This is a genomic window from Shewanella sp. MR-4 (genome assembly GCF_000014685.1).
GTDB lineage: Bacteria > Pseudomonadota > Gammaproteobacteria > Enterobacterales > Shewanellaceae > Shewanella.
In genome coordinates, this window is sequence record NC_008321.1 from 345,629 (window position 1) to 402,307 (window position 56,679).

Annotated in this window: 58 protein-coding genes (1 of these 58 running past the window's edge); 18 read left to right on the top strand and 40 right to left on the bottom strand. The window is 49.5% G+C overall.

All coding sequences use genetic code 11. The features are described from left to right. Nucleotides 1–7: 7 nt before the first annotated feature. From dtd to azoR, 3 genes are all read left to right on the top strand, one after another. Complete coding sequence (gene dtd / locus SHEWMR4_RS01700) at nt 8–445, top strand: D-aminoacyl-tRNA deacylase (protein WP_011621125.1); 438 nt, start codon at nt 8–10, stop codon at nt 443–445. 39 nt (nt 446–484) lie between these two features. Further along, nucleotides 485–922, top strand: coding sequence for a thioesterase domain-containing protein (locus SHEWMR4_RS01705; protein WP_011621126.1), 438 nt, complete (start codon nt 485–487; stop codon nt 920–922). Nucleotides 923–1,055: 133 nt separating this feature from the next. After that, nucleotides 1,056–1,652 (top strand): FMN-dependent NADH-azoreductase, encoded by a 597-nt coding sequence (azoR, locus tag SHEWMR4_RS01710; protein WP_011621127.1) that lies wholly within the window; start codon nt 1,056–1,058, stop codon nt 1,650–1,652. Nucleotides 1,653–1,712: 60 nt separating this feature from the next. On the opposite strand, the gene SHEWMR4_RS01715 is transcribed toward azoR, so the two are convergent. From SHEWMR4_RS01715 to SHEWMR4_RS01725, 3 genes are all read right to left on the bottom strand, one after another. Beyond that, entirely contained in the window at nt 1,713–1,877 is a 165-nt protein-coding gene (locus tag SHEWMR4_RS01715) for a hypothetical protein (protein ID WP_227499225.1), read from the bottom strand. A 37-nt stretch (nt 1,878–1,914) separates the two neighbouring features. Next, complete coding sequence (locus tag SHEWMR4_RS01720; RefSeq protein ID WP_011621129.1) at nt 1,915–2,238, bottom strand: rhodanese-like domain-containing protein; 324 nt, start codon at nt 2,236–2,238, stop codon at nt 1,915–1,917. Nucleotides 2,239–2,333: 95 nt separating this feature from the next. Further along, nucleotides 2,334–2,909 carry a helix-turn-helix domain-containing protein gene (locus SHEWMR4_RS01725; RefSeq protein ID WP_011621130.1) on the bottom strand — a complete coding sequence of 192 codons (576 nt, stop codon included), beginning with the start codon at nt 2,907–2,909 and terminating at the stop codon, nt 2,334–2,336. A 134-nt stretch (nt 2,910–3,043) separates the two neighbouring features. Here SHEWMR4_RS01725 and SHEWMR4_RS01730 point away from each other — a divergent pair, with 134 nt between their 5' ends. After that, a complete protein-coding gene (locus tag SHEWMR4_RS01730; protein WP_011621131.1) occupies nt 3,044–4,204 on the top strand; it encodes a benzoate/H(+) symporter BenE family transporter in 1,161 nt (386 codons plus the stop codon). A gap of 36 nt (nt 4,205–4,240) precedes the next feature. On the opposite strand, the gene SHEWMR4_RS01735 is transcribed toward SHEWMR4_RS01730, so the two are convergent. The 29 genes from SHEWMR4_RS01735 to recG form a co-directional block, all read right to left on the bottom strand. Beyond that, nucleotides 4,241–5,743: a methyl-accepting chemotaxis protein gene (locus tag SHEWMR4_RS01735; RefSeq protein WP_227499226.1), complete on the bottom strand. Its 1,503-nt coding sequence runs from the start codon at nt 5,741–5,743 to the stop codon at nt 4,241–4,243. A gap of 10 nt (nt 5,744–5,753) precedes the next feature. Then, nucleotides 5,754–6,350, bottom strand: coding sequence for an SCO family protein (locus SHEWMR4_RS01740; RefSeq protein WP_011621133.1), 597 nt, complete (start codon nt 6,348–6,350; stop codon nt 5,754–5,756). A 237-nt stretch (nt 6,351–6,587) separates the two neighbouring features. Next, the gene (locus tag SHEWMR4_RS01745; RefSeq protein ID WP_011621134.1) at nt 6,588–7,043 is read right to left on the bottom strand and encodes a GNAT family N-acetyltransferase; all 456 of its coding nucleotides are present in this window, start codon (nt 7,041–7,043) and stop codon (nt 6,588–6,590) included. A 285-nt stretch (nt 7,044–7,328) separates the two neighbouring features. Continuing rightward, nucleotides 7,329–7,760, bottom strand: coding sequence for a hypothetical protein (locus SHEWMR4_RS01750; RefSeq protein ID WP_011621135.1), 432 nt, complete (start codon nt 7,758–7,760; stop codon nt 7,329–7,331). A gap of 54 nt (nt 7,761–7,814) precedes the next feature. Then, nucleotides 7,815–8,285, bottom strand: coding sequence for a hypothetical protein (locus SHEWMR4_RS01755; protein ID WP_011621136.1), 471 nt, complete (start codon nt 8,283–8,285; stop codon nt 7,815–7,817). Nucleotides 8,286–8,359: 74 nt separating this feature from the next. Continuing rightward, a complete protein-coding gene (locus tag SHEWMR4_RS01760) occupies nt 8,360–9,238 on the bottom strand; it encodes a hypothetical protein (RefSeq protein WP_157037021.1) in 879 nt (292 codons plus the stop codon). Nucleotides 9,239–9,672: 434 nt separating this feature from the next. Further along, nucleotides 9,673–9,972: a type II toxin-antitoxin system RelE/ParE family toxin gene (locus tag SHEWMR4_RS01765; RefSeq protein ID WP_011621138.1), complete on the bottom strand. Its 300-nt coding sequence runs from the start codon at nt 9,970–9,972 to the stop codon at nt 9,673–9,675. 8 nt (nt 9,973–9,980) lie between these two features. Next, nucleotides 9,981–10,223, bottom strand: coding sequence for a type II toxin-antitoxin system Phd/YefM family antitoxin (locus SHEWMR4_RS01770; RefSeq protein WP_011621139.1), 243 nt, complete (start codon nt 10,221–10,223; stop codon nt 9,981–9,983). Between the two features lie 184 nt (nt 10,224–10,407). Next, nucleotides 10,408–11,151, bottom strand: a complete 744-nt coding sequence (locus SHEWMR4_RS01775; RefSeq protein WP_011621140.1) for a hypothetical protein — start codon at nt 11,149–11,151, stop codon at nt 10,408–10,410. Between the two features lie 10 nt (nt 11,152–11,161). Further along, nucleotides 11,162–12,415 carry a beta-ketoacyl-ACP synthase gene (locus tag SHEWMR4_RS01780; protein ID WP_011621141.1) on the bottom strand — a complete coding sequence of 418 codons (1,254 nt, stop codon included), beginning with the start codon at nt 12,413–12,415 and terminating at the stop codon, nt 11,162–11,164. Next, the gene (locus SHEWMR4_RS01785) at nt 12,416–13,141 is read right to left on the bottom strand and encodes a 3-ketoacyl-ACP reductase FabG2 (protein WP_011621142.1); all 726 of its coding nucleotides are present in this window, start codon (nt 13,139–13,141) and stop codon (nt 12,416–12,418) included. 125 nt (nt 13,142–13,266) lie between these two features. After that, nucleotides 13,267–13,806, bottom strand: coding sequence for a hotdog family protein (locus SHEWMR4_RS01790; RefSeq protein ID WP_011621143.1), 540 nt, complete (start codon nt 13,804–13,806; stop codon nt 13,267–13,269). A gap of 5 nt (nt 13,807–13,811) precedes the next feature. After that, nucleotides 13,812–15,035, bottom strand: coding sequence for a beta-ketoacyl-[acyl-carrier-protein] synthase family protein (locus tag SHEWMR4_RS01795; protein WP_011621144.1), 1,224 nt, complete (start codon nt 15,033–15,035; stop codon nt 13,812–13,814). 96 nt (nt 15,036–15,131) lie between these two features. Then, entirely contained in the window at nt 15,132–15,872 is a 741-nt protein-coding gene (locus SHEWMR4_RS01800) for a DUF3261 domain-containing protein (protein ID WP_011621145.1), read from the bottom strand. A gap of 4 nt (nt 15,873–15,876) precedes the next feature. After that, the gene (locus SHEWMR4_RS01805; RefSeq protein ID WP_011621146.1) at nt 15,877–17,184 is read right to left on the bottom strand and encodes an NAD(P)/FAD-dependent oxidoreductase; all 1,308 of its coding nucleotides are present in this window, start codon (nt 17,182–17,184) and stop codon (nt 15,877–15,879) included. Continuing rightward, nucleotides 17,185–19,704, bottom strand: a complete 2,520-nt coding sequence (locus SHEWMR4_RS01810) for an MMPL family transporter (RefSeq protein ID WP_011621147.1) — start codon at nt 19,702–19,704, stop codon at nt 17,185–17,187. Between the two features lie 9 nt (nt 19,705–19,713). Then, complete coding sequence (locus SHEWMR4_RS01815) at nt 19,714–20,532, bottom strand: outer membrane lipoprotein carrier protein LolA (RefSeq protein ID WP_011621148.1); 819 nt, start codon at nt 20,530–20,532, stop codon at nt 19,714–19,716. Continuing rightward, a complete protein-coding gene (locus SHEWMR4_RS01820) occupies nt 20,529–20,963 on the bottom strand; it encodes an acyl-CoA thioesterase (RefSeq protein WP_011621149.1) in 435 nt (144 codons plus the stop codon). The genes SHEWMR4_RS01815 and SHEWMR4_RS01820 overlap by 4 nt, the downstream gene beginning before the upstream one ends. Beyond that, nucleotides 20,960–22,525: an HAL/PAL/TAL family ammonia-lyase gene (locus SHEWMR4_RS01825; RefSeq protein WP_011621150.1), complete on the bottom strand. Its 1,566-nt coding sequence runs from the start codon at nt 22,523–22,525 to the stop codon at nt 20,960–20,962. Before SHEWMR4_RS01825 ends, SHEWMR4_RS01820 begins: the two co-directional genes overlap by 4 nt. After that, complete coding sequence (locus tag SHEWMR4_RS01830; protein ID WP_041408952.1) at nt 22,522–24,330, bottom strand: glycosyltransferase family 2 protein; 1,809 nt, start codon at nt 24,328–24,330, stop codon at nt 22,522–22,524. The genes SHEWMR4_RS01825 and SHEWMR4_RS01830 overlap by 4 nt, the downstream gene beginning before the upstream one ends. Before the next feature lie 20 nt (nt 24,331–24,350). Then, the gene (locus SHEWMR4_RS01835; RefSeq protein ID WP_011621152.1) at nt 24,351–24,725 is read right to left on the bottom strand and encodes a thioester dehydrase; all 375 of its coding nucleotides are present in this window, start codon (nt 24,723–24,725) and stop codon (nt 24,351–24,353) included. Further along, nucleotides 24,718–26,082, bottom strand: coding sequence for an AMP-binding protein (locus SHEWMR4_RS01840; RefSeq protein ID WP_011621153.1), 1,365 nt, complete (start codon nt 26,080–26,082; stop codon nt 24,718–24,720). The genes SHEWMR4_RS01835 and SHEWMR4_RS01840 overlap by 8 nt, the downstream gene beginning before the upstream one ends. Then, on the bottom strand, nt 26,079–26,627 hold the full coding sequence (locus SHEWMR4_RS01845) for a hypothetical protein (protein WP_011621154.1): 549 nt from the start codon (nt 26,625–26,627) through the stop codon (nt 26,079–26,081). Before SHEWMR4_RS01845 ends, SHEWMR4_RS01840 begins: the two co-directional genes overlap by 4 nt. After that, entirely contained in the window at nt 26,627–26,875 is a 249-nt protein-coding gene (locus SHEWMR4_RS01850; protein ID WP_011621155.1) for an acyl carrier protein, read from the bottom strand. The genes SHEWMR4_RS01845 and SHEWMR4_RS01850 overlap by 1 nt, the downstream gene beginning before the upstream one ends. A gap of 9 nt (nt 26,876–26,884) precedes the next feature. Further along, the gene (locus tag SHEWMR4_RS01855; RefSeq protein ID WP_011621156.1) at nt 26,885–27,139 is read right to left on the bottom strand and encodes a phosphopantetheine-binding protein; all 255 of its coding nucleotides are present in this window, start codon (nt 27,137–27,139) and stop codon (nt 26,885–26,887) included. Further along, a complete protein-coding gene (locus SHEWMR4_RS01860; RefSeq protein ID WP_011621157.1) occupies nt 27,126–27,974 on the bottom strand; it encodes a lysophospholipid acyltransferase family protein in 849 nt (282 codons plus the stop codon). The genes SHEWMR4_RS01855 and SHEWMR4_RS01860 overlap by 14 nt, the downstream gene beginning before the upstream one ends. Further along, nucleotides 27,967–28,704, bottom strand: coding sequence for a beta-ketoacyl synthase chain length factor (locus tag SHEWMR4_RS01865; RefSeq protein WP_011621158.1), 738 nt, complete (start codon nt 28,702–28,704; stop codon nt 27,967–27,969). Before SHEWMR4_RS01865 ends, SHEWMR4_RS01860 begins: the two co-directional genes overlap by 8 nt. Before the next feature lie 356 nt (nt 28,705–29,060). Further along, on the bottom strand, nt 29,061–29,957 hold the full coding sequence (locus tag SHEWMR4_RS01870; RefSeq protein ID WP_011621159.1) for a DUF3014 domain-containing protein: 897 nt from the start codon (nt 29,955–29,957) through the stop codon (nt 29,061–29,063). A 178-nt stretch (nt 29,958–30,135) separates the two neighbouring features. Next, entirely contained in the window at nt 30,136–32,211 is a 2,076-nt protein-coding gene (recG, locus tag SHEWMR4_RS01875; protein WP_041408672.1) for an ATP-dependent DNA helicase RecG, read from the bottom strand. A gap of 381 nt (nt 32,212–32,592) precedes the next feature. Between recG and SHEWMR4_RS01880 the strand changes: the two genes are divergently transcribed. The 3 genes from SHEWMR4_RS01880 to SHEWMR4_RS01890 all read left to right on the top strand — a co-directional run bounded on the left by SHEWMR4_RS01880 (nt 32,593) and on the right by SHEWMR4_RS01890 (nt 35,993). After that, on the top strand, nt 32,593–33,618 hold the full coding sequence (locus SHEWMR4_RS01880) for an ABC transporter substrate-binding protein (protein ID WP_011621161.1): 1,026 nt from the start codon (nt 32,593–32,595) through the stop codon (nt 33,616–33,618). A gap of 19 nt (nt 33,619–33,637) precedes the next feature. After that, a complete protein-coding gene (locus SHEWMR4_RS01885) occupies nt 33,638–35,464 on the top strand; it encodes a sensor domain-containing diguanylate cyclase (RefSeq protein ID WP_011621162.1) in 1,827 nt (608 codons plus the stop codon). Between the two features lie 115 nt (nt 35,465–35,579). Next, entirely contained in the window at nt 35,580–35,993 is a 414-nt protein-coding gene (locus tag SHEWMR4_RS01890; RefSeq protein WP_011621163.1) for a YkgJ family cysteine cluster protein, read from the top strand. On the opposite strand, the gene SHEWMR4_RS01895 is transcribed toward SHEWMR4_RS01890, so the two are convergent. Next, entirely contained in the window at nt 35,956–36,795 is an 840-nt protein-coding gene (locus tag SHEWMR4_RS01895; RefSeq protein WP_011621164.1) for a substrate-binding periplasmic protein, read from the bottom strand. The genes SHEWMR4_RS01890 and SHEWMR4_RS01895 overlap by 38 nt on opposite strands. Before the next feature lie 170 nt (nt 36,796–36,965). Here SHEWMR4_RS01895 and SHEWMR4_RS01900 point away from each other — a divergent pair, with 170 nt between their 5' ends. Beyond that, the gene (locus tag SHEWMR4_RS01900; RefSeq protein WP_011621165.1) at nt 36,966–38,282 is read left to right on the top strand and encodes a hemolysin family protein; all 1,317 of its coding nucleotides are present in this window, start codon (nt 36,966–36,968) and stop codon (nt 38,280–38,282) included. 58 nt (nt 38,283–38,340) lie between these two features. Here the strand turns inward: SHEWMR4_RS01900 and ilvY are convergent, their stop codons facing one another. Continuing rightward, on the bottom strand, nt 38,341–39,213 hold the full coding sequence (ilvY, locus tag SHEWMR4_RS01905) for an HTH-type transcriptional activator IlvY (RefSeq protein WP_011621166.1): 873 nt from the start codon (nt 39,211–39,213) through the stop codon (nt 38,341–38,343). A gap of 196 nt (nt 39,214–39,409) precedes the next feature. On the opposite strand from ilvY, the gene ilvC reads away from it, so the two are divergent. From ilvC to SHEWMR4_RS01950, 8 genes are all read left to right on the top strand, one after another. Next, nucleotides 39,410–40,888 (top strand): ketol-acid reductoisomerase, encoded by a 1,479-nt coding sequence (ilvC, locus tag SHEWMR4_RS01910; RefSeq protein WP_011621167.1) that lies wholly within the window; start codon nt 39,410–39,412, stop codon nt 40,886–40,888. A gap of 590 nt (nt 40,889–41,478) precedes the next feature. After that, nucleotides 41,479–43,152, top strand: coding sequence for an acetolactate synthase 2 catalytic subunit (gene ilvG, locus SHEWMR4_RS01920; RefSeq protein WP_011621168.1), 1,674 nt, complete (start codon nt 41,479–41,481; stop codon nt 43,150–43,152). Continuing rightward, entirely contained in the window at nt 43,149–43,409 is a 261-nt protein-coding gene (gene ilvM, locus SHEWMR4_RS01925) for an acetolactate synthase 2 small subunit (protein ID WP_011621169.1), read from the top strand. The genes ilvG and ilvM overlap by 4 nt, the downstream gene beginning before the upstream one ends. A gap of 79 nt (nt 43,410–43,488) precedes the next feature. After that, nucleotides 43,489–45,348 carry a dihydroxy-acid dehydratase gene (gene ilvD / locus SHEWMR4_RS01930; protein WP_011621170.1) on the top strand — a complete coding sequence of 620 codons (1,860 nt, stop codon included), beginning with the start codon at nt 43,489–43,491 and terminating at the stop codon, nt 45,346–45,348. A 1-nt stretch (nt 45,349) separates the two neighbouring features. Then, the gene (ilvA, locus tag SHEWMR4_RS01935) at nt 45,350–47,023 is read left to right on the top strand and encodes a threonine ammonia-lyase, biosynthetic (RefSeq protein ID WP_011621171.1); all 1,674 of its coding nucleotides are present in this window, start codon (nt 45,350–45,352) and stop codon (nt 47,021–47,023) included. A gap of 142 nt (nt 47,024–47,165) precedes the next feature. Continuing rightward, nucleotides 47,166–48,299 (top strand): pyridoxal-phosphate-dependent aminotransferase family protein, encoded by a 1,134-nt coding sequence (locus SHEWMR4_RS01940; RefSeq protein ID WP_011621172.1) that lies wholly within the window; start codon nt 47,166–47,168, stop codon nt 48,297–48,299. Between the two features lie 34 nt (nt 48,300–48,333). Next, nucleotides 48,334–48,594, top strand: coding sequence for a hypothetical protein (locus tag SHEWMR4_RS01945; RefSeq protein WP_083757872.1), 261 nt, complete (start codon nt 48,334–48,336; stop codon nt 48,592–48,594). A gap of 313 nt (nt 48,595–48,907) precedes the next feature. Then, the gene (locus SHEWMR4_RS01950; RefSeq protein ID WP_011621174.1) at nt 48,908–49,144 is read left to right on the top strand and encodes a hypothetical protein; all 237 of its coding nucleotides are present in this window, start codon (nt 48,908–48,910) and stop codon (nt 49,142–49,144) included. Nucleotides 49,145–49,593: 449 nt separating this feature from the next. On the opposite strand, the gene SHEWMR4_RS01955 is transcribed toward SHEWMR4_RS01950, so the two are convergent. From SHEWMR4_RS01955 to SHEWMR4_RS01965, 3 genes are all read right to left on the bottom strand, one after another. Continuing rightward, nucleotides 49,594–50,418 (bottom strand): phosphatase PAP2 family protein, encoded by an 825-nt coding sequence (locus SHEWMR4_RS01955; RefSeq protein WP_011621175.1) that lies wholly within the window; start codon nt 50,416–50,418, stop codon nt 49,594–49,596. A gap of 75 nt (nt 50,419–50,493) precedes the next feature. Next, on the bottom strand, nt 50,494–51,966 hold the full coding sequence (creD, locus tag SHEWMR4_RS01960) for a cell envelope integrity protein CreD (protein ID WP_011621176.1): 1,473 nt from the start codon (nt 51,964–51,966) through the stop codon (nt 50,494–50,496). Nucleotides 51,967–52,128: 162 nt separating this feature from the next. Then, nucleotides 52,129–52,656, bottom strand: a complete 528-nt coding sequence (locus tag SHEWMR4_RS01965; protein ID WP_011621177.1) for a hypothetical protein — start codon at nt 52,654–52,656, stop codon at nt 52,129–52,131. Nucleotides 52,657–52,890: 234 nt separating this feature from the next. Here SHEWMR4_RS01965 and SHEWMR4_RS01970 point away from each other — a divergent pair, with 234 nt between their 5' ends. Continuing rightward, on the top strand, nt 52,891–54,057 hold the full coding sequence (locus SHEWMR4_RS01970) for a winged helix-turn-helix domain-containing protein (protein WP_011621178.1): 1,167 nt from the start codon (nt 52,891–52,893) through the stop codon (nt 54,055–54,057). Here SHEWMR4_RS01970 and SHEWMR4_RS01975 read toward each other — a convergent pair. The 3 genes from SHEWMR4_RS01975 to ubiK form a co-directional block, all read right to left on the bottom strand. Beyond that, nucleotides 54,054–54,419, bottom strand: coding sequence for a hypothetical protein (locus SHEWMR4_RS01975; RefSeq protein ID WP_011621179.1), 366 nt, complete (start codon nt 54,417–54,419; stop codon nt 54,054–54,056). The two genes, SHEWMR4_RS01970 and SHEWMR4_RS01975, sit on opposite strands and share 4 nt — an antisense overlap. 59 nt (nt 54,420–54,478) lie before the next feature. Further along, nucleotides 54,479–54,811, bottom strand: coding sequence for a hypothetical protein (locus SHEWMR4_RS01980; protein ID WP_011621180.1), 333 nt, complete (start codon nt 54,809–54,811; stop codon nt 54,479–54,481). Nucleotides 54,812–54,905: 94 nt separating this feature from the next. After that, complete coding sequence (gene ubiK / locus SHEWMR4_RS01985; RefSeq protein WP_011621181.1) at nt 54,906–55,160, bottom strand: ubiquinone biosynthesis accessory factor UbiK; 255 nt, start codon at nt 55,158–55,160, stop codon at nt 54,906–54,908. A gap of 215 nt (nt 55,161–55,375) precedes the next feature. Between ubiK and rep the strand changes: the two genes are divergently transcribed. Beyond that, nucleotides 55,376–56,679 carry the 5' portion of a DNA helicase Rep gene (gene rep / locus SHEWMR4_RS01990; RefSeq protein ID WP_011621182.1) on the top strand. 712 nt of this gene lie beyond the right edge of the window, so 1,304 of the gene's 2,016 nt are visible here — the first part of the coding sequence; the start codon lies at nt 55,376–55,378; its stop codon lies beyond the right edge, outside the window.

A 56,679-nucleotide genomic window follows, 5' to 3' on the forward strand; every position in this document is an offset into this window, starting at 1 on the left:
AAAAGTTGTGATCGCTTTAATTCAAAGAGTGAGCCGCGCCAGCGTGGTGGTGGACAATCAAACCATAGGTGCAATCGATAAGGGCTTGTTAGTTTTACTTGGGGTTGAGCGGGAAGATAACCGCGAGAAGATGGAAAAATTAGCCACTAAGGTGATGAGTTATCGAGTGTTTTCCGATGAAAATGGCAAGATGAATCTCAACTTAACTCAGGCGGGTGGCTCACTTTTAGTAGTGTCGCAATTTACCTTGGCCGCCGACACTGGCCGTGGCCTGCGTCCGAGCTTTTCGGGGGCGGGTACACCTGAGCAAGCGCTTGGCCTGTATGAAGAATTTGTCGCCTTTTGCCGTGCACAGGGGGTAACGACTGAAACGGGACAATTTGGCGCCGACATGAAAGTCGAGCTGGTCAACGATGGTCCAGTGACCTTCAATTTGCAGGTGTAACCCACAGGAAAATGTGCCGACGGCTGTAAGGATATGCACATGGATGAATTATTAAACCAATTGCGCCAGACCTGGCATAGCACCATTCCCGTTAGTGAGTTTATGCAGATAGCGCCAGTTTCCTTCGCCGAAGGCGAGCTGTGCGTGAGTGCGCCACTGGCGCCGAATATCAACCTGCATAACACTATGTTTGCGGGCAGTATTTATACTCTTATGACGCTCACAGGTTGGGGCATGGTGTGGCTGCAACAGCAGCTTCAGCAGGTAGATGGCGACATAGTGTTAGCCGATGCCCATATCCGCTACATAGCGCCCGTGACCTGTGCGCCCGAGGTCAAGGTGCGTTGGCCTGAAACAGATTTAAGCCCGCTGCAACGGGGACGCAAAGCCAAAGTAAAACTGGAAGTACAACTCTTTTGTGACGAAAAACTCTGCGCTCAATTCGATGGCTTATATGTTAGTGTGCCTAAAATGTAAAACCTTTCTAAAAAATCGAAGCTAATCTCAAATTTTATCCGCTTTTTTTCTTTTTTATGGGCTAATAAACTAGCGTCATAGAGTCGAGAGCAAGCTTAAAGACTCTCCAGAATTTCAATTTTCGGAGCAGATTATGTCTAAAGTCCTAGTGTTAAAATCCAGTATTCTTGGCGGTTATTCACAATCTGCCTTGTTAGTTGACCACCTAATCGGTAAATGGGAAGACCAAGGTGCGACCATCACAGTTCGCGATTTAGCGGGTAAAGATGTGCTGCCAATGGTTGATGGTGAAATTGCTTCTGGCCTACGTGGCGGTGACGATTTAACTGCACGTCAGCAAGAGATGCTCGACCTGTCTAACGCCTTAGTTGAAGAGTTAAAAGCGAACGACACTATCGTGATCACCGCGCCTATGTACAACTTCAACATTCCAACCCAGCTGAAAAACTGGATTGATTTTGTGGCCCGTGCAGGTGTGACTTTCACTTATACCGAAAACGGTCCTAAAGGCTTAGTAGAAGGTAAACGCGCCGTATTGATCACCACCCGTGGTGGCGCCCATAAAGATGGCCCAACGGATCACATTGTACCTTTCTTAAAAACCTTCCTCGGCTTTATCGGTATCACCGACGTGGAAGTGGTTTATGGCGAAGCGCTGAACATGGGCCCAGAAGCCAACCAAAAAGGTATCAGCGAAGCGAAACAAAGCCTCGATGCGTTAACCGTTTAATCGTAAAGATAATAAAAAATGCCAGCGTAATGCTGGCATTTTTGTTTCTGCAGCAAGCGATTATTCGCACAGCTTGCAGCCAAGAGACATAGCGCTGGTTTCGATATAACGCACCTTAGTGCTGGCTTGGCCACGGTTGCGGCTCACGCTGTAGCGGGTTTCGCGAACCACTTTGGGCTGAGGCTGTTGTTCGCCGCTAGGTGGGCGTGGGCACTTTGTTATCATCTGCACCTCCTCACGCATAGTTTGCTTGGCTTAGGCCTTAGCTTGGCTGGCAGCACACTAAATCTTTTAGCGAGCCACCGTTGACCACACATTCAAAACCATTGGCCCTTAAAATATCGCAGCCCTTTTGGGCACGAATGCCTGCGCCGCAGTAAAGCACAAAGGGATGCTGTTTATTTTCGACCTGATGCAACCATTGGTCGAGCGTTGGTAGCGGTACGTTGATGGCCTGAGGCAAATGACCCGAGGCAAACTCCTCCGGTGAGCGCACATCGATAACGCGCGCACCTTGATCAATCAATTGCCAACATTTTTCACCGTTGCTGCTGCCAGATAATTTAGCCAGTAAAGATTGAAGCATAGCTTCGCCTCTATGATTAGAAAATTTTCAATAAGTTTATTCTAATGGATTGGCGGGCGCAAGCGGCAATCTGTTGGGCACTTGGCTTGTCGGCGTTACTCGGTGGCGGGTGCTTCCCTGTGGTAATGGATAAGATCATAAAACACCACGGGTTGATCGCTCAAGTTGCGGTAACCATGGGGTTTATCGGCTGCAAAGCGCACGGCCTCGCCCTGCTGTAATGGCTGCCACTGGCCATCGACTAACACTTCCATGGTGCCGCTCAGTACAATCACATGCTCGGTCACGCCCGCCTCATGGGGCTCGGAAAGGCGCTCATAGTGCGGCAATAGAGTGAGTTCAAACATCTCAAAACCAAAGCGTGGCTCAAAGGGAAATAGCGATGCCACTAACATGCCGTCGGTTGCAGGCTTTTGGCGTAATGCATCGGCGTTACGAAAGACCGCGCCTTGGCTCTCGGGTGTTGGCTCCAGAAAAGTTGAGAGTGAGGTATTAAAACCGCTGGCGATTTTCCACAGGGTGGCAATGGTGGGGCTAGATTCACCGCGCTCAATCTGGCCTATCATGGCCTTGCTTACGCCTGTCTCGAGTGCCGCTTTATCTAAACTCCAACCCTTTTGGCTGCGCAGTTGTTTTAGGGTCGCGGCAAGATAGCTGTTGATGGTCTGCATTAGGTTATGACGCTTAAAAAAATTATTTGTACGTTATAACGCACAGGTGCTATCTTGTCCATCTCGTACGTTATAGCGCACAAGTAATTAATGATGCGATGATCAAGGCGAAGGTAGAAATAGGAGTAGGGGTGATGTGGCGCGAGGCTTTGGGACTATCAAAAATATCGGCGGGCTTTATTGCTGTGCTGGTGGGCTACAGCAGTTCGGCGGTGATTATCCTGCAGGCGGCGGATGCCGTGGGCGCGACAGCGGCACAGATGAGTTCATGGCTGTGGGCCTTAGGTGTCGGCATGGGGATCACCAGTATTGGCCTGTCTCTCTACTATAAAAATCCGGTGCTTACGGCATGGTCTACCCCCGGGGCGGCGCTGATGGTCACCAGCCTTGCGGGATTAAGTATCAACGAAGCCGTTGGTGCCTTCCTGATTAGCTCATTGTTGATCACCCTCTGCGGCTTGGCGGGTTGGATGGATAAGCTTATTCGTATCATGCCGCAGTCAGTCGCTTCGGCCATGTTAGCGGGGATTTTACTGCAGTTTGGTTTAGGACTGTTTCAAGCCATGCAGACTCAACTGAGCTTAATCCTATTGATGTTATTGGTGTTTGTTGTGCTTAAGCCCTTTGTGCCGCGTTACATCATCTTGTTGACCTTGCTGGTAGGTATTGGCATGAGTTTTCAATTAGATTTGCTCAAGCTAGATGCCTTTCAGTTGCAACTGGCTATGCCAGTGTGGACCATGCCTGAGTTTTCGTTGGCGAGTGTGATTGGCGTGGCACTGCCCTTATTTGTGGTGACTATGGCCTCGCAAAATATGCCGGGCGTCGCCGCGCTGCACGGTAATGGCTACAGGCCGCCCATTTCGCCTTTGATCACAAGTACCGGATTAGTTGGGGTAATTCTGGCGCCATTTGGCGGTTTTGCTTTTAACTTATCCGCCATTACAGCGGCGATTTGTATGGGTAAAGAAGCTGACCCAAATCCTGCGACCCGTTACTGGGCGGCAGTGTGGGGCGGCGTGTTTTACTTTATCACTGGGTTACTCGGCGCTACTGTGGTTGGCCTGTTTTCCGCTTTCCCGAAGGAATTAGTTCTGGCCATCGCCGGATTAGCACTACTCGGTACTATCGCCAATAGCCTTACCGCTGCATTAGTTAAACCCGAAGATCGTGAAGTGGCGGTGATCACCTTCTTGATCACCGCATCAGGTTTTAGTGTGCTGGGCATCGGCAGTGCATTTTGGGGGCTGTTGGCTGGATTTATTATCCATGCTTGGCAAACCAAAACACGCTAGTGAGGGGGGGGCATTTAGCCTCAATAGACTGAAAGCTCAGATTTTGTAGGCTGCCGCCTTAGTTTGATAGGCGGTAGCGATTTGGCTTAATGTGAGCGTTCCCGATGAGAGTTCCTGAACCTTATTCGCCAATTCATTGATCGCATGGGCATTATTGATAATGTCTTCCCCAATGTGAGCCAACACTTGGCTTTGGGATTGAGTGGTGTGAGCCACGTTTTCACTCGATACGGCAACCTGAGAGATCTGTTCCGAGCGTTGGGCGAGACCGTTGGCGATTTCGCTGGTATGTTGCAGGTTTTCAACTGTGCTTTGTTTGCTTAAGTCCATCGATTCGACAGTCTTAATCATACTGGTATTGAGGTGAGTTAATACCGTGGCGATATCATCGGTTGAGCGCCCTGTACGTTGTGCTAAGGCTCTGACTTCATCGGCAACCACGGCAAAGCCACGGCCGCTTTCTCCTGCTCGAGCGGCTTCAATCGCCGCATTGAGAGCGAGCAGATTCGTTTGCTCCGAGATGCTCCGGATCGCTTCGAGCAATTTGGTGATAGCACTGACGTCTGAGGTCAATTCGGTTAAGAATCGGGTCACTTCTGTGGTGCTTTGTTCCAGTTTTTTCATATCTTCCATAATATTAAGCGCGCTCTTTCTGTCTTCATTACTGGAGTTGGCGGCTTGGCGTGCGCTTTGCGCCGAGTCGTGGCTATCGGCAGCGGCTTGGCTGATCTGCTGAATGACATTTTGAGCGGTATCGGAAATTTGTTGTGCCTGTCTATTTTGTGCATGCACAGTGTGTTGGGTCTCGTCACTCAGCTGTTTTAGGTGGCTAGTGGTTTTTGCCATATCGACGGCAATATCGCGATAGTCGGAGAACACTTGGGTGAGTTCTTCGAGCATAGTATTAAACGCCATTTCAGCATGATTTTTGGCTGGCACGAGCCGAATAGAAATATCTTTAAACTCAGAAATTTGTTCAATCGCATCCGCAATACGCTGATTTGCGGAGGATTCAATGCGAATCATCGAGGCGAGTAAGATCAGAATCCCCGCTTCGGCGGCAGCAAACACAGCATGCACAAAGGTAATGTCCCAAGAGCACTGACCCGCAAAAAGCATGATGGCAACCTGATTGATTTCTACACTCTGCATTTGCATATAAGTGAACAGTACATGGTGTACCGCAACGGTCAGTAGCGCCGCGACAATCGGCTCCCAACGTTGGTAAATCAGGAAGATCGCCATAGTGGCGAAGATATGAAAGTGCATTTCAATCATCCCCATTTGGGTCTGAATGAGCAGGGCGGAAACCGTCATCATGATCACGGCGGCCACGATGGCAAACATAGGTGTTGCCTTCAGCAGGCTGTAACTTATTTGGGTGATGAGCAACACCGCAATCGCGGCCAAAATAGCAAAGCTCATCATCTGGGCTCCAACAACCCCACTCACGAGGAGGATTGGCGCCTGAGCGAGAAGCAGACGATATAAGGTCTGATCGTTTTTAGCTGTGGTTGAGTTATTCGATAAGTGATTCATGTTGGTCTGCCTAATTTGAAGACATCATAGTAGTGAGATCGGCCCGTAGTCGTTCAGTAATAAGCTGCTGTTGAGTATAGGTTTGTTTAAGCTTCCCCGTGGGCGAAACTAAATAAAGATTGCCTGTGTGCAGATTAATATCGCTAGTTTGACTCGATATTTCAGCCAGTTGCCGCTGCAAGGTTTCGAGCTGCTCTGGGGCTAACTCGGCACTGTAAAACTGCGCCGATTGACTATCGATAAACTGTGCTCTGAGGGCTGGCAGGTCATTTTGAGGATCGATAGAGATAAACAGAAAACGAATATTGGTTCTTTCATTTTCAGTGAGTTGTGCCATTAGTGAGCGCACTTGATGTACGCGAATTGGACAAATTTGTGAGCAACTCAAAAAGCCAAGAAACAGATAGCTAGGCCCCTGAGTCCAGTCACTAAATTGGTGCGTTTTGCCGTGAATGTCCTGCCAAGTAAAATCAATTTCAGTCTCTTGGTGGGTGGCAATGCCATAGCTTCCCGATATTGCTTGGTTGAGATAAGCAATGGCAGGGAGGATTAATAGGGTCATGGCCACAATTAGCACTGCGCTAATAAAGCTGCTGGGCTTATTCATATACTTCTTATTTAATACTCTGAAATCTAAGTCATTGCGCCAATAAGCAATTCCATTGCATTAATTAGAACTATAGTCGTCTTCGGCTATCTTTCATTAAAAGTGTTAGCGATTTTTGTGGGGCGGAAAAGGTACGTTAAAGGGCTAAAGTGAGATCATTTTAAGTTAAGGTTACAGATGCAGAGATTGGCGCAGCGCATGGTAAACGGCTTTCGTACCGTTTACCACAGCTAAAGATTAGATTTTCTTCGTCATAAACACACTGTTGGGATCGAGTTGGTAGCCGTCGAAGGGGCCGCAGATTTCGAAACCAAACTTGCAGTAGAGTCGGCGAGCTGGCTGGAAAAAGGCCATTGAGCCAGTTTCTAAACTGAGGCGCTGCACACCTGCGGCTTTGGCATCATTGATCAAGTGCTGCAATACCTTAGAAGCGATCCCTTGTTGTTTGTAGGTGGCGGCGGTGCGCATTGATTTGATCTCCGCATGCTCGGCATCTAACCATTTTAGTGCACCGCAGCCTGCCAGATTGCGGCCATCCCACAGTGTCCAAAAGCGAATATTGGGTTGGCGCAGGCCATCAAGGTCTAATGCGTGCACACTTTCTGGTGGCGAGGTTGCTCGCATATCTTCAAGGTGCTCAGTTAAAAGTGCTGCAATTTCAGGCCCTTTTAGATCATCTAATATTATTTTCATTGTTGCTCTCAAGATTAAAATTCCCTGTGTTGTCGCTTATCCATCATAACGTTATCGCGTTTGGTTGTTTTTAGGGTTAAAACGCTGCGGTGACTAAGCAAAGGGTAGGCCAAGAGTTTTGCTTAAGGGATGATGTTTCATTCCTTGGATTTTATCGAGGGGCAAGCAAGGAAGCTACTTGGCTATAGAAAGGTTTTCGCACAGGTGTAACCTGCTTGATTTGGTGTAACCACTGATAGCCGAGTGGTATCTGTTCCAACTTTTATTTTACCGTCTTCACAGTTTCTACAGGATAACCAATTCCCCTGTTTGGGTTATGCCACACGGCCACACACCGTTTTTATATAACGCTAAGATGGTTAACCATTTTCCAGGCTGATTGGAAAGGACTTCTTTGGCTGCATGCTTACAAGCAAACAGCGCGCTACCTTTCATCGACTCAGTGTAGTTATATGGGCCATCAACGAGTTTTGGATGAGCCTTTCCAACGCTCCGTAACGATTTCAACGCGGCTTTATAAACCCTATTCTCAGCCTCTTTGTCGTAGCGTTGTTCGTCCGGTTTAGCTGTATATGTAGCTACGAAAGGATTGCTTTGATCTCTGCTGGTTGGCAGCCAATCCCATTCAATTTGTAATTGAGAAAGCGTTAAGATGTGCTCAGCTTGGCTCAACCAGTCGGTATTCTCTATTTGTGCAATCAGTGTTTCGATGTTCATTAGCTGTTAATACCCAAAGCGGTTCTGTGCTCTTATTACTATACTTTGTTAGCTCTATTTTGATTCACTAATCAATAGCTTGAGATTATCCCAAAAGGTCTTGGCAGTATCTAAATTCTTGTGGCCAACTTGGCTTAGTACGAGATCAGTAGACTGTCTTTCTATGCACACTAGCGCCCGTCCCTTGAGCTGCTTTCCCATTTTGTCGTCCACCAATAATGCTGAGAGGGCGATGCTAATAGTGGCCACATCATTAATCGACAATGTTGTGTAGCTATTGGTGATCATTTTCTTGAGGACTGTGGGTGGATACTCGGGGATCCATTGTTTTACTCCCCACATTTTTAATAACCGATCGAGAAAGCCCTTTGGATTTTTTGTTCTCTGTCTCCACTCGATATAAATTCCTAGCGCATCCATGAACGAATCAAAATACCAATCTTGGAATTGCGCCACTAATTTATAATCTTCAGGTTTCGCGCTTTTAAACTTATCTAATACTATAGAGGTTGATAACTCTTCCATGATATTCTCCAACTCTGATCTCCGTTGTAAGTCACATGGAACTACATTCTTAACTAGAATTCGTAACATGTATTTTATGTTGTAGTCTTAATTAGACCTTTTTTGTCATTAACAGTGTAAAAAATTGCTTTATCCCAGTATTTTTCCATTAGATTTGACTGAATACTTTTACTTACTTTATTTTTCTCAATTAAAAGATACTTGACTGTATCAATGGTTGCAGTTCCGGAGCTAATCTGACTTTGGCAAAATTTCACTATAAAGACAGGAGGCAGGCATCCTCCTACTCTGAAGGTTATATATCCGTTTTTCTCCATTTCCATTCTTGAATGGAATTTTATATTGTCAGAGGTTCCATCAATATCTTTAATAAAACTCCTCAATCTTTCAAAAAATTGAACGCCCAAAGAGAACTGGTATTCACTCGATATGAATGTTCTAATCTGGTTAGTTTTTTCGCAATAATCATTAATTGAATTTGGTGTTACAGGATATCTTGTTTCTCTAATAATATAACTACTTAAAGTTTCGAGGAGATGTTGTTCTTCACTCGATAGAGAAAAATGCAAATCCAATGCAATATTTAACAACTTGTGACTGTATGCTTTAACCTTTTTCTCAAGTAAGTTCTTAGGTGCATTTATTAGTAATGATACAACGCCTGATTTCAAAAGTAACTCGATTGCATACCCTAAGATTAGTACGCTAGATTTATTGGCTGACTCCTGAATGTTATATATTTCAAAAACTTCTTTTGAAGTTAACTTTTCTCCATCAATAATTTTTCTAGCCTGTAAGGCATCGAGTTCTAATTTCTTGTTAAGCGCAATTTCTCTTAATAACTTGGCACTGATAAGCTTTCCATCAGCCTCTTTAACCCAGTCTAATTTATTAAATATACCTTGTTCACCACTAGATTTTAATGGAGTTTCCATCAAACTATTATTATTCAAAATCATATTTCCATTTGTTTTTGAAGCACGACCTGAGAGGGCCGCATTTGTATAGTGCGCATAATCCTAGCTCCGAGCACTTGGAAAATAAATTGCAACACACTGATTTAAATTGATTTCTACAATAGCAAAAACCATATTGGATAGAAAGTGTGCATTCGCATGATTTCTGATAGTTTTGTTCTATGCGAAGACCATGTAATTAAGTCGCGTCAGCTTGCTAGTTATTGTTTTTAAATTTCAAAGTGTAAATTGGCATCCATTTTCTCAAATAGCAAGTTACGCTAATGCTTGAAAGGCAAATCATGGTGATTGGCGAGACGACCGTCCGCCACATGGACGGGGCGGTCGAGCATCCAGGGATGGACTTGCTGTGTGTCGTCGAGTCACCACCATGGTTGGCCTCACGCCTACTGCAAATACACCAGATATAGCTATTTCAGATGATTTTGGGGTAGTTGTGGTTGACCTAACAGGGCAACGATAAGGATAAAGTCGGCTTCTTTGGTGAAGTAGGCGGTGTGTTTACCTATAGGAAAGAAGAAACCGTTGGGATAAATATCGTTGCAGCTTCTGCCTAATCCGGGGTTATTGGCTAACATTTGCAAACCGGAGATAAGGCTTTCTTTATATTTGTGCCACTGCGACTCAGAAAAGTGTTGAAGGGTGTAGTCTTTAATCTGTTGTAGGTGAATCTGAGCTAACCTACTCAGTTTATAGCGTTTATTATTCATGTGAGTGGCTACAGGGCGTTAAGAAAATCTTCACCATCAACCACATTGCCCTTCGCTAAATCTTCTTTGGCTGCGTTGAAACAGTGCTTCAGATAGTCGGCTTTCATCGCCTCAAGCTGTTCGTAATCGTGGATAGACATGACCACAACCGCATCTTTACTGTTTTTGCTGATCTTGATGGGTTCGCGTTGAGCGTTTAGAAGCAACTCACCAAAATTTCGTTTGGCGTCATTGGCGGTTAAGGTTTGCATGAGTTAAGCCCCGTTTTGGAAAGACAATGGCAGTATAGTTTATTGAGCGAAATGGTCAAAATGATTAAATCGTGCGATTTGTGCTAAAGATGGGTTCACTTGATGATGACTTGCCTACAAAAGAGAGCAAAAAGCCGAGATGATTCTCGGCTTTTTGTTAATGCTTTTACTCATCCAAAGATGATTAGTAGTACTTCTTCAGATAGCTCTCGGCGTAGCTTTTCAGCTTTTTGTTTGGGTTATTGTTGGCAATATTTTCAATGACTTCGCGGTATTGCGTATTGCCCGATGCGGCGAGGGCCTTGGCCATATTGGCGTAGGTATCGATGGCTAACTTGTCGTTGCTCATTAGGCGTGGATTTTTCAACTCAACGCTCAGACGCTCTAACAGAAAATCATCATAGTTTTGATCGTCCATCATGCGTTTAGCGGCAAGGCGCATTAGCTCTAAATCGTCGCTCTTTAACGCATTGGCATAGGCATTGTTTTTAGGGCTTTGTTCGGCCACATATTGGCTCTTGTCCGCTAAAATGGCGTTCCACTTCTTGTATTTATCTAGGTTCTCAAGTGCTTGGGTCGCGTACTTTTTCAGTTTCTTATGAAAGTTGCCACGCACTATGCTGTTGATAGTTTCGCTGTACTTATCGTTACCCGAGTAGGCTAAGCCTTTGACTAACCAAGCGCTGTAGTCGATGGCATTTTTCTCGGTGGCGAGGGGCAGCGATTCGATCAATTTGGCCTCTAACACGTCGTAAATGGCGGGATCGGATAATCCGGCAATCGTCAGGGCTTCGATGGCTTGTTTTTGCTTAAATTGATTGTCGCCTTTAAAAATTTCTTGATAGGTTTCAACCGTGTATTCCTCTGCCCATAGGGGAGAGCTAAGTAAACTGATGCCGAGTAATATGCTTGCTACTAATGGTTTCATTGATATGTCCTTATGTCGTTTTCCAGCGTTTAAAAATCAGTGAGGTGTTAATGCCGCCAAAGGCGAAGTTATTGCTCATCACATAGTCGGTGTCGAGCGCACGTGGCTCGCCGCGAATGTAATCGAGTGCGGCACATTCTGGGTCGATATTGTCGAGATTGAGCGTGGGAGCAAACCAGCCCGCATTCATCATCTCAATACTGACCCAAGCTTCTAACGCGCCGCAGGCGCCTAAGGTATGGCCTGTGTAGCTTTTAAGGGATGAAATCGGCATATCCGCACCGAAGACGGCATGGGTTGCATGGGTTTCGGCAACATCACCGCGGTCGGTCGCTGTGCCGTGGGCATTCACATAACCAATGGCATCGGGCGTGAGCGCCGCATCCTTAAGGGCTAAGCGAATGGCGATTTCCATGGTATCGCTATTGGGCTGAGTCACATGCTGGCCATCGGAGTTAGTGCCAAAACCGACGATCTCGGCGTAAATTTTTGCGCCGCGCGCCATGGCGTGTTCTAACTCTTCGAGTACCAGCGTACAGGCGCCTTCGCCAATCACTAAACCGTCGCGATTGGCATCGAAGGGACGAGGCGTTAACTCAGGGGTGGCATTTTGGGTGCTGGTGGCAAACAGGGTGTCGAATACCACCGCCTCGGTTGGGCAGAGTTCTTCACCGCCGCCCGCGAGCATTAAGGTCTGTTGGCCGTATTTGATGGCCTCATAGGCGTAGCCTATGCCTTGGCTGCCCGAAGTACAGGCGCTGCTGGTGGTATGAATGCGTCCCTTAAGACCAAAGAAAACCCCCACGTTTACCGCAGTGGTGTGTGCCATCATGCGGATATAACTGGTGGCGGTGACGCCCGACATATCGCCATTTTTGAGCATATCGCCAAAGGCGGTAATAGGATCGGTACTGCCAGTCGATGATCCATAGGCAATGCCCATTTCCCCCGAGGTGACGATAGGGTCGTCCAAGAGTCCTGCGTCTATCAGCGCAAGTTCGCTGGCGCGAGTCGCCATAATCGAGACGCGTCCCATGGAGCGGATCTTTTTGCGGGAATAGTGGCTCGGCACCTCAAAGTCAGTAATGGGTGCGGCTAAGCGGGTGTTTAGTCCGTCATATTTGTCCCATTCCGCCATCGTCACGACACAGTTTTTTTGTGCCTTAATGCTGCTTGCGATACTTGGCCAGTCATGGCCTAGGGCGCTGATACCGCCAATACCAGTAACGACGACACGTCTGCCTAGGGGATTGCGCTGCGTCATTTAGATCATGCCTCCATTCACCGAAATCACTTGGCGCGTAATATAGGCGGCATCGTCCGACATTAAAAAGGCGGCTAACGCTGCTATTTCATTGGGTTTACCCATGCGGCGCATCGGCACTAACTGCTCAACCATATCCTTAGGAATATCCGCTACCATATCGGTTTCGATTAAACCTGGGGCGATACAGTTTACAGTGATCTTACGTTTGGCCAGCTCTAAGGACAGCGCCTTAGTGGCGCCAATCAATCCGGCCTTAGAGGCGCTGTAATTGACCTGACCACGGTTGCCCGCAATGCCAGACACTGAGGCTAAGGTGATGATACGGCCACCCTTGCGGCCTTGTACCATGGGCATAACACAGGGATGAATGACATTATAAAAACCATCGAGGTTAGTGTGGATCACGCTGTCCCACTCGGTTTCGCTCATCGCTGGGAAGGCATTGTCACGGTTGATGCCCGCATTGAGTATCACGCCATAATAGGCGCCATTGGCTTCAATATCGGCTTCTATGGCGGCTTTTACGGCGGCGCGATCGGCAACATCAAACTTTAATAGGCTGACGTTCACCCCAAGGGCGCTAAGTTCTGCTGCGCTGGCGTCGGCTGCGGCCTGATTGCTGTGATAATGCAGGGCGATATCGTAGCCCGCTGCGGCCAGTTTAAGGGTGATGGCTTTGCCAATTCCGCGGCTCGAACCTGTGACTAATACTCTGTTATTCATCTTTATTTCTCCACCCGTGATGCTTGATGATGAGTTTTTTATGCATCAAAGGGCTAAATCCTTTTGTAGTACGACTGACGTTGCGTCGGTTTAAAGCTTGGCGCTTGTGAGCGCTAGGCCAGACATTAAGCCTGACTGGAGGCGATATACGCTTGGGTGTCCTGGGGTTGGAACACGTTCACATTGGCCTCGGCCACGAGTTGTGGTGTTTGCTCCGCTCCCACCTCGGGCAACAGATAAATCTGGCAATCGAATACCGCCAGTCCCGACTCTTCTTGATAGAGGCGTTTAACCTGAGTGCGATAACGGCGGTTGAGCTCGTACTGCGCTGTGTGTAAGGCTAATTTACGCGATCCCAATAAAAAACCCACGCGGATTTTATCGTGGCGCAGTTTGGCCTCAACACCGGCGAGGGCAGCGATGCTCTGCGCCATGTATTCGATACCCACATAATTGGGAACGGCCTGACGTTGCTCGTCAAAATAAGCACTCTGAGGGCTGATCAGCACTTCGGTTTCGAGTGCATCCTGCTGATGGCGAATAATCTTATCAATCAAGATCATTGGTGCGCGGTGCGGAATAAAATCGGCAATATTCTGCTCGGCTAATTGTTGCAGCCACATCGGCTCGGCGGGTGCCATTGCAGTGTCAGTAGAACTGGACATAAAACTTAAGCCCCTTTACGGCAAAAAATCAGGCTGGCATTGCTGCCACCAAAGGCGAAGGAGTTGCTCATCACATAGTTAAGCTTGCCATGCTCGGCGCATTGCTTGGGCGCGACTAAGGCTATGCTGGGATCCTGTGGATCTGGCTGCCCATCATACCTATGGGGAGGCAGGGCAAGATGGTGATTATGGGGTGAGAGCAGTAAATAACAAAATGCGGCTTCAATCGCGCCCGCGGCACCTAAGGTATGGCCAACCAGCGGTTTGGTTGAGCTTGCGGGTGGTGGCGTGTCACCAAACACTGAGCGTACGGCGCGGCTTTCCATCGCATCATTTTTAGGCGTTGCTGTGCCATGTAAGTTTATATAATCAATCTGTTGCGCCGAAATCTGTGCATCATCAAGCGCGGCCTGCATGGCGGCAATCGCCCCCGCGCCTTCGGGGTGCGGCGCCGACATATGGTGCGCATCGCTCGACTCGCCTATGCCTGCAAGCAATACGTTCGCTTGCGCTGAGCCGAGCGTTTCGTTTTCCGCTAGGGTCAGGGTAAACAGCGCGGCGCCTTCACCGATATTGATGCCATCACGATTGGCGCTGAAGGGATTGCAATGTCCCTTGGAAACCGATTCTAAGGCGTGAAACCCGTTGACTGTCAGTTGGCACAGGCTGTCGATACCGCCGACGATCACCATGTCGCACAGCTTGGCCTCGAGTAGGCGTTTGGCGCTGGCAAACACCTTAGCGCTGGATGAGCAGGCGGTCGAAATGGTGTAGCAGGGGCCTTGGAGCGCAAATAACTGGCGTAAAAAATCGCTGGTGCTGCCCAATTCCTGTTGGAAGTAATGGTAATCGGCGGGGAAGTGGCCGTGTTGATTGCGATAGGCCAAGGCGGCTTCGCCCTTCGAAATCCCCGAGGTGCTGGTGCCTAAGACTACGCCGATGCGGTCGACGCCAAAGTCACTTTTGGCTTGCTCTACGGCATCGCGAATTTGCAGTGCGGCAGCCAGGAGTAATTGATTATTGCGACAATCGAATTGCGCCAGTGCGGCAGGTATCGTCGGTAACGGCTCAGTGACGGGCGCGACCAGTGTCGACTCCCCAAATAGCAGGGTGTCACTGGTTTGCATGGCACTGGTATCGCCTGCAATCAAGCGGGCTAACACCTGCTCGGGCGTTTGCCCTAACGGGGTACACAATCCAATCTGTGTAATGGCGACTCTGTTGTTCATTGCTGCTTGCTATACCTATGGCCTTTGATGCGAGCAATGCTAAAAGCTCATATCGATTGGCTGTTAACGGGTGCCTATGGCATGGTCAAAAGACGATTAAATGGGTTGTATCTCTAACTCAAATTTTGCCTGTGGCATGGTCAAATTAATGTGTGCCTGCCAGAGAGCATCGTCGCTCTGTTGCTGATAACGGATCTGTATTACTTGAGTCTGATTATCACTGCGACTGATCAGCGTGTCTTGGCTATAAAACTGGCGACAGGGAATAGCGTCACACAGTCCTGTCACTAACTCGCCACCCTCTAAATGGCTTTTAATACTCTGCTCCGGCCAATAGATGAGTTGCATCATCGCCATCAGGTATTCGGCCTTAAACTCATCCCCTAGCAAGAGACTCTGTTCACTGCTGAGTGTATTCCCATCGTAAACCAAGGTAAACAATGCCTGCCCAAGGGGCGCGAGCCCGACCAGCGTCATCCGTTCCCCTTCGAGTTCGAGCTGGGTGAGTAGCTCGTGGGTGTTACCGCCCACCTTAATGCTCACCTTCTGACTAAAGGACTGGGGTGAGGATACCCCAGCTTTGCTGTCGTTTTGCTGATTCTGGCTTTGAGTCTGGCTTTGGGGCGCATTTGCCTGCGGCTTGGTAAGCGGTTTCTCCATCGCCGGGCCAAAATCATGGGGGAGTGGCGCTAAGCAGTAACGCATATCTTTCGCCAAACCGACACAGGTTTGCCGATAGAGCAGCTCGCTGCATCCCATCAAGCCTAGGCTGATTAGGAGCAAGCAAAACGTCGCAATGGCTTTGAGGCGACCTTTGGCGTTAAGGCTTAAGCGCATCGAATTACACCTCGGCTAATTCGCTAATAGCGGGTTCGGCGCTGAGTTCGGCTTCTTGCCGACATAGCTCGACCACCAGATTCAGGCGTCGCTCGGAATCTTTTACAAAGGGATTTTGCACATCCCAAGCATAGCCCGCCAAAATCGAGCAGATCATCTGTTTGATTTTAGGATTCGGATTTTCGTAAAAAATCACATCTTGGAAGCGACCATCGTACCAAGCCTGCACATAAGTGCGGAAGGTGTTCACCCCTTGCATTAACGGCGCCGAGTACTCGGCGGGCCAATCTACCGTGTCGCCATTTAGCTGTTTAAGCACGCATTTCGCCGCCATCGATGCCGATTGCATGGCGATAGTCACGCCCGATGAGAATACCGGATCGAGAAATTCGCCCGCGTTGCCCAGCAGGGCAAACTTGTCGGTGGCGAGGCGCGATACGTTGGCCGAGTAACCCTTGAGTGTCGCACAGGGCTGAGCGACCTTGGCATTGGCCAGCAATGCTTTCAGGCCGGGTTCTTCTTTGACTATAGTCAGTAGCTGCTGCTCTAAATCGCCTTCGAGGCGCGCGAGTAACTGCGGCTCAGCCACGACGCCGAGCGAGCAACGGCCGTTGCTGAAGGGAATTAACCAGTACCAAATATCCTGATGCTGTGGATGAACACTAATTAAAATCTTATTACGGTCAAAGTCGGGATCGCTGATGTTATCTTCCACATGGGTGAAGATAGCGCTGCGGGTCGGCAGTGATGACGGCGTTTCGAGGTCGAGTAGTCGAGGCAATACTCGGCCAAAACCGCTGGCATCGAGCACATATTGCGCCTCAACTTGGTACTGCTCACCTTGCTCGTTACGCACGCTTAAGCGCGGGTTGGCGCTTAAATCGATTGCCTCAACGGTTTCACCGTAACGGATATCCACTCCAAAGCTTGCTGCGGTATCGGCGAGCAATTTGTCAAAGTTTGCCCGTTGCACTTGGAAGGTTGTGCCCGGCCCTGGGGTAAATTTGTCGGTAAAGTCGAAGGTGGTATACACCCCATCGCGTCGGAAGGCGGCGCCATTTTTATATTGGAATCCCGCCGCATTCAGCGCCTCTAACATGCCTGCTTCTTCAATAAATTGCATACAGCAGGGTAGTAGACTCTCGCCGATAGAAAAGCGTGGAAAGTGTTGTTTTTCTAGCACTAATACCCGTTTGCCTTGCTTATGCAATAGGCTAGCGGCAATCGAGCCCGAGGGGCCAGCGCCAATAATGGCCACATCGACGGAAAGGGAGTGGGACTGTGCGGAGCTTGCAGCGGTAGATGTGGACATTTAAATAACATTCCTTGTAGGTATCGAGACCTTGTTGGTGGTTAAAACCTGACTGGTGGTCAAAATCAATGGCGAAAGTACAAAAGTAAACCCTATGCCGAGGGACAGGGTTAATCCAAAATAATGAATAGCTTGGGTTTGGCTAAAGGCGAGTAAGCCAAAGGCCAATAGGGTCGAGCAGGCGGACATAAACACCGCCATCATCACTGCCTTGCCATGTTGCTCTGCGGAGACAAAGAACAAACTGTAATCTATCCCAATCCCGAAGACTAAAATCAGCGCCAGCGCATGAAACAAGCTTAAGGGCGAGCCGACTAAGCCTAAAATGGCCAAGGTGAGTAAGGCGGCCAGCGCAGGTACGGCGACCACTAATGCGGCTCTTTTAACGCCAAAGCTCAGGCTAAATAGTAAGAGGGCGATAACGAGCGCCAGCCCCAATAACTTCAGGGTAAGCAGGCGATAATGTCCCATCACGGTGGAAATATCCGCGACCTTATCAATAAGCTGCACCTGCGGATCCTCGGCAAAGCGCGCCTTGAGGGCCGCTATATCTTCAATACCACCAAGCAGCACTATGGCGCCGTGGCTATCGTTCCCTAGGTTGGCAGTATCGGGGCTGGTCGCTGACTCAGTTGAGTGCCCAGGCGTCGCTAATCCCTGTGGTGCAAGCCAGAGTGGGGCTAACTGTTTGCCTAGGCCTAGTTCGAAAAAATGCGTCGGGGTGATATAGCTATCCTTGGCGGCAAGATAGGCGGCAGAAAGCTCAGGTGCTAGGCCGTCATCGAGGCCAATGCTGTTTAGCACTGTGGTTAATTGCGATTGGTAAATCTTGCCCTGCAATTGATACGCCACGTCCTGCTTTTGTTTGCTTGGCAGATAACGGCTAAGGCTGACATAGTTGCCCAGCTCTTGCTGCTTAATGGCGGCATCGAGCTGCGGACTTAGGGCTTCGAGCCGTTGCAGTAAGGCTTCTTCGCTGGAGGCGCGCACCAATAAAAACTGGTTATCCGTGCCGCCACTGAGTAATTTTCTGAGCTTGTCTTCTGGTTCAGTCACGCTCGCAGGGCTTTGCTGTAAATGGCGAATATCATCGTCGACGTTAAGCTTGCCGATCCCCAGCAGGCAAACTCCCGCGAGCACTAAGGCAAACAGACTCAATCCCCATGGCGAGACCAGTTTATTGGAGAATCCGGTGAGTTTCGCAAGATAAGCCTGTGCCAGAGTTAACGGGCGTTCTCCCGAAGGCAACTTGCTGCCCGCCAATAATGGATAGGCGAGCACTAACGTCAGGTAGGCGCCGAGTAAGCCAGAGGCGCAGAAAATTGCTACCTGCTGCATGCCGGGAAACGGCGCTAAACCAATACCGACATAGGCCAAGGCGCTAGTGATAAAGGCCAGTGACACTGTGGGGAAGATATAGGCTACGGTCGCCTGCGCACTACGCTTATTATCGCTTAACCGCTCGCAGTAAAAATGGAAGCTGTAGTCGATGGCAATCCCTATCAGGCTAGTGCCAAAGACGAGAGTGAGTAAATGCAGCTCCCCGAACACGCTTAAGGTAAAGGTCACCGCCAGCAGCAGGCCGCTGCCAATGGTCACCATCGCTAGCAAGAGTGGCATCACGGAGCGAAACGCCAGCCAAACCAATAACACTACACCAAGCAAAGAGGCGAGGCCGAGGACAGAGATTTCACTCTTCGCGGTATTGGTGGCTTCTATGGCATGAAATAGTGCGCCCGCCTGTAACACTTTAACGCTGGCATATTGGACGCTGACGGCATTCAGCGCCTGAGTGAGTGCCGCTTGCTGGCGTAACTGTGCATTAGGGTTAAAGGCGCTTTCGGTGCCTTTTGCCATCACAATGGCGGCCACGCCTTCACTGCTATCAACACCTTGTTTGGTATCAACACTTTGTGGATGAGCAAGTAAAATCCCTTGGCTAGCGCTCAGCTTCGAACTAGGCGCAAGGGCGAGCACATTGTCGGGAAACAACAGCAAAGGATCTTGGGTCAAGAGTTGGCTATTGGCATAACTAAAGGCGTTGTAGAGCTGCTGAGTGGCCGAGGCGATTAAGTGCTCGAGGCCATCATGGCTTAATGCTTGGGTTTGTTCAGGGGTGAGCAGTTTAAAGCGATAGGGGAAATAAAATTGCCCTAGGGCTTCACCCATCTGCAGATCGGCGCTACGAATATCGGTAAAAGCGGTATGTTGAGTCTTAAGCTGCTCCATCAGGAGTGTTGCCGCCGCAATCGCTTGAGGTTCATCCTCGGCAATCAGAGCGAGATACACTTGATCGGCGAGTGTCGATTCCACTTGTTCGAGGGCGCGTGCCGTGAGTGCATCCTGCTGCAGATGGGGCAACATGGCGAGAATATCGCTTTGTACCTTAGCCCCATTTTGCCACAGTTGCAGCGTCCACAGGCTTGCCGCCAGCATCAAACACAACCAAATAGCGAAGCGCCATTTCGTCGAGGTTTGCATTAGGCAATGGCCAATACGCGTGGCAATCTTGGGCGCCATGATTTTGCCTTACTCCTTTGAACCCGCGTCTTTAGAACTCGTCTGGCTGATGGCATATTGGGCTAACTCAGCCTCACTCAGTGGACCTTGGCGCAGCTCGCTAAAATCGATACGGGTAATATCCTGCGGACTCACACTCGGCTTGGCGCTGAGTAGCACTAAGGCGTGTAAAGTATCACTGCCTTCGAGCACCATGTGGGCGATGGCCTTCTTCATCAGCGGATCTTTTGGGGTTAATCCCAACTGCCAGTTTGCGCTGCTTGAACTTGAGCTTTCTTGTGGCGACTTGTCTTGCGCTAAGGGTTCTTGGGCTAAAAAGTGCAATTCGAAGTTTGCACTTAAGCCCGAAATATCGCCGCCCAGCATGGCATTCACTAGGTTCGGTAGCAAATCTCCCATGGCCGCCGCGCTTGCCGAAGCATCGGCTTGGCTGATTTGCACTCGCCCTTGGCTATCTTTTTGGATCAGTTGCTTATCTTTTAAAATCAGCAAGGACTCAAAGGGGCTAAGTTGTTGCCAGATAAGCCCTTGTGCCTTGTCGAACACAAACTGACCTTGGCTCACGAGGGGCTTTTTCAGCACTTTAAGCTGGCGCGATTGCACAAAGTGGCCGCGAACCGTCTCGCCAAGATTGAGCTTTTGGCTAAGGGCGAGCAATGCAGCCTTATCTGCGCCTTGGGCAAATAGCGTTTGATATTGGCTCGAACTTGTGAGGTTCGAATCGGTGAGGCTCTGTGCCTGTACCGAGCCAAACAGCAGTGTGCAGATTATTAGCAGGCTTTGGCAGAACCCTAGCCACCACTTAGAACGTGCGAGGAAGGCAATCATTCGCTATCCGCCTTTGCTAGCAGCGGGGCGATTTTGCTGCGAAATATCTCTGGCGTCACAAAGCACATTTCTTGGCTCGTCATATCCACCGCCGCCTGAATGGTATAGCCTTTGGTAATACGCTCACCAGTTGCCGTATCACGGATTTGATAATTGATTTTTAGGCGATTTTCCCACTCGACCAACTCGGCGCGCACGGTAATGTTTTGCTCGAAGGTGCTGGCCTTAACGTATTTGATCTGCAAATCAATAATCGGCCAAGCGTAGTTCGAGGCCTGCATTTGGCGATAGTTGTAGCCTAACTCGTCGAGTAATTTGCAGCGGGCAATCTCGAAATAACGCAGGTAATTACCATGCCAAGTTATCCCCATCGAATCCACATCGTGGAAGGGGATCTGCATGTCCATTTCTATGCTGAGCAAGGCTTTCATCGGCATACTTCCCATTCGCCCGCTTGGATTTTCGAAACGGTTTGGCGCAGCACGGCTTCGAGCGGTCTGTCTTCGACTAATGGCTCAAAATCGGCGCGCACTTGGGCGAGCGTGGTCGCCAGCGATGGCGTCAGCGAGGCTTCGTCTAACTCATTCTGTTTGATACGCAGACCAATGCCTTGGGTCATGGCAAGCAGGGCTGCGGCGGCGACTTGTTCTGTCAGCTGCAATACACGCATACAGTCACGGGCGGCGATAGTGCCCATGCTGACTTTGTCCTGGTTATGGCATTCGGTTGAACGAGAGAAAACGCTCGCAGGCATAGTGTGCTTGAGCGCCTCAGCCGTCCAAGCCGATACGCCGATTTGCACTGCCTTAAAGCCATGGTTGATGGCGCGGCGTGGCCCAGTTGAACCCGAAAGGTTAGCTGGCAAACCGTTGTTAAACTTAGGGTCCATCACTAATGCCATTTGGCGGTCGATGAGATCGGCGATGTTGGCCACAGTGTTTTTTAAGGAGTCCATCGCAAAGGCAATGTGTCCGCCGTAGAAATGGCCGCCGTGGAGAATATGCTCGCCTTCACCATCGACTATGGGGTTATCGTTGGCGCTGTTAACTTCGGTCTCGATAAATTGGCGCATAAAGGGCAGCGCATCCTGCAATACGCCAATGATGTGCGGCGCGCAGCGGATGGAATATCTGTCCTGCAGACGATCTGAATTGCGGGGGTGAACATGGTGGTTCAAATCTTCCCTGATCCAAGTCGCGATTTGGTTTTGTCCCGGATGGGGTTTGGCGGCAAACAGAATATCGTCGAAATGGTTTGAGTTACCTTTGAGAGTTAACGACGCCATGGCGGTAATGCGGCTGGCTAAACGCGCTAAATATTGTGCACGATCAAAGGCTAAACAGGCTAATGCCGTCATCACCGCCGTGCCATTCATCAGGGCTAAACCTTCCTTGGGGCGCAGCACATGGGGCGTGATGTTCAGCTCGCGGTAAACCTCTTGGGTGGCTCTGCGCTCGCCGTTATAAATCACTTCGCGCTCGCCAACTAGCACGGCGGCGAGATAAGACAATGGCGTTAAGTCACCGCTGGCGCCGACTGAACCTTCCTCTGGGATCACTGGCACTATATTGAGATTAAGCAAGGTTTCGATGCGCTTTAACAGCTCATAGGTCACGCCGGATTTACCAATGGCGAGGGAGTTTAAACGGCAAGCCATCACGGCGCGCGCCTGCATCACGCTTAAGATTTCGCCTAGGCCACAGCCATGGAAGCGGGATAAGTGCAGTGGCAACTCATGGACTAAGTCGAGACTCACGTTGACAGTGCAAGAGTCGCCATAGCCGGTGGTAACGCCGTAGACCACACCTTCTTCGTGCAGCAGGCTATCGATAAAGCGGGCGCCCTTTTGGATATACGCTTGGTAATCGGCATCATCACAGAGTTTGACTTTAGCACCCTTAGCAACGGCGACGACTTGCTCTAATGTGAGTAACTGACGGCCAAATTCGATTGGCGGCTCAGCGGTTGTCGTGTGAGTAACTGCGTGGCTCATAAATGCTCTGTCCTGTCTGTAGTGCGCTCCAGCTCCGGGAGTGCTGCTGTCGTTTGTGGGGCGGGTGTCGCGCGGTTGACCTTGCTATCGTCCCGCCAAAAATCAAAAAAGTTAAACCACTGCAAAGGCTCACGCCTTGCGTAGTGTTCGAGGCGTGAGCTGTAGTTGTGCACCGCCTGTTGTAGTCTTTCCATTCGCCCAGCACGTGGCCCTTTGAGGCTGTTGCTAAAGTGCTCCAAATGCACGCGATATCGCCCTTGTTCGCGCAGGCAAAACATCAAGTACACAGGGCAATCCAAGAGACCGGCCAGAATAAATGGCCCCTGCGGGAAGGCTGCCTCTTCACCCATAAATGGCGCGTATACCACGCGTCCTTGGGAGTGAGATGAGGTTCTATCGCCAGCAATCACCACTAACTCACCGTCTTCAATCTTTTGCTGCAGCAGCATAGAGGTGGCGGGGTTAAGCTCGGTCACTTGGATCAAATTCAGCGTGCTATCGGGGTTTAATTGCTTGAGTACATTATTAAAGTTTTCGGCATGGCTGGTTAACACCATGACATTCACTTTGACCTTACGCTGGTGGATTGAAATCGCGCGGCACAGTTCGAGATTGCCTAAGTGAGAGACTAGCAGCACTGCGCCTTTGCCGCTTTCTAGCTGATCGGCCAGCACTTGGCGGTCGGGAAAATCCACTTGGCTTAATTGAATGCGGTCGCACCAGGCATCGATTCTATCGAGCGCCGCATTACCAAAGGCGAGAAAGTGGTTCAGACTGTCGCGCCAGCCAACGGGCTGATTCAATTGGGGATGTTGCGGCTCGAGGCGTTGCACGCGGCGCAGAAAATCTAACGAGGCCTCACGGCTGACTTTGCCCGTCAGGAAGAAATAACAAATCACCGGATACATAATGGCGCGGCATAGCCAATGGCCGCCGAAACGGTAGCTTTCGACCAACAGTTTTATGCCCCAATAACTGCCGCGCTCCTTCATCCCCGACCAATGGGTTGAGGCTTTATCGTTCTGGGGGGATTGAGCTTTCTGTTTACGGCGCAGCAGTTGTGGCAGGCGTTTTAACATGCCGAAAAATAATCGGGTATGCAGCTTAGTAATGCGCACATTGTCGGCCACACCTTGAAAGTGGCTGACGCCGTTTTCGGGATAAATGACTTTAGTGGGGTGAAACAGGATTTCCACCCCTTGCCAGTAGAGTTTGACGAGGATTTCGATATCAAAATCCATCCGCTCCGTGAGGGCGTGCTGGCTCAATAGACGCTCGGTGGCGGCTAAGGGATACACCCTAAATCCGCACATAGAATCTTGAATATCAAAGCTTAAGGTTTCGACCCATACCCAAAAGTGGGTGAGGTAACGGCCATAGAGTCGCCCCTTGGGGACGGACTCGTCGTACTCGGGCTTGCCCGAGATCAGCGCATCCGGCTTGGCCTGCGCCTTGGCGAGCATGGCGGGAATATCGCTCAAATTATGCTGGCCGTCGGCATCGACCTGTAACACATGGGTAAAACCATCGCGATAGGCACGGCGAAGCCCTGTCATCACAGCCGCACCTTTACCACGGTTGTAGGGATGTTGCAGCAGGGTCACCCAGTCGTGTTGCTCCGCCAAGGATTGCAGCAGATAGCGGGTCTCATCGTTGCTGCCATCGTCAATCAAATAGCAGGGCAGATTGAGGGCGGCGAGCTCGGCTAAGGTCTGGGTGATCGCGGCGCTATGATTGTAATTGGGGATCACCAGCGCCAGCTTGATTGGCGCCGTGCCCATTAAATCACTCGGCGGGACTAGCATGGTGTCGCTCATACCGTCGCTCACAGGGATGCTCCATCATCTTGCTGACTAGCAAAGCTGATACGCCCAGAGGCATAGCGGTGGTCGCCATCGCTGTAGGCAAAGGTTAACTTCTCTTTGGCGGCATTATGGCTAATGGCTAAGGTGACTTCCTGCCCTGGCAAAATAAGTTGTTGAAACTTTAGCACTTCTAAATTAGCTACCGCAGCGTTGTAACCAAAATGCTCGCAACCTAAGCGCACGGCCCAATCGAGTTGGGTCACGCCGGGGAGCACGGCTTGCTCGGGAAAATGGCCGTTAAAATATTCGAGATCGGCGGCGACAAAGAGGCGCAGTTCAATACTTTCTGGGCCGATCTCTGATGCGAGGATCGGCGGTAAACTCGACTTAATCATGGTCAAATAACTCAACTAGCTGGGCGACGACGCGCTTGCCCTGAGTGTTTAACGGTAAGGTTTCGGGGTAACGCCAGCGGCGCGGTAAGGTCACGCGCTCGAACTGAGTCAGTAGATGCGCTTTTAACGCGTTGTTGATACTCAGTTTTCCCTGCTCTTGGTGCACACTTCTGCCTAATGGCGACAGGGTGATCACCGCCCCTAACTGGGATTTAAACTGGGGTAATACGACCAAGGCAGCCTGCTCGACATAGGCGTGGCTACAGAGCAAGGTCTCCATTTGCGCCAGTGAAAGACGTTTTTCTTCAATCTTAACGATGCGATCGAGTCTTCCCTTGAGCCTGAATTGGCCATTGGCCGTCGGCTCTATTTTATCTTCACAACGTAACCATTGATCGTCGGCCAAGTAGGGCGACTTCAGCAGCAGGGCGCCATCGTCAGCGTCTTGGTCTATGGTAATTTGTTCAAACACTTGCCATGGTTCGTCGGCCTCCTGTTGGCGACGATAGGCGATACCGCCGGTTTCGGTGCTGCCGAATATCTCTATGGGTAAATGGCCATAGCACTGGGCAACCCCTTGGGCGGCGGTGAAACTTAACGGCCCGCCGGAGCTGAAGACTAAGCTGGGTGAGCGCAGTTGGCGTTCGTGTTCTAGCGCCTTAGGCAAACGGGATAATTGCGCAGGGCTACTGATGAGGCACAAATTCGGTAACAAGGCGGTGTAGTAGCTTAAGGTCTCTGGGTATTCGATCTGCTCGCTTAAAAAAGGGCGACTGGCGGCTAATGGCCAGAGGATCTTAAACAACAAGCCGTAGATATGCTGATGGGAAACGGTCGAGACCACACTGCAATGGGGCAAATGCTCGGCGAAGGTGTGCTCAAGCACTGTCACTTCGGCATCGAGCTGCCTTAGGCTCTTGCGAATCGCCTTGGGTTCACCACTGCTGCCCGAGGTAAAGAGCACCAGTTCACCAAAGCTGTCACTCTCTGGCCAAGGTTTGGTGGGCAGACTCAGCTCTTTATTCAGCAGGATAAAGGCGTGACTCTCGCACAGCGGTTTGTCTGACAATATGCCTTCAAACTGATGGGTCAACTCACTCAAGGTGCCAGTTTGGGTGTTGGGCGGCAGAATAATTTCCTTGCCCGCCAAGAGTGCGGCACATAAACCCACGGCAAACAGATCGCTGGTATCACTCGCCAGTAACCATTTTTGTTCAGGCGCTTGGCGCAGCTGCTCGTAAAAATGTGCAACCTGATTGGTAAACAGGGCACCTGTGACTATGTCATGGTGATTAAAGCTGATCAGTTGTTGGGCGAATGGCCCTTGGGTTAACCAGTTTTTGAGTAGTTGTGTCATGTATTCTTCAACCAAAAGCTGCGATATAACCATTCCCCACCGAGGAGCAGTCCCATGAGTACGTATGCAATCAAACCGTTATACAAGGTCCAAGTTGCTAGGCTGGTAAACGCGGCGGTATAGGCCGCCACAGTGCCGTTTAGGATAAATAAGCCACACCAAAGCAGGGTGACTTTTTTAAGATAACCTATGGCTTCATCCGGCAAGTCGGGCTCTTTGAGCCGTGCGAGCCGTTCAATCATGCTCGGGCCTTGGTATAGCGAGTAGCTAAACAGGGCTAACATGGTGAGGTTTATCACCACGGGGTAATACAACAGCCAGTCGCTGCGTTTGGCGACAAAACTGCCCGCTGTGAGCGCAATCCCCACAAGCAAAGGCAAAACTAAGGTTTTAACCTTTTGCTTTTGCAGCATTAAACGCACTACCAACAAGAGGCATAGCACTAGGGCTATGGTGCCTGCTGGCAGATAATTCAGTCCTAAATACACGGCGACTGGATAAGCAATCAGCGCGAGTGCGGTTAGTACTTGTAGCAGGACGCGCATTAGTCTTTAACTAGGCCTTCAATGGCGTTAACGACATCGTTGACTGTGCGCACAGATTTAAACTCGTCGGGCTGAATTTTCTTGCCGGTGAGTTGCTGTAGCTTAATCACTAAGTCGACGGCATCGATGCTATCCAGATCTAACTCTTGATAGAGATTCGCCTCTGGCGTAATCGCATCGGCATCGATTTCAAACTCATCCACCAAAATCGTGGTCAACATAGCGAGGATTTGTTCGCGGTTTTGCATCTTCCTCTCCTACGGACGTTGTGATTCGATGAAGTTAGCTAGGCTGGCGACGCTGTAAAAATGCGCCTTAGTGCTATCCGAGTTCGCTTCGATTTTCACATCAAATTTTTTCTTGATGGCTAAACCCAGCTCGAGCGCGTCGATTGAGTCGAGTCCAAGTCCTTCACCAAATAGCGGTGCATCTGTGTCGATATCATCAATACTGACGTCTTCTAAGTCGAGGCAGTCGATGATCAACTGTTTAATTTCGTTATGTAAAGTCATAATTATTTTCGAGTTGTTGTTGATAATATTGTTCAAGGTCTCGGGTTAATTGCCGAGCCATTTTCGCATGCTCACCTAAAGGTGCTTGGTAGCCTTGGTGAGAAATTGTGTTACCGATTTCGACGGCCATTCCCATGGTTTGCCTTGGGATCTCATACCAAGGTTGTTCCTTTGTCAAACCACGTACATTGGTGCGCAAAACCACAGGTAAAATATCGGCTTGGGTGCGAATGGCAATATTGGCAGCACCGCGGGCGAATTCGTTAATGCTGGCGCCAAATACAGTACGCGTACCTTCAGGGAAGATAATTAAATTAGTGCCTCTGGCGAGCACTTCGCGGCAATCTTCGAGCATGAGCTCGGCGCCGCGATTGGGAATGTATCCCGCGCAGGAGACGACGCCACGTAAGAAGGGATTGCGCCACAACCCCTGCTTAACGATACAGCCCGCATTAGGCATCAAGCTGATTAATACCACTACATCGACCAGACTCGGGTGATTGGCAATCACTATCACACCCTTGGCATTGTGTAAAAGCTCGGCATTATGGGTGCTGACTCGGATAACTCCCGCCCAAGTCAACATGGCCACAAAGCCTTTAAACATAGTGTGCACGGCCTTTTGCACGCGGATAATCCGCGCCTCGGGCGTGCCCGGCCAAAAACGCAGCAGAGGTAAGATAGTTAATGAACTCAACAGTCCACCGAGACCAAAGGCGATGTAGCAACTGACGCCGCCGAGCCAACGGGGAATATAGTTGATTCCCGCGCGGCGCTTTTCGGGCAGCGTATAAGCGACATTAAATTCGGCATTGTGTGGCACAGGATTAGGCATGCGTTAGGCTCCAGTGCCAGTGGGACAAGCAACCGGCAATATCCTGTGAGGTTGCCAGCGCGTGGACCAACATGCCGTAGGATAGCGGCGTGGCGTTTTGTTGCTGCTCTGCTGTCAGTTGTCTTAGGGTGAGGGTGACGGTCGCACTCTCATCTGCGGACGCTAGGGTTAATCCCAGGGCTAAGGGCAACTCAAACTCTCGAGTAAATTCATCATAGACTGGCGGGACGGGATCATCGCCAAACACCAACAGCAGTGGCTCAGGCGATTGGTGCAGTTGGGCGAACGCTTCCACCATGGCTTGGGAAAGGGTTTCAGTGCCCGCGGCAATCGAGGTCGAAGGGGCGGTGTTATTGGTTAAAATACCAAAAATACCGCTACCCGTGTTATGCACCGACTGACTAAAACCTAAGGGGGAAAGCGGTTGTTTTTCAATAATATCTTCGAGCAGGCCAATGGTGCGGTGCAGCTCGCCGTGGCGAGAAGCAAATATCGAGCGACAGTTAGGCGCGGCCTCACATTGGAAGCTGACTTCCAGCATCATCTTGGTTAAACGGCTAAAACGTCTGCGCTGCATGGCGGGGACTTGGGAAAGTGCAGGGGAAATCCCCTCGAGGTCATTCTCTTTGCTTGTGTCAGCCGAGTGCTTGCACCAATTTTGCCAGTCATCACGCTGTGGATATTTTGGCGCCCATGCGCCCCAAGAGAGGATGCTGAATTTGAGTTGCACTACTTTGCCTCGACACTATTTAAAGCTGTCTTAGTTATCCCTAACTAAGCGAAAATATTAATGAATTGACTAGCTTCTCGCTATTTCTCCGCTGGATTAACGAGCACAATTCCCCCATTTATTAAGCGGCTTATTCTACACTAAGTCCTTAGTTTTAATGAAGCCATTTGCATTGTGATGGTTAATAAAATGCAATCAAGCTCCGATTTATTACGCCAAAGTAACATTCGTTTCAGTGGGCGAGTTTGAAAAGGTGAGGATAAAGCGTGTGACTGAACCTGAGTTGAACAGATCTGCTGGTCATATTTTGCATGTAAAAAAGGCGCACGAGGCGCCTTTTTAGAGGAGATAGAGCATTACTGTGCGAGTTGATTTTCCAGTTTACGCAGCGCTGCTTTCACTTTACGGGTGTTTTCAGGGCCCATGCGGATCAGCAGTTTTTGCGCGCTCGGCAAGGCCTCTAAATTAGGATCCACGAAGCGGTAGTTCACGCTGATTGAACTCAGCTCAATAGGCTCCTCGATGATAGGGGCGGCGAGCATGATCTTAATGGCTTGCAGCACTCTGTCATTGAACTTGGCGTTGCTGTAACCCAGTTCGGCAAAGGCCTCATTAAATAGCGGCGTGAGCTGTTTGTAGGTGTGCATTAAGCTTGCTTCATCCATGTTCGCAATCACAGTCGCGTAGGCATCGTATCTGTGGTAACTCTCTGGATTTAAATACACTTTGTCAGTGATTTCAGACACAGTGAACAGTTTCTCTGGGCCTTTGACTGGGCTGACTTTACGGGCGAGATCGCCTTGGGCCAAGTTATCTACGAACACCACAAACTGACGAGCCAAATCTTGGTTCACTAAAGAGGAACCGACCACGTTGTTATTGATGATCGCCAGCGCTTTTTGATGCACAAAGGCATCGCTCTCAGGCAGACTGGGGACGACTTCTTCAGGAATCGCAGGTTCGGTTGGCGTGATGGCGGTTTCGGTTTCCGGCGTGGTTGCCGCTGGAGTTTCGTTTTCCACCGGTGTGGTTTCAGGCTCAGCGCCTGTCTCGAGCGTCATAGGTTCAGATGAAGGCGGCTCGGGCAGCACTATCGGCGCATTGGGGATGAGCTTGGGTGAGTCATCTTTAGTGTAGTAATAATAACCTCCCGCAGAGAGCAGCACGACGAGCACAATCGCAATCAAAGCAAAGCGATTACTGCTTGAAGAGGTTTCTTGAGGTGTAATTCTATCATCTTGATTAACTTGCATTTTACATCCTTCGCTTAAGTGTCAAGGTAACGGGGTGAATACATGCAGCTAACATTTAAAGTGCAAGTGCCGCCGAGTTTTAGGTGGCAGGTTCATTGTGCAAGTTTCCACGCGCTTGTCCATAGCGGTGAGCTGAACAGGCTGAATTTATTTTACCTTGAAGGGGTTAGCTTAAGGTTTAGGCCTGAACATATTGTTGCCTGTGTCCAAGCCAACGATGAATAATGGCATCGACCGCCTCTGGTGCCTGCGCCATCACATGGCTGGCCAGTTTTTGGATATGTGGGATAAGCGCCTGATCGCGGACAAGGTCGGCGATTTTCAGCTCGGCCAGTCCCGTTTGCTTAGTGCCCAGTACTTCGCCCGGCCCACGGATCTCTAAGTCTTTCTGTGCAATCACAAAACCATCATTACTTTGCCTGAGCACATTTAACCGCTGGCTTGCGGTTTGGCTCAATGGCGCCTTGTAGAGTAACACACAATGGCTCGCCACGGCACCGCGCCCTACGCGGCCCCGCAGTTGGTGCAGCTGTGCTAGGCCAAGCCGCTCTGGGTTTTCGATAATCATTAAGCTGGAGTTGGGTACGTCGACACCGACTTCAATCACTGTGGTTGCCACCAATAAATGGATAGTTCCCGCCTTGAAGTCGGCCATAATTTTTTGCTTTTCAGCACTTTTCATCCGGCCGTGGACTAAACCTATGCTCAGTTCCGGCAGCGCTTGGCGTAACTCTTCGGCGGTATCTTCCGCCGCTTGGCACTCGAGAACTTCAGATTCTTCAATCAGGGTACAGACCCAATAGGCTTGGCGTTTATCCGTGACTACGCTGTTACGGACGCGCTCGAGCACTTCATTGCGACGCGAATCGGGGATGGCGACCGTGGTCACAGGTGTGCGGCCGGGCGGCAACTCATCGATAATCGAGGTGTCCAAATCGGCGTAGGCCGTCATGGCTAAGGTGCGTGGGATCGGCGTGGCCGTCATAATTAACTGGTGGGGATGAAAGCCTTGGTTAATGCCTTTTTCCCTGAGTCCCATCCGTTGGTGAACCCCGAACCTGTGCTGCTCATCAATAATGATCAAGGCCAGTTTGTTGAAAGTGACCTGCTGCTGGAAGATAGCATGGGTGCCTATCACCATTTGTGCATCGCCCGATTCAATATCGGCTAAGGATTGCGCCCGCGCCTTGCCTTTAAGTTTGCCCGCCAGCCATCCGACTTTTAATCCCAAGGGTTCAAACCAGGCGGCAAAGTTAGCCGCATGCTGCTCGGCGAGTAATTCGGTAGGCGCCATCATGGCCACTTGGTAACCATTTTCGATGGCTTGCAAGGCGGCGAGGGCGGCGACTAAGGTTTTACCCGAACCCACATCACCTTGGACTAAACGCATCATGGGGTGCGGTTGCTCTAAGTCTTTACCAATCTCGGCGACGACTCTTTGCTGGGCGCCCGTCGGTTTAAAGGGCAATGAGGCGAGAAAGGGATTCAATAGTTGGCCGCTGGCGAGCATGGTCACGGCGGCGTCGAGATTGCTGCGCTGCCTGAGGCGGAGCATGCTGAGGTTATGGGCGAGCAGTTCTTCTTGCACCAGCCGTTGCTGCGCTGGATGCTGGCCGAGCTCTAAGTCAAATTGTGATATTCCAGCGTGGGGGCGATGTAGGGTTTGCAGCGCCTGTTTCAAGCTCATGCTGTTGGGCTGTAAATTGGTGGGTAATAACTCGGTCAAACCGCCGTCTTCTAATAATTCGAGGGCTTGCTCGGTGAGCTTAATCCAACTCGCCTGTTTAAGTCCTTCCGTAGTGGGATAAATCGGCGTGAGGGTATCGCTTAAATGAATGTCTTCACCGGGATACACAATTTTGTACTCGGGATGGACGATTTCAGCCTGATGATTGCCACGGCGAATTTCACCGTAGGCGCGGATCATTAAGCCATTTTGCATCGCATTGCGTTGCGCCATCGAAAAGTTAAAGAAGCGTAGGCTCATGCTGCCAGTATTATCCCGCACATTGCACACCAGCATGCGTTTGCGGCCTTGAATGATTTGTGTCGACTGGATTTCGGCTTCAATGGTGCCGTAATTTCCCGGCATTAAGGCGGCAATAGGATAAATCTGAGTGCGGTCTTCGTAGCGCAGGGGTAAGTGAAACAGCAGATCTTGTACTGTTGTGATGCCGAGCTTTGCGAGTTTTTCCGCCACCCTTTTGGCGACGCCTTTGAGGTCGGTGATCGGAACAAGATCCAATTGCTGCAAGTCGTTAGCGCTCAATCACTGTGAATTTATACATATATTAACAGAGAATAAGCGTAAGGCAATCTTGGACTTAACCATGGTCACAGGCCGAGTGAATAGGGGGCTTGGAAATGTAACATTCACATCAAAGGATGAATTTTATCTAATATAAATTCAATTATTAAAATGAATATTTCATCACTACAGGCCTATACCTTAGATAAAAATAAATATTTTTTGTTATAAAGTTCATTTTTTATTATTTTGTGGTTTAATCGGCTCATTAGTTGTAATTGTGATATTTGGATTGTGGTGCGGTGACAAGGTTGTGAGTCGAAAATAATAAAGTTACCTCCAGTGACGGAACACATTTGGGGAAACACCGTCGAGGAGAACTCGCCTTTGCGTCTATGGTATTTGAGTTGTTTATTTATAGGTTTGCTGTGTTCCACGTCGCCTGCATGGGCCAAATTAGAGGTGGCCTTTTTTAACCCAGGTGCTGCAACGGATAGCTTTTGGGGCGATGTCGATAAATTAATGGAAGTGGCTGCAACTCGGCTCGATATTAATTTGCAAATTATTCATTCTGACCGTAATCATTTTAAAATGATTAGTCAGTTAGATGAATTATTAAAATCTGGTCGTTCGATTCCAACGCATATTGTTTTAGTGAATGAGAAGCAGTCAGCAATAAAAATGTTGCAGATGCTTTATGGCTATCCCATATATGTGCAGTTGATACTGAATGATATTTCACTGGCTGAGCGGGAAACCTTATTAGCGGATCCGCATTGGCAAACCTATTTATTACCCGCCATTATTCCCGATAACTATGCGATTGGTGCTGAGACGGCTAAGACTCTATTAAGTGGTTTACAGGATAAAAAAGCTAAGGTTTTATTAATTTCGGGCGATAAGTCTACGCCCGCCTCTGTGCTACGCACTCAAGGGGCGAACGATTACTTTTTTATGCAACCGAATGTCACTGTGACCCAAACCGTCTATGGGCAGTGGCGCGAGGACATCGCCTATGGGCAGGCTTTAACACTGCTCTCACGCTATCCAGATTTAAATCTAATTTGGACGGCAAGCGATAATATGGCTATGGGAGTGGTAAAGGCGCTGCGTGAAAAGGGACTACAGCCTGGTCGTGATGTGTTAGTGAGTTCAATGAATACTTCCGCACAGATCTTAGATCTTCGCCAATCAGAATTTGTCACCACCTTGGGGGGCGGGCATTTTTTAACGGGCGCCCTAGGATTAGTGCAGTTAAAACATTATCAAACGACTCATCAATATTATCCCTATGCGGATATACAACTTTTTAGTGTACTCAACCCAAATTCTGATTTTTATCGAATGTTAGTCGCTCGGGATTGGGCGGGGATTTTTCAGACGCAGATTTTGAATAAGTTGCCACAACAATAAGAACAATAAATAGGTATCCATGAAGCACCAACATCATTCCATCAGCCATAGAATGACACTCACTATTATTGGTGTGAGTTCGTTTTTTGCTGTCCTGACTATGTTGATACAGTTGATATGGAACTATCAGGAGAGCATAGATAACACTACTGCGGATATTCGCGAATACTCTGAATCTATCTTACCTACAGTGGCTAAATCACTTTGGGATGTTGACCATGGTTTGTTATCGGATTTGCTGTCCGGCCTAGGGATGATGCCCATGGTGGCGAGCGTTAATCTGGAAAGTGTGGATGGTGTGACGATACAAATGGGAAAATCCATAGGCGCCCATCATGATGCAAAGCAAAGCTTGTTCTATTATCCGGTCAAATATCAAGATCAGCAGATAGGTATGCTGATCGTGGGCTTAGATACTAATAAGTTGTACTACGAATTGTGGCAGCAACTGATTATTATCGTGTTAGGTAACGGGCTTAAAACCCTGATAATGATTTACCTCATCCTCACACTGGTACGCTTATTGGTCACCAACCGCTTATCGGCGTTGGAGCGGTTTGCCAATCAAATTAATTTGAACTCCCTACCTAAGCTCAATGTGCCCATGACTGTGATGCAAAGCTCCGATGAGATTGGCCATGTCGCCCAGTCGCTACAGGCCATGTATCAACGCATCCGTAATGATTTGGCGATCAATAAGCGCCAGCAACGTGCGTTGAAACAACAGCAAAACCAGTTGGCGAAATTGGTCGATGAGCGGACTCAAGAGCTCAATTGGCAATCCAAGGCGAATCAGCTATTAGCCGAAATGTCGTTGCAATTTTTGACGACAGATACTTCTAAACTCGACGAATCTTTAGCCGAGGTGTGCCGTCGCATTGGTAATTTATTTGATGTCGAACGGGTGAGCATCATTGAGTTTACCCAGCTACATGCCCGTTATCGCAGTTTTTGGAGTTGTGAGTCGCAGGCGGATCTGGTCCAAGATATTCCTGTCGATATTGCGGCAGTGCTGGCACAGAAATTTGTATCAGAGTCGACATTAGTTATTGAATCAATAGATTATTTAAAAGATGAATTCCCAGAGGAATATCAGGCCATGTGTTCGGTTGGTATCTGCTCTATTGCTGCCTATGCGATTAAAAATGCCGATGAATTATTAGGTTTACTCTCGCTGTCTATGATCAGCCGCCCATTAAACTGGAGTGTGCAAAAGAAGGTGATGCTGACGCAATTTGCGGCGGCACTGAACGAATTATTGCTGCGGGAGGAAAAAGAGCGACAGATGCTCAGCCTGCAACAGGCCTTAGTATCGGTAAATACCCAGCTGCGGGTGATGGCCGACACCGATGAATTAACCGGATTAAGCAACCGTCGCCCCTTCACTCAAACCCTAGAAACCTTGCTCCAGCAAGACACTCCGTTCGGCCTGCTCATGTTGGATGTCGATTACTTTAAGAGTTACAACGATACCTACGGCCACCTCGAGGGCGATGCGGCGCTCAAGCGAGTGGCGCAGGCGTTAACTCGGTGTGGTATTTTGCCACAGGAGAATTTACTTGCCCGAATTGGTGGTGAGGAGTTCGCGATTGTTCTGCAACAGATTTCACCAATCCAATTGGAGGCGATAGCCAACCAGCTCTGCTACCAAGTGGCCGCCTTGGAGATCCCCCATAAAAGCTCCCCAAAGGGCAAGATCACCCTGAGTATTGGTGGGGTGTATTTTCCTAAGGAAAGCCAGGATAGCTTAACGTTGTCGGAGGTGCTGCGCCGTACCGATATTTGTCTGTATCGCGCTAAAGATCAGGGGCGCAACACCGTGGTGATTGATTCGAACTATAAGTGACTGTTAATTGAGGCACAGCATCACAGCTTGTCTTGAGCATGGCGCGGCGCCGATTTATTTCTGCTTTTGGCCTGCTATAATTGCCGCCCTTTAATTTCTAACTCTAGGTTCTGGCGTGTCAAAACGGGGCAAAAATACGGCAAGTGCGGTGTCGATTTTCAATATCGATGATTTGTCCACTTGGCAAAAATATCGCAAAGGCTTGTGTGATAGCTGCCATGCGACCTGCTGTACGCTACCCGTTGAAGTCACTGTGAGCGACTTAGTGCGCATGGCCTTAGTGGACGAGTTTGAGGCCGAGGGCGATCTCAAAGCCATCGCCAAACGTCTGCAAAAAGCGCGCATCATCGACAACTTCAACCACAAAACCGCCATTTTTACCTTGGCCCGCATGGCGAACGATGATTGCTTATATTTAGATAGCAAAACCCGTCGCTGCACCATTTATCATCAACGCCCCGAAACTTGCCGCAATCATCCGCAAATCGGCCCTAAAGCGAATCACTGCCCTTATCGTCCCCGTGAGTAAGCTTTTGAATATGGAATTGGTACAGGGCTTCGAGTTGATGGCTGTCTCGCATCGCTTGCACCTGCCGATTAAATTCGCGCGCAATCAAGTCTTTATTGGCTGAACGTTTTGAGATCAGCATATAAAAAGGCTCCTGCTGCGTATTGGGTGACACCTTAGAGGTGAGCGTCTTAGGCAGTTCGCCCGACTGCGTTAAAGCGAGGCTGCCAGCTAAAATTTCCTTACGTGCTAGAAAGAATTTGCATCTGCGTTTAAGCAGCATTTCCGGCAAATGCTGTAGAGCGCGAATTTCATTGATGGGCGTTTCTTTGCGCCAGCCAAAGTTATCGTAATTGAAGCCCTTGATGCCGCAAACCGTGCCAAAATCAGCCAACTGATTGATATCATTTATATGAAATTGCGGGTCTAGTTCTGCTTTCAAATAAAAATAACTGGGGGTGAGGTAATAATAAGCAATAGATGGGATATAATCAGTCGCCCTTTGTCGGTTGAGCGATGCGCTCATTGCGGCATCTATGCTGCCATTTTGAACGTCCTTCAAACAGCGTAACCAAGGCAAAGCCTGCACTTCATAATCAATTCCAATGGGTTTAAAGGTGCGTTCTAGCAGGTCGATATCGTAGCCGCTAAGCGTGGAAGTCTTAATGCCATCTTGCCGAATAAAATAATTAAACGGTGGATATTCAGTCTCTTCGACACAAAAGCGTAACCTTAATGGGGAAAGCTCGTCGGCACCATGGGCAGCAGGCGAGAGCAGAATCACGCATAATAAGGCGATTAGCGGATATAATAAACGCATCATACTTTTTAAGCGCAGTGGCGATTTTTTAAAGTGTAGCAAAGGGCTTAGCGACCGCAGGGTTCTTTATTGCCACAGGCTAGAGCCGCTTTATTGGGAAAAATTCAACTGATCCGCGAAAATCACTGCGCGGGTTGGTGCAAGTAAGTCTAGTGTGAAACAAAAGGTGTTACATGAGTCTCTTAGATAACGTGATGATTATATTGTGCTTAATTGCCGCGAGTTGTTTCTTTTCCATGTCAGAAATTGCTTTGGCCGCATCACGGAAAATCCGTTTACGTCAGTTAGCCGATGAAGGTGATGCCAGAGCTGAAAAGGTACTGCATTTACAGTCGTATCCCGGCAGCTTTTTTACTGTGGTGCAAATTGGTCTGAATGCCGTGGCCATCATGGGCGGTATTGTGGGTGAATCTGCATTTCGTCCGTATTTTTATCAATTCCTTTCACCTTGGTTAGCCGATCCCTGGTTGGGTCAGGTGAGCTTTTTGATGTCGTTTTTACTCGTTACCAGTGCCTTTATTTTGGTGGCCGATTTAATGCCTAAGCGTATTGCGATGGCGATGCCTGAGCAAGTTGCCTTGGCTGTCGTTGGCCCTATGAGTTTCTGCATCGCGATCCTTCGTCCATTGGTGTGGTTTTTCAATGGCATGGCTAGCGCGATTTTTAAGTTGCTGCAAATCCCCACGGCTAGAAATGATGAAATTACTTCCGATGATATTTACGCGGTAATGAACGCGGGGGCAGAAGCCGGTGTACTCGATAGGGGAGAGCAACAGATGATGGAGAACGTGTTTGAAATGCAAACCGTTTCAGTCACTTCTGCTATGACGGCCCGTGAGAGCTTAGTGTATTTCCTGCTGCAAGACAGCGAGGAGGATATCAAACGTAAGATTGCCGAAGATCCTCACACTAAGTTTTTAGTCTGTGATGGCCAATTGGATATGGTCAAAGGTTTTGTAGATGCGAAGGAGCTGCTGATCCGTGTGATTAACGGCGAGAACATCACCTTAAAGGACAACAGTCTTGTGCATACCTCTTTGATTATTCCCGATACCTTAAGCCTGTCCGAGGCGATGGAATACTTCAAAAATAGCCGCGCCGATTTCGCCGTGGTGATGAATGAATACGCCCTAGTTGTGGGGATTGTCACCACCAACGATCTGCAACGGGCAGTGATGGGGGCTTGGTCGCTACACGAGAGCGAAGAGCAGATTATCGCCCGTGATGGTAATTCTTGGTTAGTCGATGGGGTCACGCCCATTACCGATGTGATGCGCGCCTTCGATATTGAAGAGTTCCCCCACAGTCAAAATTATGAAACCATCGCCGGCTTTATGATGTACATGCTGCGTAAGATCCCCAAGCGCACCGACTTTGTTAACTATGCCGGTTACAAGTTTGAAGTGGTGGATATCGACGCCTACAAGGTCGACCAATTGCTGGTAACTCGTATCGATGGCAACGATAAGTTGATGTCTCCAGATACCTAATCTTATCAACATCATAAAAAACGGGACTCAGTCCCGTTTTTTATATCGCTACTAAAATTTAGATCGCTTCTAAAAACGCATTCACTATCGGATCGTCCAAGCGTTTGACCTTGCAACAACAACCCAGCTCAAAGGGGGCAATGCCCACGGGGGAGGCTAATAGCTGGATCCTATCCCGTACCGGACTGTTATTGATCACTACCTCAGGGGTGATACTCACGCCACATCCGAGCGCCACCATGGACGCAATCGCTTCTTGTCCCGACACCTGGGCATAAATATTGGGGCTTATTCCCATCTGTTTGAACCAATTATCGGCGCGGCGGCGCCCAGGGCCATGGTCGGGAATGATAAAGGGCACCCGCGACCAGTCGATGGGGGCTTGGCTTATCTGTTGCTGCACCGCGCAGCGCATGGTTGGCGCGATTAAGGACAAAGGCACATCGTCGATCTTGGCGAAATGCAAGGTGGCAGGAAAGGGATCCGGCAGCGCAGCAATGGCAATGTCGGCGCGATTTTGTTGCACTTCGGCCAATGCATTGGCGGCATCCCCTGTGGTCAGGGCAATTTCGACAAAGGGGTGTTCCTGACGAAAACGCTCCAATAATTGCGGTAAATGGCTGTAGGCGGCGGTCACGGAGCAATAGAGATTTAAGGTGCCGCGCAGTACATCCTGCTTGAGATCGATACTGTGCCGCAAGTTACTCCAATGGTGCAGGGTCTGCTCGGCGAACAATTTAAACTCGCGCCCCGCGTGGGTTAAGGTCACACTGCGATTATCCCGTTCGAATAACTTGGCGTTCACTTCTTCTTCGAGCCGTTGCAAGGCGCGACTTAAGGTCGAGGGACTGACGTGCATCTGCTCCGCCGTCTTGGCGAAGTGCAAACTGTCACATAAGTGTAGGTACAATTTGAGGGTGCGTATGTCCATAACCTCGTCCTATTGGCCGCTTATCAAGGCTGTTGTAACCGAAAATGACATTGCATAAAACGCAATGTGAGGTTTCGAATATATCATTTTAAGCAACGATAGCCATAGGTTATAGTGATTTCAATCACAACCAATCATTAACAATAGGTTGATATTGGTTGAGTCCCAAATTCCCGACTTAAAGGTGGTATCTCAGATGGCTAACTATTTTAACTCTCTGAATTTACGTCAACAATTAGAACAGCTTGGCCAATGCCGTTTTATGGATCGCTCCGAGTTTAGCGATGGCTGCAATTACATCAAAGATTGGAATATTGTTATTTTAGGTTGTGGTGCTCAGGGTCTTAACCAAGGTCTGAACATGCGTGACTCTGGGCTGAATATTGCCTACGCCCTGCGCCCAGAAGCCATTGCCCAGAAACGTGCCTCATGGCAAAAAGCCACGGACAACGGCTTTAAAGTGGGCACCTTTGAAGAGCTGATCCCAACGGCGGATTTGGTACTGAACTTAACGCCCGATAAGCAGCACTCCAATGTGGTTAGCGCTGTGATGCCACTGATGAAACAAGGCGCAACGCTGTCTTATTCCCACGGTTTTAACATCGTTGAAGAAGGCATGCAGATCCGCCCCGATATTACAGTTGTGATGGTAGCGCCTAAGTGCCCAGGTACTGAAGTGCGTGAAGAATACAAGCGTGGTTTTGGTGTACCGACACTGATTGCAGTGCACCCAGAAAACGACCCTAATGGCGATGGTTTAGAGATTGCCAAAGCCTATGCGAGTGCCACAGGCGGTGACCGCGCTGGCGTGTTGCAATCTTCCTTTATTGCCGAAGTAAAATCGGATCTGATGGGCGAACAAACCATTCTGTGCGGTATGTTGCAGACGGGCGCTATCCTAGGTTACGACAAGATGGTGGCCGATGGTGTTGAACCTGGCTATGCCGCTAAGTTAATCCAACAAGGTTGGGAAACCGTGACCGAGGCGCTTAAGCACGGCGGTATCACCAACATGATGGACAGACTGTCTAATCCTGCCAAGATTAAAGCGTTTGAAATTGCAGAAGATTTAAAAGAAATTCTGCAACCCTTATTCGAAAAACATATGGATGACATCATCAGCGGCGAGTTCTCACGCACTATGATGCAAGACTGGGCGAATGACGACGCTAACCTGCTGCGTTGGCGCGCCGAAACCGCCGAAACGGGCTTCGAAAATGCCCCTGTTTCGAGCGAGCATATCGACGAGCAAACCTATTTCGACAAGGGGATTTTCCTAGTTGCGATGATCAAAGCCGGTGTCGAATTAGCCTTCGATACTATGGTGTCGGCGGGTATTGTTGAAGAGTCAGCCTATTACGAATCACTGCATGAAACGCCGCTGATCGCTAACACCATCGCCCGTAAACGTCTTTACGAGATGAACGTGGTGATCTCGGATACCGCAGAATACGGTTGTTATCTGTTCAACCATGCTGCAGTACCTATGCTGCGTGACTATGTAAATGCCATGTCGCCAGAGTATTTAGGTGCGGGTCTGAAGGACAGTTCTAACAACGTCGATAACCTGCAGTTAATCGCCATCAATGATGCGATTCGCCACACTTCAGTTGAGTATATCGGTGCGGAACTTCGTGGTTATATGACTGATATGAAAAGTATTGTTGGAGCTTAATTGATAGAGGCCGAGCCCCTAAGGATGTGGGGCTCGGCGTGACAAATTTATTCCTGCTTCGTAGGTTGTCGAGCGGGCAAAACCGACATGGGTTAGTTGGCTATAAGGTTCACTAACGCGCGTTTGTTAACGTTTCACTTTGTTGTTTTGCATTGTCTCGGCAGGGAAGCTGAATTTTTTTGACATTAGATATTTTTTTATTGTGTTTGGCTGTCGCTTTATGGTAAAGCTAATAACTCGCGGCGGGACAAGGTTCCCAAAGCAAGCATCGCTCAGGTTTAAAAGTGAGTAGCGATAAGAATTTCAGCGATACACATACAGAACACCGATTAGGAACCCATATTGATGTTTAACCAAGCTGCCAAGCTCATTCTCGTGATTATTACCGTAGTGATTATTAAATCACAGCGGGGGCGGCGCATGGCAAACTGGTAGACCTAAAAGGTTAAAAGTTTCGAAAGAACCCCCCGCTCCGAAAGGACCGGGGGGTTCTTCGTTTTCAGGCCCTAGGTTTTGGAAATGAGGTTTCGAAATAGCACAAATTACGAGTCGATTTTCGGCAATTCAGGATCAAGGTAGCGAGAGAGAATATGGAACCAGGGCAGATGATTAGAGGCGCAGACGCAGTCATAAAAGTGTTGGCAGCACATGGTGTTACCACAGTATTTGGTTACCCAGGTGGTGCCATTATGCCAATCTACGATGCCCTCTATGGAAGCCCTGTCGAACATCTCTTAAGCCGCCACGAACAAGGTGCAGCCTTTGCCGCCGTTGGTTACGCCAGAGCCAGTGGTAAAACCGGCGTATGCTTTGCCACCTCAGGCCCTGGTGCCACCAACTTAATCACTTCGCTTGCCGATGCGTTATTAGATTCTGTGCCTGTTGTCGCTATCACGGGTCAGGTTTCAACCGCTGTGATTGGCACTGATGCGTTTCAAGAAATCGATGTATTGGGCATGTCCTTAAGCTGCACTAAGCACAGCTTTATGGTGACGGATGTAAACGATCTTATCCCGACCTTGTATCAAGCCTTCGAAATCGCGGCATCGGGTCGCCCTGGCCCAGTGCTGGTGGATATCCCTAAAGATATCCAAATCGCGCAACTGGAATATCGCACTCCCTTGCTGGCGGTAACCAATGAACCACAGGCGAGCGTCAGCGAGATTGACGCGGCCCGCGCCCTGTTAGCAGAGGCGAAGCAGCCTATGTTGTACGTGGGTGGTGGCGTCGGGATGGCGGGCGCGGTCGATCAACTGCGGGAATTTATCAAAGCCACGGGTATGCCATCGGTTGCGACGTTAAAGGGCTTAGGCAGTATTGCCCATGGCACTCCAGGTTATTTAGGCATGTTAGGTATGCATGGCGGAAAGGCGGCCAATCTAGCGGTGCAGGATTGTGATTTATTAGTGGTTGCCGGTGCGCGCTTTGATGACAGGGTCACAGGGCGTTTAGCGACTTTTGCCAACAAGGCTAAAGTCATCCATTTAGATATAGACGCCGCCGAGTTAGGCAAATTGCGCCAGCCCGATGTGGCCATTGCCGGTGATTTACGCCAGATTTTCCCTGCTTTAGCTATGGCGCTGAACATCACGCCTTGGCAAGCAGAGGTTGAACATCTTGCCCGTAAACATCAATGGGATTATCAACATCCCGGCAGCTTAATCTACGCTCCTGCCATGCTGCGCCGCCTTGCTAATAAACTGCCCGAAGACAGCGTAGTGAGCTGCGATGTGGGCCAACATCAAATGTGGGTCGCCCAGCATATGTGGTTCCGTCGCCCTGAAGATCATTTATCCAGCGCAGGTTTAGGCACTATGGGCTTTGGTTTACCCGCCGCTATCGGCGCCCAAGTCGCCCGCCCCGATGCAACTGTAGTCACAGTGTCTGGTGATGGCTCTTTTATGATGAACGTGCAGGAGCTGACCACCATCAAGCGCCGCAAATTACCGGTGAAGATCCTACTAATCGACAACCAAAAATTGGGGATGGTGAAACAGTGGCAACAGCTATTCTTTGAAGAGCGCTACAGCGAAACCGATCTGTCAGACAACCCCGATTTTGTGCAACTCGCTTCGGCCTTCGATATTCCCGGCCGCACGATTTTCTCTTCCGACGAAGTGGAAGAGGCCTTAACCGAAATGTTAGCGGCTAAGGGTCCCTATTTGTTACACGTAGCAATCGACGATGCTTTTAACGTTTGGCCACTGGTGCCCCCCGGCGCATCAAACAGCGATATGATGGACGAAATGGAGAAACAAACATGATCCACTCCCTAGAATTAACGGTTCAACAACGCCCAGAAGTGATAGAACGTGTACTACGTGTGACTCGTCACCGTGGTTTTACTGTCACCCAAATGCAAATGCGGATGAACGACGATGCGAGTCTGTCGCTGGATATGGAAGTGGACAGCGAGCGCGCCATCGAGCTGCTCAGCAATCAACTGAATAAATTGATTGATGTCACTCAATGCAAGGTCTTGTTACCGCTAAACTTGCAACAACAAAAAGTACACGCATAAGCATCCAGTGGCTGCGGTATTAGCACTGCAGCAACGCCCTAAGGGCACGATTTTCGATTTGAGATAAGGGATAGAGTCAATGCCAAAGTTACGTTCAGCAACCAGTACCGAAGGCCGCAATATGGCGGGTGCCCGTGCGCTATGGCGCGCCACAGGGGTGAAAGACAATGATTTTGGTAAGCCGATTATTGCGATTGCCAACTCCTTTACTCAGTTTGTCCCTGGCCATGTGCACTTAAAAGATATGGGCTCTCTGGTGGCGGGCGCCATCGAAGAAGCAGGCGGTATTGCCAAAGAATTCAACACCATCGCTGTGGATGATGGTATCGCCATGGGCCACGGTGGCATGCTCTACAGTCTGCCTTCGCGGGAGCTTATCGCCGATAGCGTCGAGTATATGGTCAATGCCCACTGCGCTGATGCGCTGGTTTGTATCTCTAACTGCGACAAAATCACCCCCGGCATGTTGATGGCGGCGCTGCGCCTCAATATCCCCGTGGTGTTTGTGTCGGGCGGGCCGATGGAGGCGGGTAAAACCAAACTGTCGGACAAGCTTATCAAACTCGATTTAGTCGATGCCATGGTGGCGGCGGCAGACTCGAGTGTGAGCGATGAAGATAGCGCTAAAATCGAACGTAGTGCTTGCCCTACATGTGGTTCCTGTTCGGGCATGTTTACCGCTAACTCGATGAACTGTTTAACCGAAGCTTTAGGTCTGTCGCTGCCGGGCAACGGCTCCATGCTCGCGACCCATGCCGATCGCCGCGAACTGTTTTTAGAAGCGGGCCGCCGCGTAATGGCGCTAACCAAACGTTACTACGAAAAAGATGATGCCTCGGCACTGCCGCGCAACATCGCCAGCTTTAAAGCCTTTGAGAACGCCATGGCGCTGGATATCGCCATGGGCGGTTCGTCTAATACTGTGTTGCACTTATTGGCTGCGGCGCAGGAGGCAGACGTGGCATTTACTATGGACGATATCGACCGTATGTCGCGCCAAGTGCCGCATCTGTGTAAGGTGGCGCCGTCGACCGCTAAATACCATATGGAAGATGTGCACCGCGCCGGTGGTGTGATGGGCATCTTAGGCGAACTCGACCGCGCCGGACTGCTGCATACCGATGTGCCACACGTCGCCGCCGATGCGGGCGGCAATCTCAAGTCGGTGCTCGCAAAGTACGATGTCATGCAAACCCAAGATGACAACGTAAAACAATTTTTTATGGCTGGACCTGCGGGCATTCCTACCACTAAAGCCTTTAGCCAAGACTGCCGCTGGCCATCGCTGGACGATGACAGGCGTGAAGGTTGTATCCGTAGCCGCGAATTTGCCTTCAGCCAAGAGGGCGGTTTGGCCGTGTTATCGGGCAATCTGGCCGACAATGGCTGTATCGTTAAAACTGCCGGTGTGGATGAGTCTAACCTGACCTTTACTGGCAGCGCTCGGGTGTACGAAAGCCAAGATGACGCAGTCGCTGGCATCTTAGGTGGCGAAGTGGTGGCGGGTGATGTGGTGGTGATTCGTTACGAAGGGCCAAAAGGCGGCCCAGGTATGCAAGAAATGTTGTACCCCACCAGTTACTTAAAATCCCGTGGCTTAGGCAAGGCCTGCGCGCTGATCACCGACGGCCGTTTCTCTGGTGGAACTTCCGGTTTATCCATCGGCCATGTATCGCCTGAAGCGGCGGCGGGCGGCACTATTGCCTTGATTGAAAACGGCGATCGGATCGAAATCGATATTCCTAAGCGCAGTATCAAGCTTGCGGTGAGTGATGCTGAATTGGCTGCGCGCCGTGAAACCATGCTCGCCCGTGGGCCAATGGCGTGGAAACCGCTTTCGCGTCAGCGTTATGTGTCGATGGCGCTCAAAGCCTACGCCATGCTTGCCACCAGTGCCGATAAGGGCGCGGTGCGCGATCGCAGTAAGTTGGAGGACTGATATGTTATCTCTCGCATCGTCGCAAACGGAGCAGGCTGAGGCCCAGTCCTCTCAAGTTCAATCCTCTCAAGTTCAGTCCGATAAGGCGCAATCGGGCACTTCTGCCTTAGAAAAGAGTCAGCTTGCGCAAAGCTACCTGCAAAAAATCCTGCTGTCGTCGGTTTATGACGTTGCGAAAGTGACCCCACTCTCGAGCCTGAATAAACTCTCGGCGCGTTTGGGCTGCCAAGTATTTTTAAAGCGTGAGGATATGCAGCCTGTGCATTCCTTCAAGCTGCGTGGCGCCTATAACCGTATCGCCCAGTTAAGCCAAGCCGAATGTCAACGCGGCGTAGTGTGCGCCTCGGCGGGTAACCATGCTCAAGGCGTGGCCATGTCAGCGGCCAGTCGTGGTGTGGATGCTGTGATTGTGATGCCCGAAACTACGCCAGATATTAAAGTCGATGCGGTGCGCCGCTTGGGTGGCAACGTGGTGTTGCACGGCCAAGCCTTCGATCAGGCCAATGGCTTTGCGATGGAGATGGCCGAGCAGGAGGGGCGGGTGTATATCGCCCCCTTCGATGACGAAGCCGTTATCGCAGGCCAAGGCACTATCGCCCAAGAAATGCTGCAACAGCAGCGCGACCTTGAAGTGGTATTTGTACCCGTGGGCGGCGGTGGCTTAATTGCTGGGATTGCTGCCTATTACAAAGCGGTGATGCCACAGGTCAAAATTGTTGGGGTGGAGCCTGAAGATGCGGCCTGCTTAAAAGCGGCGATGGAGGCGGGCGAGCCTGTCACACTCCCGCAGGTCGGCTTGTTTGCCGATGGAGTCGCGGTTAAACGTATCGGCACCGAGCCATTTCGCCTAGCTAAGTGGTTTGTGGATGAAGTGGTGACGGTAACGTCCGACGAGATCTGCGCCGCCGTTAAAGATATTTTTGAGGATACCCGCGCCATTGCCGAACCTGCAGGTGCTTTATCCCTTGCTGGGCTTAAAAAATATGTCAGCACCAATGCTACGGGCGAGAGTGGCAAGGGTGAGAAAGTCGCGGCGATTTTAAGTGGCGCGAATGTGAACTTCCACAGCCTACGTTATGTGTCGGAGCGTTGCGAGTTGGGTGAGCAAAAAGAAGCCGTGCTGGCGGTTAAAGTGCCCGAGCGTCCCGGCAGCTTCCTGCGTTTTTGTGAGTTGCTCGAAAAGCGGGTGATGACCGAATTTAACTATCGTTTTAGCAGCCGCGATATGGCGGTGGTGTTTGCGGGTATTCGTTTGACCAAAGGCCATGGCGAATTAGAGCAGATCATCAATACCTTAGAAGATAATGGCTTCGAGGTGCAGGACTTATCCGGTGACGAAACCGCGAAATTACATGTGCGCTATATGGTCGGTGGTCATCCGCCAGAGCCGTTAGAGGAGCGCCTATTTAGCTTCGAGTTTCCCGAGCATCCGGGGGCGCTGCTGAAGTTTTTAACTACCCTGCAGAGCAAGTGGAATATCAGTTTATTCCATTACCGTAATCACGGCGCGGCCTTTGGGCGAGTGCTGGCGGGGTTTGAAGTCCCCGAGGGCGATGCCTTGCCGTTTCAGCAGTTTTTAACTGAGCTGGGATTTGTCTATCAAGAAGAGACGCAAAGCCCTGCTTATCAGCTGTTTTTGAATGCCGGAAAAGGGAAAAAGAGCCTGCCTTTGTAGTCGCTTTGCTTTAGGTTACAACTTAGGCTAAAGGAGGGGCGCACAGGCGCCCCTTTTTGTGGTAGTTTGGTTTAACAAGTTAAGAGTGAATGCTCTAGTCACACAATAATCAGACCTCGACCCTACGCATTAAGGAGACATGATGTTACCTGCACCGCATTTTTCTGCCTTTAATCCGCCTCGCCGCATTTTGATGGGGCCAGGTCCATCGGATGTTTATCCTGAAGTATTAGCCGCACAGGCAAGACCGACCGTCGGCCACCTAGATCCATTATTTGTTGGCATGATGGATGAGCTTAAGAGCCTGATCCAATATGCGTTTCAAACCAAAAATGAAATGACGATGGCAGTGTCGGCCCCCGGCAGTGCAGGCATGGAAACCTGTTTTGTGAACTTAGTCGAACCCGGCGAAAAGGTGATTGTGTGCCGCAATGGCGTGTTTGGTGAGCGTATGCGCCAAAACGTCGAGCGTGTAGGTGCGATTGCTGTGCTGGTGGATAATGAATGGGGCACACCCGTCGACCCTGCTGCCGTTGAAGCGGCGCTTAAGGCCAACCCCGATGCTAAATTCCTTGCCTTTGTGCACGCCGAAACTTCAACGGGCGCATTGAGCGATGCTAAAATCCTGTGCGCGCTGGCAAAACAATACGGCTGTTTATCGATTGTCGATGCGGTGACATCCCTCGGTGGCGTGGAATTAAGAGTCGATGAATGGGGAATCGATGCCATTTATTCTGGTAGTCAGAAATGTCTCTCCTGCGTGCCGGGATTATCGCCTGTGTCTTTCTCGCCCAATGCGGTGGAAAAGCTTAAAAACCGTAAAACGCCAGTGCAGAGCTGGTTCCTCGATCAAAGTCTGGTCATGGCCTATTGGACTAGCGCTGGTGGCAAGCGCAGTTATCACCATACCGCGCCCGTTAATGCTCTTTATGCCCTGCACGAATCGCTGCGTTTATTGGCCGAAGAAGGTTTAGAAAATGCGTGGAAGCGTCATCAAGACATGCATTTAGTGCTGCGCGCCGGCCTTGAAAAACTTGGCCTGAAATTTGTGGTTGCTGAAGCTTCGTGCTTGCCGCAGCTAAATGCCATTTATATCCCCAAAGGCGTTGATGATGCCGCCGTGCGTGCGCGTCTACTCAAGGATTACAACCTTGAAATTGGTGCTGGTCTTGGTGCTCTAGCGGGTAAAGCTTGGCGCATTGGTTTAATGGGCTTTGGTGCCCGCCGTGAGAATGTCGCGCTCTGTTTGCGCGCGCTAGAAGAGGTGCTGAACTAATATGTCAGTTTCGCGTATAAGGATGTTACGCAGAGTGAGTTTGCGCTTAGTGAGTTCACGTTTATTGATTGGCGGTTTAATTCTGATCTTAAGTGGTTGTGCCTCGAGCAATATGAACAATACCAGTTGTGATTTTGTGCGAGGCACAGCAGGTAATCAGAGTCAACGCGAGGCCAGCGGTGATGATAGCAATGCCCGGCAGATGGATGTGGGCATTGGGATTTTAACCGCGATCTTCGGCAGTATTAGCCGAGCACTTTCTTCCGATGATAAATCGGATGAGAAGTGTGTTTAATCGGTGAGTTTTAGTCGCCTTTGATCCTTTATAAATCCCCGTAATGCGGGGATTTTTTATAAAGACAGTACCGTTCTTTAGTGCTGGGTATATTGATTAAGCACAGTCATTTCAGTGACACTCCGTGAATATGTCCCTATAGGCTCGACGGCGGCATCCATGCCGCCAACGGTCACTTCCATGACGGTGCTCAATCCAGTTAACCCCTTGGTATGGCTGACAATCTGTTATTTACAATTAGAGCATTCCGATAATTTCGCAATGGTAGGCTCATTAAACTAGGCGTTATAGATAACAAGGAGCAAGTGCTAGCATGAAATTTTGGGGATATACACAAGAACTAGCCGAAGCAGCTGAGCCGCAACCTAAAGCGCTCATTGAAGTGACTATTTCTGCCACGCCGAGCGATCTGCGAGAAATTGCAAAGTTTCTCTCATCAGTGGCAGACAAAATTGAAGTCCAAGGAAGGAACTTTGAGCATGAGCATTTTTTAAATAATGCTAGCGATGCACCACGTTTAATTATTTTTAACCCTCTAACATTGGAGTAAACCTCGAACGATGCACTTGAAATATCGGAACCTCCGAAAGTGATTGGGTTTATCGCAAATAATGTTCTTTATACCTCCAAAATGTTTTTCGATTAGCGTTGCCCTTCGGATAGCCGAAGATACTTACTACCTTTAATGCTTGATTGGAAAACTGAATAAGCTAAGTATTTGTCATTGATGATGGCTTAGTATGTTTCTATGGTCGGCGTAGTTGGGCACATGGCTTCACTTTCTTTATGTCGATGTAATGATTGTTTATGAAGAAATAATTCCTCATTTTTATCTTATCCATTCCTGCCGTGGTTATTGGCGCATTTGTCTTCGAGGAAATTGGTGGTCTGCTGTTAATCTCTTGGTTTTCTTTGGTGCTTAGGCTCATCCCAACAAAAACGGCATCTGCATAAGTTGCAGATGCCGCCTGTCGCACTGAATTAGCCCTTGAGCTAGTTTTATGTTTTTGAACCGTCGGGCAGCTCTTTACTTCTTGGCCTGAACTTTTCCACTAAAAATACACTTAAGCTGCTAATGATGGCGGCGAGTACGGTGGAGAAGAGCACATCCTGTGGCCAGTGCATGCCGAGTAACATGCGGCTGAGGCCCATCAATAATCCCCAAGCAAATAACGCGTTGGCAAATAGCGGCAAACCCGCGAGTAGCAAGTAATAGCTGGCGGTGAGCACTAAAGTGACTGCGAAAATTGTGTGACCCGAGGGGAAGGAATAGCCGATTTCATCTTCCCAATGTTGGTGAATGTTAGGGGCGAGTTTGACCTCGGGCTCCATGGTGTGTAGCTCGGTTAGCGCCTCGGCGATGGCCTGTGAGCGCTCAGGTTTGGCTAATTGATAAAAAGTGTGTGGGTTAAGTTGCGCTTCCTCAGGGAGGCCTTGGTCGGACAGATACACTAGGTTTGGTCTTGGCTCTTTAAACAAGGCTTTAAGGGTATGACTGGTGCTCAGGCTGATAACTTGACTGAGGCTAATGGCGAAAAACAGGCTAATAAACAGCGCTTTTGGCATATGGCGATAGGCGAGTGCCAGTACTACTAACACGGTTGCCACTCCATAGGGCGCCGTGCCTGTGGTGGTGAGCCAATATAAGGCTTTGGCTAAGGGCGATTGCAGGTCGATTAGCGGAAATAATTGATTTTGAGTGAGTAACAGTAAGCTTGGAATGGTTGCCAACAGTAACCAGACAAGGGCTAAACGACGTAGAAGATAGGCTGGATGAGTCAAAATATTCGCCTCCGAGTAAACCACATAGGCTACATGCCACATTTGGGCTTGCCAATAAAAAAATCCCGACAGCAAAAAGTGCGCTGTCGGGGGTCTTCAAGGGTGGAGCGGTAGGTGCTATTGCACCGTATTCTTGGGTTGATGGCGGGTCACGAACATCAAAATCAGTAATACTACGAGTAACAAGCCGGTGCCCATCAGTAGGGCGTAATCTTCTAGTTGCAGTATCGAGTACAGCACCGCATACAAGCTCACCAGCATAGTGCCGACAATCGCGCCACGCTTAAGACTGGCGGTGGCACTGCCCACATAGGCGGAGACTGACAACACCGGAATACAGGCGGCGATCAAATAGGCTTGCAGGAAGGCAAGGTGCTCCGAGAGTGATAATAACAGCAGGTAGAACAGGGCCATGGCGCTGCCAACCAGCATGTATTGCACTGTGCTTAGGCTGGTCTTTTGCCCCAGCTCGAAAATAAATAGCATGATAAAAGTCAGTACGATAAACAACAGGCCATATTTAACTGAGCGCTCAATCTTGCCGTAATGGGTCACAGGCTCAAACAGCATGGCATTGGCGACGACTTCTGCGAGTGTCGACTGGTTACTCTTAATAAATTCTTGCGGATAGTTACGGGTTAAGTGACTGATATTCCAGCTGGCAGTAAATCCATTAGCAGTGATTTCGCGCTCTGCTGGGAGTAAGCCTTTAAAACTTGGGTGCGGCCAATCGGCATGGATATTCAGCAGGGTTTGTTCGCCTAATGGCAGGGCACTAATCGACTGTGAGCCGCGCAGTGTCATGGCAAAGTTCACGCTAAAATCACTCGCTTCGCCGACTTGGATCCCTTGATTAAAACCTTTCTCTAGACCGCCAGTCGTCAGGCCTGTGCCTGACATCAGCGAGCCAGAGAGTAGGACTGAATCGCCTGTTACCTCAATTTTTTCCACCTTATCAATTGCTTGATTCGATGATACCCCAAAGACTAAGCGGGCATTTTGATTATCGAAGGCGATAAGGTTAGGAATATCGTAACGGTTTAAGCGAAATTCAGCCTGCCCATTAAGTGCAGCGTTATACACCAGAGATTGGTAAATGCCGCGGGTGCGAAAATCATGCTTTAAATCTAAATCGAGGCTGAGTTTTTTCGGCAGGATCACCAGCTCGTCCTGATAGGTGCGCTTTACTTCGTGGCGAGTTTTGCCGTCGTTACTGACTTCTTCCTGCATCACAAAATAGCTGTAGGGGATCACCAGCGCTGGGCCTGAGAGCGTTTGTTGTTCGCCCCATGAGCGGCCGATTTCATCGACCACACTGTGGTACAGGGCTTCGCGATCGGACGTCATGTCCATGATGATCCCAAGCGGTAGCAAGGCCACAATCGACAGTATGCCAATAGTTAAGGCTTTTAATAGCGTGGTGTTTTTCAATGCCGCTCCCTTTGCTGTGGCAGGCTGTTCCTGTGCTGACATATCTGTTCCTTGATCACGATTGAGTTTTTTAAGGAGTGCACGCGCCACTAAATAGATGGCGCCGCCAAATAGCGCCAAACTCAGTAACGTGAGCACCCAGAAAATAATGTTAAACATGGATTTCATTCCCTATGAAATACGCGCGAGTCGCCACGGTATTCTGTGGTGCTAACTCGATATCACGGTGGGTATTAAAACAGATTTGCCCGCTGGAATTGCGGGCAAGTTGCTGATCAATAGTGGCAAAATTATGGCAATCGCCCAGATTCGAGCTAAATCCTAGGTCGCCGCTCGGGGCTTTTTGCCAAACTTGGGGTGTTTTGCCTCAAAGTCATCTTCCTTACGGATATGTTTGAGTAAGGTCTCAAGACATTCCTTAAAGATGTCGGTTTGCTCCGAATAGACGGCTGCATGGTGTGAAAACCATTGGTGTTTTTCACGCTCACGATTATTGGCGTCAGACCAAATACGTAGCTCATATTCATCGCCAATCACGACAATCGCATAGTCGATGGCGCCATTGGTAAAAGTAATGCATTGGGGTAGATATACGGGCGCTTCACCTTTGAATAGCTCGTACCAAATGGCTTCGCTACGCCAAGAGACTATGGGCAGAGGTGCTTTGATGGAGCAGCCAATCGATTGATGCTGGTTAAACAGGACTGCCTTAATATCCTCTATGGCAAAAGGCTGTAAATCGCCATTCTTGTCAGCGAGTGAGTACAGCATATTCATCAAAAAAGGCAGCTTAGTGCCATTGCCAGTTTTGCGACCGCAGAGTTTAGCTTCGCGGTAATAGATATTCATTCATCAATCCTTAATGAGGGGCTAACCTTGGAGAGTGCATCGCTCGCCTCGAGGTAAAGCGATAGCCCTTAGCCAGGAAATGCCTTATGTTAACCGAAGTTGTCGGCAAGCTGGCAAATTGGCGCCAAGTTTGCGAAATATACGACAAAAGTGAGACAGCTATCCCTTTGATATTTAGCCGATAAGGGGATCCATTTGAGATAGCTATTCGCTTTTAGTACCTTTGGAGAGTGCATGTCGAGCCCTTTTTCACCCCGCGAGTGGTTACAGCTGAATATGCAGCAGCAAGGTTTACTGCAACCTCACTCGTCGGTGAGCGAACTGATTAGCCGCCTTGGTTATGTGCAAATCGACTCCATCAATGTGGTCGAGCGGGCACATCACCATGTGCTGCATAGCCGGATGCCGCAGTATCAACCGCAGATGCTAGATACTGCGCTGGCACAGGGGGAGATTTTTGAATATTGGTCCCATGCGGCGGCCTATTTGCCGATTGCCGACTACCGCTTTAGTTTGCAGCGTAAACAGCTGCTACAAAATGGCGGCAAACATTGGTTTGAGCCAGACGATAAGGTGATGCAGGAAGTGCGCGCCCGCATTCGCGCTGAAGGGCCACTTAAAGCCAGTGACTTTGAACATACCGAAGGTAAAAACGGTGCCTGGTGGGACTGGAAACCCGCCAAAAAAGCGCTAGAGCAGTTGTTTATGCGCGGCGAGCTAATGGTGGTGCGGCGGGAAAAATTTCAAAAATGTTATGATCTTACCGAACGCGTGCTGCCCGAACATATCAATACCCAAGCGCCGAGTGAGGCCGAATTTGCCCGCCATTTGATTGAGCGTTACCTCGATGCCCATGCCTTTGGCTCGGCGGCGCAAATCGCGTATCTGCGCAAAGGCATAAAAGCTAATGTGAATGAGCAATTAGTCGCAATGCAGTCCCAAGGTGAATTAGCGAGCTTTAAGGCCGAAGGGCAATGGTATTTTTATCGCCCCGAGCTGCAAATAACCGCTGCAATGCCTAACCGAGTCTGGTTACTCAATCCCTTCGATAATCTATTAATTCAGCGGCAACGATTAAAGCAATGGTTTGATTTTGATTATCAAATTGAAGTCTATGTGCCCGCCGAAAAACGCCAATATGGCTATTACTCCCTCGCGATTTTGTGGCGCGACCGCTTCGTTGGTCGAGTAGATGTGAAAGCCGAGCGACAAAGCGGTCTACTGCTATTACAGCAGCTGACCCTAGAAGCTGGATTCGATGGCATGGATGATGACTTTTGTGCGGCATTTGAGGCGGCAGTCACTGAGTATGCGCGCTTTAATGGCTGTAGCCGCTGGAAACTGGTGAAGGCTAACCATAAGGCATTTAAACAAAAATACGCACGGCAGCAGAAGATCTAATCGGGAGCTTTGTCGTTATCTGGGCGCTTGTCTTTAGAGGGTACATCCATCCAGTGAAAGCACAGGTACAGCAGTGCTAAAAAGAGCAGTGGCAGGGCGGCATAGCCCAAGGATAATGAACTGTTTTCACTGCGCGCGAGCCAATAGCAGGGAATGTACACTAAGGGATAAGCTAGGGTTCCCCACAAAAAGCTTTTATTCATCAGCCGATAAAACCAATGCACTTTAATCGTGGTTTGGCTGGCAAGCCCCATCAGGCTTGCAAGAACCACAAAAGGATAACTGAGCAGTGGCAAGCCGCCAAGGAGTAACAATCCCCAAAGCAGATAGTCCTGATAGAAAGTGGTGCTTGCGGTATCCATTGTCTTCTTCCCTGACGATTCGAACTCGAGCGCTTAAGTCTTGGCGCCCACAACTATTCTCACTCGGTAAGCCCTTGCTGCATCTTAAGCCAAAAGCCTTGTTGGCACAGATTACTAAAGGACTTTTGCTGCGGCGAAATCGCGATATCGGCCGTCACGACGCGATAGCTGAGCCAATAATCGGCACAAACCGCGTCTGACTCATCCGTCTGGGTATCTTGCTCGCTTAACAGACTGACCACAACCCCGTTGTCGAAGTGATACAAGGTCAAGGATTCGCAAATTTCAGCATTATCGTCCTGATAACTGTGCTGCTCTTGGGTGTGGCTCACCACTGAAACTGGGCTAGGATAACCTTGAATGGCGAGAATGTAGCTGGCGAGTTGTCGCATTATTTCCCTAAGTGACTGAATGCTTGCAGTGTTAAAAACAAAAAAGCACAGCTGCGCTATCGCTAACTGTACTCTTTCAAACATGCATTATCAGTTAGTCCGCGGCGTTCAGTTTTTTCTCAAGCTCGTTAACTTGCGCCTGCAGAGCTTCTAACTTCTCGCGGGTTTTCAGTAGTACATGCTGCTGTACTTCAAATTCTTCACGGGAAACCAGATCTAACTTGAGCAATTGATTTTGCAGCACTTGCTTGCTGCGCTCTTCAAATTCACCGGCAAATTGCTTAAGACCGCTGGGCAAACTATCGCTCAGTTGCTTCGCCATTTCTTCGATTTTCTTTGGATTGATCATAATCTTGTCCGCCTCTTTGCTGAATGGATGAATTGTAACTCAGTACGTTAGCTTTCAAAAGTAAAGCCGCGGATTGGGCCGTGCTCATCGCCACGATTGCGCGCTTTGTCACGGCGGAGTAATAACGATTGCAAGGGGATTTGTTGGCCTTAAAACCTTAGCTTCTGCTATGATCCCATCCCCCTTCTGAAGACTTGTTTGGATATTGCGCGAAGATGAAACTCAATCCTGCCCAAAATGATGCTGTTCATTATGTTTCGGGTCCCTGCTTAGTGTTAGCGGGCGCGGGCAGTGGCAAAACACGCGTAATTATCAACAAGATTGCCTACCTAGTGCAAAAGTGTGGCTACAATGCGCGCAATATTGCGGCGGTAACCTTTACCAACAAAGCGGCGCGGGAGATGAAGGAGCGGGTTGCGCAGTCGATGGGGCGCAAAGAGGCTAGAGGGCTGTGGATTTCGACCTTCCACACACTGGGGCTTGAGATTGTAAAACGTGAGCATAAAGTGCTGGGACTAAAGCCTGGGTTCTCGTTATTCGATGATCAAGACACGCTCGCGCTCCTTAAAGAGCTGACTCAAAAAGAATTACAGGAAGATAAAGACTTACTCAAAGCTCTTGCGGGGGCAATTTCCAACTGGAAAGGTGGGCTGATTATTCCCGACCAAGCGCGCAAGTTGGCAAAGGATGAACAACAGCAGTTGTTTGCCATGTTGTATCAGCGTTATGCCCAACATATGAAAGCCTACAACGCCTTAGATTTTGATGACTTAATTCTGCTACCGACCTTATTGCTAAGGCATCACGAGGAAGTGCGTACGCGCTGGCAAACCAAGATCCAATACCTGCTGGTGGACGAATATCAGGATACCAACACTTCCCAGTATGAAATGGTCAAATTACTGGTGGGCGAGCGCGCGCGTTTTACCGTAGTGGGGGACGACGACCAGTCCATCTATTCATGGCGCGGGGCTAAACCGCAGAACTTAGTGTTGTTGGGCAAAGATTTTCCCAAGCTTAAGCTGATTAAACTTGAGCAGAATTATCGTTCTAGCCAACGTATTTTGCGGGCGGCTAACATCCTTATCGCCAACAATCCCCATGTGTACGATAAGTCGTTATTTAGCGAGTTGGCTTATGGTGAGCCGATGCGGGTGCTGTTTGCCGCCAATGAAGAGCAAGAAGCCGAGCGTGTCGTGGCCGAAATCATTCGCCACAAGTTTGTTGGTCGTACCCAATTTGGTGATTACGCGATTCTGTATCGTGGGAACCACCAGTCTCGCCTGCTCGAACGGGCGCTGATGACTAACCGTATCCCCTACAAGCTAAGTGGCGGCACCTCGTTTTTTGCCCGTGCCGAGATTAAAGACATCATGGGCTACCTCAAATTAGTGGTAAATCCCGATGATGATAACGCCTTTTTGCGAGTGGTAAATTTGCCTAAGCGCGGCATTGGTCCATCGACCTTAGAGCGTTTGGGTAACTTCTCCAACGAGAAACATATTTCCATGTTTGAGGC

Excerpts from the sequence above, each read along its gene's own strand:
- SHEWMR4_RS01705 (WP_011621126.1), top strand. The coding sequence starts at position 485 with ATGGATGAATTATTAAACCAATTGCGCCAGACCTGGCATAGCACCATT.
- azoR (WP_011621127.1), top strand. The coding sequence starts at position 1,056 with ATGTCTAAAGTCCTAGTGTTAAAATCCAGTATTCTTGGCGGTTATTCA.
- SHEWMR4_RS01715 (WP_227499225.1), bottom strand. The coding sequence starts at position 1,877 with ATGATAACAAAGTGCCCACGCCCACCTAGCGGCGAACAACAGCCTCAG.
- SHEWMR4_RS01720 (WP_011621129.1), bottom strand. The coding sequence starts at position 2,238 with ATGCTTCAATCTTTACTGGCTAAATTATCTGGCAGCAGCAACGGTGAA.
- SHEWMR4_RS01725 (WP_011621130.1), bottom strand. The coding sequence starts at position 2,909 with ATGCAGACCATCAACAGCTATCTTGCCGCGACCCTAAAACAACTGCGC.
- SHEWMR4_RS01730 (WP_011621131.1), top strand. The coding sequence starts at position 3,044 with ATGTGGCGCGAGGCTTTGGGACTATCAAAAATATCGGCGGGCTTTATT.
- SHEWMR4_RS01735 (WP_227499226.1), bottom strand. The coding sequence starts at position 5,743 with ATGAATCACTTATCGAATAACTCAACCACAGCTAAAAACGATCAGACC.
- SHEWMR4_RS01740 (WP_011621133.1), bottom strand. The coding sequence starts at position 6,350 with ATGAATAAGCCCAGCAGCTTTATTAGCGCAGTGCTAATTGTGGCCATG.
- SHEWMR4_RS01745 (WP_011621134.1), bottom strand. The coding sequence starts at position 7,043 with ATGAAAATAATATTAGATGATCTAAAAGGGCCTGAAATTGCAGCACTT.
- SHEWMR4_RS01750 (WP_011621135.1), bottom strand. The coding sequence starts at position 7,760 with ATGAACATCGAAACACTGATTGCACAAATAGAGAATACCGACTGGTTG.
- SHEWMR4_RS01755 (WP_011621136.1), bottom strand. The coding sequence starts at position 8,285 with ATGGAAGAGTTATCAACCTCTATAGTATTAGATAAGTTTAAAAGCGCG.
- SHEWMR4_RS01765 (WP_011621138.1), bottom strand. The coding sequence starts at position 9,972 with ATGAATAATAAACGCTATAAACTGAGTAGGTTAGCTCAGATTCACCTA.
- SHEWMR4_RS01770 (WP_011621139.1), bottom strand. The coding sequence starts at position 10,223 with ATGCAAACCTTAACCGCCAATGACGCCAAACGAAATTTTGGTGAGTTG.
- SHEWMR4_RS01775 (WP_011621140.1), bottom strand. The coding sequence starts at position 11,151 with ATGAAACCATTAGTAGCAAGCATATTACTCGGCATCAGTTTACTTAGC.
- SHEWMR4_RS01780 (WP_011621141.1), bottom strand. The coding sequence starts at position 12,415 with ATGACGCAGCGCAATCCCCTAGGCAGACGTGTCGTCGTTACTGGTATT.
- SHEWMR4_RS01785 (WP_011621142.1), bottom strand. The coding sequence starts at position 13,141 with ATGAATAACAGAGTATTAGTCACAGGTTCGAGCCGCGGAATTGGCAAA.
- SHEWMR4_RS01790 (WP_011621143.1), bottom strand. The coding sequence starts at position 13,806 with ATGTCCAGTTCTACTGACACTGCAATGGCACCCGCCGAGCCGATGTGG.
- SHEWMR4_RS01795 (WP_011621144.1), bottom strand. The coding sequence starts at position 15,035 with ATGAACAACAGAGTCGCCATTACACAGATTGGATTGTGTACCCCGTTA.
- SHEWMR4_RS01800 (WP_011621145.1), bottom strand. The coding sequence starts at position 15,872 with ATGCGCTTAAGCCTTAACGCCAAAGGTCGCCTCAAAGCCATTGCGACG.
- SHEWMR4_RS01805 (WP_011621146.1), bottom strand. The coding sequence starts at position 17,184 with ATGTCCACATCTACCGCTGCAAGCTCCGCACAGTCCCACTCCCTTTCC.
- SHEWMR4_RS01810 (WP_011621147.1), bottom strand. The coding sequence starts at position 19,704 with ATGGCGCCCAAGATTGCCACGCGTATTGGCCATTGCCTAATGCAAACC.
- SHEWMR4_RS01815 (WP_011621148.1), bottom strand. The coding sequence starts at position 20,532 with ATGATTGCCTTCCTCGCACGTTCTAAGTGGTGGCTAGGGTTCTGCCAA.
- SHEWMR4_RS01820 (WP_011621149.1), bottom strand. The coding sequence starts at position 20,963 with ATGAAAGCCTTGCTCAGCATAGAAATGGACATGCAGATCCCCTTCCAC.
- SHEWMR4_RS01825 (WP_011621150.1), bottom strand. The coding sequence starts at position 22,525 with ATGAGCCACGCAGTTACTCACACGACAACCGCTGAGCCGCCAATCGAA.
- SHEWMR4_RS01830 (WP_041408952.1), bottom strand. The coding sequence starts at position 24,330 with ATGCTAGTCCCGCCGAGTGATTTAATGGGCACGGCGCCAATCAAGCTG.
- SHEWMR4_RS01835 (WP_011621152.1), bottom strand. The coding sequence starts at position 24,725 with ATGATTAAGTCGAGTTTACCGCCGATCCTCGCATCAGAGATCGGCCCA.
- SHEWMR4_RS01840 (WP_011621153.1), bottom strand. The coding sequence starts at position 26,082 with ATGACACAACTACTCAAAAACTGGTTAACCCAAGGGCCATTCGCCCAA.
- SHEWMR4_RS01845 (WP_011621154.1), bottom strand. The coding sequence starts at position 26,627 with ATGCGCGTCCTGCTACAAGTACTAACCGCACTCGCGCTGATTGCTTAT.
- SHEWMR4_RS01850 (WP_011621155.1), bottom strand. The coding sequence starts at position 26,875 with ATGCAAAACCGCGAACAAATCCTCGCTATGTTGACCACGATTTTGGTG.
- SHEWMR4_RS01855 (WP_011621156.1), bottom strand. The coding sequence starts at position 27,139 with ATGACTTTACATAACGAAATTAAACAGTTGATCATCGACTGCCTCGAC.
- SHEWMR4_RS01860 (WP_011621157.1), bottom strand. The coding sequence starts at position 27,974 with ATGCCTAATCCTGTGCCACACAATGCCGAATTTAATGTCGCTTATACG.
- SHEWMR4_RS01870 (WP_011621159.1), bottom strand. The coding sequence starts at position 29,957 with ATGCAAGTTAATCAAGATGATAGAATTACACCTCAAGAAACCTCTTCA.
- SHEWMR4_RS01885 (WP_011621162.1), top strand. The coding sequence starts at position 33,638 with ATGAAGCACCAACATCATTCCATCAGCCATAGAATGACACTCACTATT.
- SHEWMR4_RS01895 (WP_011621164.1), bottom strand. The coding sequence starts at position 36,795 with ATGATGCGTTTATTATATCCGCTAATCGCCTTATTATGCGTGATTCTG.
- SHEWMR4_RS01900 (WP_011621165.1), top strand. The coding sequence starts at position 36,966 with ATGAGTCTCTTAGATAACGTGATGATTATATTGTGCTTAATTGCCGCG.
- ilvY (WP_011621166.1), bottom strand. The coding sequence starts at position 39,213 with ATGGACATACGCACCCTCAAATTGTACCTACACTTATGTGACAGTTTG.
- ilvC (WP_011621167.1), top strand. The coding sequence starts at position 39,410 with ATGGCTAACTATTTTAACTCTCTGAATTTACGTCAACAATTAGAACAG.
- ilvG (WP_011621168.1), top strand. The coding sequence starts at position 41,479 with ATGGAACCAGGGCAGATGATTAGAGGCGCAGACGCAGTCATAAAAGTG.
- ilvM (WP_011621169.1), top strand. The coding sequence starts at position 43,149 with ATGATCCACTCCCTAGAATTAACGGTTCAACAACGCCCAGAAGTGATA.
- ilvD (WP_011621170.1), top strand. The coding sequence starts at position 43,489 with ATGCCAAAGTTACGTTCAGCAACCAGTACCGAAGGCCGCAATATGGCG.
- ilvA (WP_011621171.1), top strand. The coding sequence starts at position 45,350 with ATGTTATCTCTCGCATCGTCGCAAACGGAGCAGGCTGAGGCCCAGTCC.
- SHEWMR4_RS01940 (WP_011621172.1), top strand. The coding sequence starts at position 47,166 with ATGTTACCTGCACCGCATTTTTCTGCCTTTAATCCGCCTCGCCGCATT.
- SHEWMR4_RS01950 (WP_011621174.1), top strand. The coding sequence starts at position 48,908 with ATGAAATTTTGGGGATATACACAAGAACTAGCCGAAGCAGCTGAGCCG.
- SHEWMR4_RS01955 (WP_011621175.1), bottom strand. The coding sequence starts at position 50,418 with ATGTGGCATGTAGCCTATGTGGTTTACTCGGAGGCGAATATTTTGACT.
- creD (WP_011621176.1), bottom strand. The coding sequence starts at position 51,966 with ATGTTTAACATTATTTTCTGGGTGCTCACGTTACTGAGTTTGGCGCTA.
- SHEWMR4_RS01965 (WP_011621177.1), bottom strand. The coding sequence starts at position 52,656 with ATGAATATCTATTACCGCGAAGCTAAACTCTGCGGTCGCAAAACTGGC.
- SHEWMR4_RS01970 (WP_011621178.1), top strand. The coding sequence starts at position 52,891 with ATGTCGAGCCCTTTTTCACCCCGCGAGTGGTTACAGCTGAATATGCAG.
- SHEWMR4_RS01975 (WP_011621179.1), bottom strand. The coding sequence starts at position 54,419 with ATGGATACCGCAAGCACCACTTTCTATCAGGACTATCTGCTTTGGGGA.
- SHEWMR4_RS01980 (WP_011621180.1), bottom strand. The coding sequence starts at position 54,811 with ATGCGACAACTCGCCAGCTACATTCTCGCCATTCAAGGTTATCCTAGC.
- ubiK (WP_011621181.1), bottom strand. The coding sequence starts at position 55,160 with ATGATCAATCCAAAGAAAATCGAAGAAATGGCGAAGCAACTGAGCGAT.